The following is a 54997-nucleotide window of genomic DNA, read 5'->3' on the forward strand; positions in this document are numbered from 1 at the left end:
CGGCGGGGTGCTGTCGGGGCTGTTCTTGCTGGCCGCGGCGGTGTCGCTGGTCTGGATGCCCCATGACGTGGCCGCCCTGAACATCGCCGACCGGCTGCGCCCGCCGGGGGGGCCGTATCCGCTGGGCACCGACCAGTTCGGGCGGGACATGCTGTCGATGCTGATGGTCGGCGCGCGCTCGTCCATCGCGGTGGCGCTGGTGGCGGTCGGCATCGGCATGGGGATGGGCGTGCCGCTGGGGTTGCTGGCGGCGGCCAACCGGGGCGGGTGGCTGGACGAGGTGGTGATGCGGGGCAACGACCTGATCTTCGCCTTTCCGGCGCTGGTCATCGCCATCCTGATTACTGCGGTGCTGGGGCCGTCGGCGGTGAACGCGATCCTGGCCATCGGCATCTTCAACATCCCCGTCTTTGCCCGGGTGACGCGCGGCGGCGCGCTGAGCCTGTGGACGCTGGATTACGTGCTGGCCGCGCGGGTGGCGGGCAAGGGGCGGGCGCGGATCAGCGTGGAACACATCCTGCCCAACATCGCCAACCTGCTGATCGTGCAGGGGACAATCCAGTTCAGCCTGGGGATCCTGGCCGAGGCGGGGCTGTCCTATGTCGGGCTGGGGGCGCAGCCGCCCACGCCCAGCTGGGGCCGGATGCTGGCCGAGGCGCAAACCATGATCTACACCCATCCGCTGCTGGCGGTGCTGCCGGGGCTGGCCATCGTTCTCATGGTGCTGGGGCTGAACCTGATGGGCGACGGGCTGCGCGACGCGCTGGACCCGCGGCTGCGGAGGGCGGCGCGGTGATCGCGGTCGAGGGGCTGAGCGTCGCCATCGGGGCCGCGCCGGTGCTGCGGGGCGTGTCGTTCGGCGTCGAGCGGGGGCAGATCGTCGGGCTGGTGGGCGAGTCGGGGTCGGGCAAGTCGATGACGGCGCTGGCGGTGATGGGGCTGTTGCCGCCGGGGGCAAAGGCCTCGGGCCGGGTGGCGCTGGACGGGACCGACCTGCTGGCGCTGCCCGAGGCGGCGCTGTGCGACGTGCGGGGGCGGCAGATCGGGATGATCTTTCAGGAGCCGATGACGGCGCTGAACCCGGTGCAGAATATCGGCGACCAGGTGGCGGAAACGCTGGTGATCCACCGCGCGGCCAGCCGGAGCGAGGCGCTGCGCGAGGCGCGGCGGCGGCTGGACAGGGTGGGACTGCCCGAGGGACGGTTCCCGCTGACACGCTATCCGCACGAGCTCTCGGGCGGGCAGCGGCAGCGGGTCTGCATCGCCATGGCGATTGCGCTGCGCCCGCAACTGCTGATCGCGGACGAACCCACCACGGCGCTGGACGTGACCACACAGGCGCGCATCCTCGACCTGCTGAAGGGGCTGGTGGAGGAGGAGCGGATGGGCCTTCTGCTCATCACCCACGACCTTGCGGTGGTGGCGGGGATGGCCGACCGGCTGGCGGTGATGCGGGCGGGCGAGATCGTGGAACAGGGGCCCGTGGCCGACGTGCTGCGCGAGCGCCGCCACCCCTATACGCGGGCGCTGTTCGAGGCCTCGGCCCACCACCCCGGCGCGGAGGCGCGGCCCGGCGACACCCCGCTGTTGCAGGTGCAGGGCGCGGTGCGCGACTATCCCCTGCCCCGGACGCGGCTGTTTTCGCGGCCCCTGCCCTTCCGCGCGGTGGACGGGGTGAGCTTCGAGGTCCGGCGGGGCGAAAGCGTGGGGCTGGTGGGGGAATCGGGCTGCGGCAAGTCCACCCTGACCCGCGCGATCCTGGGGCTGGAGCCGTTGCAGGCGGGTGAGATCCGGCTGGACGGGCAGGCGGTGCAGGCTGGGCAGCGGATGCCCGAGGGCCTCAGGCGCAAGATGAACGTGGTGTTCCAGGACCCCTACGGCAGCTTCAACCCGCGCCACCGGGTCGGGCGGCTGATCGCGGAGCCGTTTCACCTGACCGGGCGGCCCGCAGACGCGGATGCAAGGGTGGCCGAGGCGCTGGACTCGGTCGGGCTGTCGCCGGAGGACCGGCACAAGTTCATCCACGAATTCTCGGGCGGCCAGCGGCAGCGGATCGCCATCGCCCGGGCGCTGATCATCCGGCCCGAGCTGATCGTGCTGGACGAGGCGGTGTCGGCGCTGGATGTGCGGGTCAGGGCGCAGATCCTGGACCTGCTGGCCGACCTGCGGGCGCGGCTGGGGCTGTCGTACCTGTTCATCAGCCACGACCTGCATGTGGTGCGCGCGATCACCGACCGGGTGCTGGTGATGCAGGCGGGGCGGATCGTCGAGCACGGCCCGACCGAAAAGGTGCTGCGCGCGCCGGAACATCCCTATACCAAGGACTTGCTGGCCGCCGCGCCGGAACTGGAGGTGCCGACATGACATCCGATTTCATCCGCGAGCTGTGGTTTCCCACCGACCGCTGCTTCATCGCCGGGCATTGGGTGGCGCCGGTGGGCGGCGGCACGCTGCCCGTGGAAAACCCCTCGACCGGCGAGGTGATCGGGGACATCGCGCGGGGGACGGCGGCCGACATCGACGCCGCGGTGGCCGCCGCAACCGAGGCGCGGCGGGGCGCCTGGGGGCGGATGAGTGCGGCCGAGCGGGGGCGCATCCTGGCGCGGATCGGGCAGTTCGTGCGGGGCCGCGCGGACGAGCTGGCGGGAATCGAGGCGACCGACGTGGGCAAGCCGCTGACCCAGGCGCGGGCCGATGCGCTGGCGCTGGCGCGGTACATGGAATTCTATGGGGGCGCGGCCGACAAGGTGATGGGCGAGACGATCCCCTACCTGGATGGCTACACCGTCTTTACCCTGCGCGAGCCGCATGGGGTCACGGGCCACATCATTCCCTGGAACTACCCGATGCAGATCATCGGCCGGTCGGTCGGCGCGGCGCTGGCGATGGGCAACGCCTGCGTGCTGAAACCCGCCGAGGAAGCCTGCCTGACGGCGCTGGCCTTTGCGAAACTGGCCGAGGAGGCGGGGCTGCCGCCGGGCGCGCTGAACGTGGTGCCCGGTCTGGGCGATGAGGTGGGTGCCGCGCTGACCGCCCATCCGGGGGTGCAGCACCTGTCGTTCACGGGCTCGCTGAACGTCGGCCGGCTGGTGCAGACGGCTGCGGCGCAGAACGTGGTGCCGGTGACGCTGGAACTGGGGGGCAAGTCGCCCCAGGTGGTGTTCGCCGATGCCGACCTGGACGCGGCGCTGCCGTTCCTGGTGAATGCGGGCATCCAGAACGCGGGGCAGACCTGTTCGGCCTCGTCCCGCATCCTGGTGGAGCGGCCGATCTATGACGAGGTGGTGGCGCGGATGGCCGAACGCTATCGCGCGCTGAGCGTCGGACCGGCGCTGGACGACCTGAACGTGGGCCCGCTGATCTCGGACCGGCAGAAGCAGATCGTCGAGGGCTACATCGCGCTGGGGGCCGACCTGGAAACCGCCGCCGAGGGGCGGATCGTGGGCAACGCCCCCGCGGGTGGGCATTACGTGGCGCCAAGGCTGCTGGCGGGCGTGCCGCCCGCGCACCGGCTGGCGCAGGAGGAGATCTTCGGCCCGGTTCAGGCGGTGATCCCCTTCGAGGACGAGGCCGAGGCGGTGGAGATCGCCAACGGCACGCCCTATGGGCTGGTCGCCTCGGTCTGGTCGCGCGACGGGGGGCGGCAGCTGCGGCTGGCGCGCAGCCTGCGCGCGGGGCAGGTGTTCGTGAACAACTACGGCGCGGGCGGCGGGGTGGAACTGCCCTTCGGCGGCACGGGGCTGTCGGGCCATGGCCGCGAGAAGGGGTTCGAGGCGCTCTATGGGTTTTCGGTGCTGAAGACGGTGGCGGTGCGGCATGGCTGAGGGAGGACGCGGCATGAGACTGGACGGCAGGACGGCGATCGTCACGGGCGGCGGATCGGGGTTCGGCGCGGGGATCGCGCGCAAATTCGCGGCCGAGGGCGCGCGGGTGATGGTGGCCGACATCAACGTGGCGGCGGCAGAGACCGTGGCCAAGGAGATCGGCGGTCTGGCGCAGGTGGTGGACGTGGCGGACGACCTGTCGGTGAAGGGCATGGCCGACACGGCGCTGGCGGTGTTCGGGCGGCTGGACATCCTGGTGAACAACGCCGGCATCACCCACCTACCGCAGCCGATGGAGATGGTCAGCGAGGAAGAATTCGACCGGGTGCTGGCGGTCAACGCCAAGTCGGTGTTCCTGACCGCGCGGCATCTGGTGCCGCATTTCAAGGGCAATGGCGCGGGGGCGATCCTGAACGTGGCCTCGACCGCCGGTTTGTCGCCGCGGCCGCGGCTGAACTGGTACAACGCGTCCAAGGGCTGGATGATCACCGCGACCAAGGCGATGGCGGTGGAACTGGCCCCCCATGGCGTGCGGGTCAACGCGATCTGCCCGGTGGCGGGCGAGACGCCGCTGCTGAAAAGCTTCATGGGCGAGGACACGCCCGAGACGCGGGCGAGGTTCCTGTCCACGATCCCGCTGGGCCGGTTCTCGACGCCCGGGGACATGGGCAACGCGGCGTGCTTCCTGTGTTCGGACGAGGCGGCGATGATCACCGGCGTCGCACTGGAGGTGGATGGCGGGCGCTGTATCTGACCGGCATGGGGGCGCTGCCCCCGTCGCCGCAGGCGCGGCGACCCCCCGGGATATTTCGGGCCAGAAGAAGGGCATGGGAATGCGGCCGGGACCTAGGAACCTGATCACGGATGTCGCAGGGCTGAAGGTGGGCCAGGCGGAAGACGCGCGGGTGAAGACCGGCGTCAGCGTGCTGGTCGGCGAGGGACCCTTCGTCGCCGGGGTGCATGTGATGGGCGGCGCGCCGGGCACGCGCGAGACCGACCTCTTGGCGCCCGACCGGCTGGTGCAGCGGGTGGACGCAATGGTGCTCGCGGGTGGCTCGGCCTTCGGGCTGGATGCCGCGTCAGGCGTGGCGGACGGGTTGCGCGCGATGGGGCGCGGGTTCGAGGTGGGAGGCCAGCTTGTTCCGATCGTGCCAGGCGCGATCCTGTTCGACCTGTTGAACGGCGGCGAAAAGCAGTGGGGCGAGAACCCCTATGGGCGGCTGGGGCGCGCGGCGCTGGCGGCGGCGGGCGAGGATGTGGCGCTGGGCAGCGCCGGGGCGGGGTTCGGCGCGACGACGGCGGACTTGAAGGGGGGGCTCGGCTCGGCCTCGGTCGTGCTGGAGAACGGGATCACCGTGGGCGCGCTGGTGGCGGTGAACGCGGTCGGCTCGGCGGTGATGGGGGGCGGGCCGGAGTTCTGGGCGGCACCGTGGGAGATGGGTGGCGAGTTCGGCGGGCTGGGCGCGGGGCGGCACGACCCGTTCGCCGCGCCTGTGACCAAGCTGGGGCCCGGGCAAGCCACCACCATCGCCATCGTGGCGACCGATGCGGCGCTGAGCCAGGCGCAGGCGACGCGGCTGGCGGTGGCAGCCCATGACGGGATGGCCCGCGCGCTGGTGCCGAGCCACACGCCATTCGACGGCGACCTGGTGTTCGCCGCGGCCACGGGGGCGCGGGCATTGGCCGACCCGGACGTGGACGCGCTGTTCCTGGGCCATGCGGCGGCCTGCTGCCTGGCGCGGGCCATCGCGCGGGGGGTCTACGAGGCGCGGTCCGCGCCGGGCGATCCCCTGCCCTGCTGGCGGGCGCGCTTCGGCCGCGCTTGATACCTTTGCGGGACGGTGCCAGGCTGGCCGCGACCCGGACCCGGAGGAGCCCCATGAAACGCCTTGCCTGCCTTGCCGCCCTTGCCCTTGTGCCCGCCGCCCCGGTGCTGGCCGACGAGGTGACCGACGCGCTGACCGGCGCGACCGAGGCCTACGAGGCGGGGGACGTCAAGCTGGCGCTGGAGGAACTGGCCTTCGCCCAGCAGCGGATGCAGGCGATGAAGGCCGAGGGGCTGACCGCGTTCCTGCCGCCTGCGCCCGAGGGCTGGACACGCGAGATCGACACCCAGATGAACGCCGGGCTTGCCATGATGGGGGGCGGCACCGGGGCCGAGGCGACCTATGCGAACGGCGACGCGAGCTTTGTCGTCACGCTGATGGCCGACAACCCGATGGTGGGGGCGATGGGGGCGATGTTCGGCAACCCGATGCTGATGGGCGCGGCGGGCGAGATCGTGCGGGTGGGGCGGCAGAAATTCGTCGACCAGGACGGGGAACTGACGACGCTGGTGGACAACCGGATTCTCGTGCAGGCGCGCGGCGCGGGCCGCGAGGTGATGCTGCCGGTGCTGGAGGCGATGGATTACGAGGGACTGGCGGGGTTCGGGCGGTAGGCCGGAGACGGGAGAGCGGTGTGTATTCTGGTGGGGTGAGCCCAAATTTGCCATTCAATATGCCCATGAAGTGGGGTTCTGCGCATTCGACGAATTGGATTTACCCAAATAGAAAAGGCCGCATCAGCGGCCTTTTCTTCAGTAGTGGTACCGGCATTGTGCGATCTCCAATGCCTGGCTTTCTCCGCTTCCAGATACTCGGTAGACTAATCGGTCCGCTTTTGTGATCCTTCGAGACCACCACCCACTGAGATCGCCCTTTAGGGGTTCCGGCTTTCCATTGCCTTTGAAGGGCGTTCGCTTCGTCTCTTTGATCAACTCATTAAGCCGATCAAAAACTTTAGCATCACTATCACGCCAGGAGAGGTAGTCCCGCCAAGCATGATCAGAGAATATCAACTTCATCGTCTAAGGTTCGCTCTGCGCCTCGCCCAGAGTCCAATTGGGCGATAGATTCCCGCAGGCGTCGAGCATTGGCCGGGGAAGTCAGAAGGTAGAGCGTTTCCTGAATCGCATCCCATTCTTCCTTTCCAACAACGACCACAGCCTCTCTGCCCGCACGGGTAATCACGGTTTCGGTTTTATCACGGATCGCATGATCCATGACTTCTTTCAGATGCTTACGCGCATCCGTGTAGGTCACTATGTTCATGTGATTCTAGATGCTGATACGAGATGCTGATACGAGATGCTGATACGAGATGCTGATACGAGATGCTGATACGAGATGCTGATACGAGATGCTGATACGAAAAAGGATGTAGTACAAAATTCTGTACATGTCAAGTGCTCGCTTTCCGAGCCGGCTACAGCACGCGATACGCAGCCCTCGCCGGTCATGGCATCACGACGACCGCATCTTGGCAGCTCAGATGGCATTGCAGTGTTGCAACGGTGAGTGTCAGCCCCGTCCGCAAACCGGACGCCCTCCGGCGCAACGCCTCAGCTCCGCTCGCCTTCCCCGGCAAGGCCGCCGATGACGGCCCCGGTCAGCGGGCTGTCGGGGTCGGCGAGGCCCTCGATCACGTCGAAATGGTGTCGGCCCTCGGCCACGTGCAGGCCCGTGCCAGGCCAGGCCTCGGCCAGCCAGCGCGCCTGGTCGAGGAAGGCCGGGCGTTCATCGGCGCCGACCCAGACCTTTACCGGCACGCCCGCGCGGGGCGTCTGGCAGACGAGGCTTTCGGCGCGGGCGGTGGCATCGTCCAGCCCGAACGCCTCGTTCATGCGCGTCCGCATCAGCGGGCGCAGGTCCGAGACGGGCGAGATCGGCACGACGCGGGCGATCCGGGCGGCGACGGAGTCGGGCAGGGGCACATCCTCGCAGATCATCCGCGCCACCAGATGCCCGCCCGCGGAATGGCCGGCCAGCGCGATCGGCCCGGCGGCGAACCGCGCCATCACCGACAGCGCGGCGGCAATGTCGGCGGTGATCTGCGCGATCGCGACCTCGGGGGCCAGGCGGTAGGAGGGCAGCGCCACCGCCCAGCCGCGGGCAACAGGGCCCGCCGCGAGATGCGACCAGAGCGACTTGTCGAAGCGCAGCCAGTACCCGCCATGGACGAAGACCATCAGACCCGCAGGCCGCCCGGCAGGCAGGAAGACGTCGAAGCGCTGGCGCGCATGGTCGCCATAGGCCAGGTCGGTCTCGCCCCGTGCACGCGCCCGGAACGCCGCCGCCGCCTCGGCCCAGCGCGCGGGATAGGCATCGGCACCCGGGATGTGGGCGGCGTTCGCATAGGCGTCGTCCCAGTCGATCCCGTCCTCGCGTCTGGACATTGCCCCGCCCTCCGTGTTTGCCTGCGCCCGAACCCGAAAGGAGGATGACCGATGCCTGCAACAGACCTCAAGAGCCTTCTCAGGGATCCCGACCTGCTGGCGCACCACGCCTGTGTCGGCGGCGCGTGGACCGGCGCCGATGACGGCGCCACCTTCGACGTCACGAACCCCGCCACGGGCGCGGTGCTGGCCAGCGTGCCGGACCTGACCCGTGCCGAGACCGCCCGCGCCATCGAGGCGGCGCGCGTCGCGCAGAAGGGCTGGGCCGCCAAGACCGCCAAGGAGCGGGCGAACATCCTGCGCCGCTGGTTCGACCTGATGATGGCCGCGCAGGAGGATCTGGCGGTGATCCTGACCGCCGAGATGGGCAAGCCGCTCAGCGAATCCCGCGGCGAGATCGCCTATGGTGCGTCCTTCATCGAATGGTTCGCCGAAGAGGCCAAGCGCATCTATGGCGAGACGATCCCCGGCCACCAGGCGGACAAGCGGCTGACGGTGATCCGCCAGCCGATCGGCGTGACCGCGGCGATCACGCCCTGGAACTTTCCCAACGCGATGATTACCCGCAAGGCGGGGCCGGCGCTGGCGGCGGGCTGCGCCATGGTGATCAAGCCCGCGGGCGAAACGCCGCTGTCGGCGCTGGCGATGGCGGTGCTGGCCGAGCGCGCGGGGGTGCCGCCGGGGGTGCTGTCGGTCGTCACCTCGCGGCGTTCGTCGGAGATCGGGCGCGAGTTCTGCGAGAACCCCACGGTGCGCAAGCTGACCTTCACCGGCTCGACCGAAGTGGGGCGCATCCTGCTGCGGCAGGCAGCGGATCAGGTGATGAAATGTTCGATGGAACTGGGCGGCAACGCGCCCTTCATCGTGTTCGACGATGCCGACCTGGATGCCGCGGTCGAGGGCGCCATCGCGTGCAAGTTCCGCAACAACGGCCAGACCTGTGTCTGCGCCAACCGCCTCTACGTGCAGGCGGGCGTCTATGACGCCTTCGCCGCGAAGCTGTCGGCGGCGGTGGCTAAGCTGCGCGTGGGGGACGGGCTGGACGACGGCACCGATCTGGGCCCGCTGATCTCGGACGACGCGCTGGCCAAGGTCGAGGAACATATCGCGGACGCCACCGCCAAGGGGGGGCGTGTGCTGTCGGGGGGCAAGCGGCACGCCCGCGGCGGCACGTTCTACGAGCCCACCATCGTTGCGGGCGCGACCCAGGAGATGTGCTTTGCCAGCGAGGAAACCTTCGGCCCCGTCGCGCCGCTGTTCCGGTTCGAGACGGTGGACGACGTGATCGCGATGGCCAACGACACGATCTTCGGCCTCGCGTCCTATTTCTATGCCCGCGACCTGTCGCGCGTCTACAAGGTGGCCGAGGCCCTGGAATACGGGATCGTGGGGGTGAACACCGGCATCATCTCGACCGAGGTCGCGCCCTTCGGGGGCGTCAAGCAGTCGGGGCTGGGGCGCGAGGGCAGCCGCCACGGGATCGAGGACTACCTCGAGATGAAATACATCTGCATGTCGGTCTGAAGCGGACGCGGAAACAGCCGTGTCACGGCGCGGTGCCAGCGGACACCGGGCCCGGCGCGGCCTGCATCAGGTCCAGCAGTTCGCAATAGGCGCACTGCCAGGCGCTACGCATTTCCTCGGTGCAGGCCGCACCGAAGAAGTCCTGCAGCGCAAGATCGAAGGCGCGCTGGCCCAGCGCGAAATGGTCCCGGCCGACGTCGTGGCGGGCATGCACCCGGCCCAGATGGGCGGCGGTCGCGGCCAGACGCGCACGGTCGCCAAGAACGCCCACCACCATCGCCAGCGCCGCCATCAGCATCCGCTTCTGGACATTGAAATCGCGCTGGAAAAGCGCACGCGACTCGGGGGCGATCTCGAACAGCCGGTGATAGAACGCCTCGGCGAAACGACCCTTGGCCGCAAACAGCGGGCCAGAGCTTTCGACAACGATCTTTCGGGTCTGCGCGTCCATCGCTCCTCCGGGGCTGGCGATCGGGGTACTCTGCCGCAGCCCCGTTAACGCGGGGTGAACCCCGGCCGCGGCAGCGGTGCCCCGGCAGACCGCGCGGTGCGTCCCGATGACCCGAGATTTGCCTTGACCGGACGGGACCACAGCGGGGAACATCGGGGCGAGACGGGACAGCGGCCCGGCGTCTCCGGCGGCCGCACCCACGGCCGGCGCAGGTCGCACGTCATGCATCCGGTCCGGGCGCGGCACATCGGTCGGCGCGTCGGGCACGCGGTCAAGATCCCGTGTACAGCGACCGATCGGAGGACATCACCCCATGCGCAGTTTCACGATCCTTGGCCCCTCGCAGTCGGGCAAGTCGACCCTGCTGAAAGCCCTCGGCGAGCTTGACGGCCGCCCCGTCACGGCCCAGTTCACCGAGGCCCTGACGGTCAGCCAGTTCACCTATCTGGGCGAACCCTGGGCAGGCTTCGACATCGCCGGCGGCCCCGACTACCTGGGCCATGCGGGCGAGGCCCTGGCGGCATCCGACGCAGCCATCCTGTGCGTCGCGCCCGATCCCGACGCGGCGGTGCTGGCCGCGCCCTATCTGCGGCTGATCGAACAATCCGACGTGCCCTGCTTCATCTTCATCAACAAGATGGACCAGGACGAGGCACGCATCCGCGACATCGTGGGCGCGTTGCAGGGCTTTGCCAACCACCACATCGTCCTGCGACAGGCGCCGATCCGCGACGGCGCGGGCCATGTGGTGGGCGCCGTCGACCTGATCTCGGAACGCGCCTTCCAGTACCAGGAGGGCCAGCCCTCGAAGCTGATCGAGATCCCGCCCGAACTGCATGACCGCGAACAGGAGGCGCGCACCGAACTGCTGGAGCATCTGGCCGATTTCGACGATCACCTGATGGAGCAGCTGATCGAGGACCGCGAACCGCCCACCGAGGATCTCTACAAGGTCCTGGCCGAGGCCCATCGCGGCAACCGGATCATCGCGGCCTATCTGGGCGCGGCGGGGCATGGCAACGGGCTGACCCGGCTGATGAAGGCCCTGCGCCACGAGGCGCCGGGGATGGAGGCGATCGCGCTGCGGCTGGGCGTCGAGAACCCGCTTGCGGTCGGGGTGGCGTCGGACACCAGAAAGCACCTTGGCAAGTCGACGCTGATCCGGGCCCTCGGCGGCCCGGTGCAGCATGGCAGCCCGTTGTCGGGCGGCTCGATCGGCACGCTGACGGGCATCGACGGCAAGCCCGTACCCGAGCCGCTGGAGCCGGGCACGCTGGCCGTCGCGGTCAAGTCCGACCATCTGGAGCCCGGCTATGCCTATACCGCCGAGGCGGCCACGAAACTGCCCGGCTGGACCCGCGGCCGCCCGCCCGCCTATGCGCGCCTGGTGATGCCCGTCAACGACCGCGACGACGCGCGCCTTTCGGCCGCGCTGGGGCGGCTGGCCGCGTCCGATCCGGGGATGGACCTGAGCCAGGACAACGAGACCGGCCATCTAGTCGTGCGCCTGCAGGGGCCGATCCACATGCGCCGGGTGCTGGCCAAGCTGGCCGAGGATTTCGGCGTCGAGGCGGCCGAACACCCGGTCTCGGGGATCTACCGCGAGACGATCACCCGGCCGGTCGAGACCCATCACCGTCACCGCAAGCAGACCGGCGGCGCCGGTCAGTTCGCCGATGTGCATATGACCATCCGGCCCCAAGGCCGCGGCGCGGGCTTTGCCTTCGACGAGACGGTGAAGGGCGGCGCGGTGCCCCGCAACTATATCCCCGCGGTCGAGGCTGGCGCGCGCGAGGCGATGGCGCAGGGGCCGCTGGGCTTTCCGGTGGTCGATGTCGCGGTCACGCTGACCGACGGCAAGCACCACGCGGTCGACAGTTCCGACCACGCCTTCCGCACCGCGGCCAAGACCGGCGTGCGCGAGGCGCTGGCCCAGGCCGGGCCGGTTGTGCTGCAACCGATCGACCGGGTGGTGATCCACGTCCCCTCGATCCATTCGGGCTCGCTGGTGGCGCTGGCGGGCAGCCTCAAGGGGCAGGTTCTGGGCTTCGAGGCGCATGGCGATGCGCGCGGCTGGGACGTGTTCCAGGCGCTGATCCCGGCCGCCGCCAAGGAAGAGTTGTTCCAGGCCCTGGGCGGGCTGACCCACGGGACGGCATGGTTCGAGGCGCATTTCGACCATTACGAGGAATTGCACGGCAAGGATGCCGACCGCATCCGCGAGGCGCGGGCGGCGGAACTGGCCTGAGGCGGAAAGCGGTCCGCGGGGCGGCATCCCGGCCCCTTCCTGCGGAACTGGCCCGCGGGCGGCGCGGGCACGACAACGGCGCGCGAGGAACCCCGCGCGCCGTCCGTGGTCTGTCAGAAAGCCGGACGGATCAGGCCGCGGTCCCGGTCACCTCGTCGGCCACCCCGGCACGCTGTGCCTCGATGGCCTTCGGCCCCGCGGTCGCGATCTCGATCCGGCGCGGTTTCAGCGCCTCGGGCACCTCGCGCACCAGATCGACATGCAGCATGCCGTCTGCATGGGTGGCCCCGGTCACCCGCACATGGTCGGCCAGCGCAAAGCGGCGTTCAAAGGCGCGGGTCGCGATGCCCCGGTGCAAGAAGCTGCGCTCGGTCTCGTCGGGCGCCTTGCGCGCGGCGATCACCAGCGCGTTCTCCTTGACCTCGACCGACAGTTCGCCGGCAGCGAAGCCCGCAACGGCAATCGAGATGCGATAGCCATTCGCGCCGGTCTTCTCGATGTTGTAGGGTGGATAGCTTGGCTGCGTCATCTCGCTGGCAAGCAGCCGGTCCATCATGTCGGCCACCCGGTCGAATCCCACGGTGGCACGGTAAAGCGGTCCGAAATCATAATGTCGCATGTCGGTCATCCTCTTCTGAGCGATGCGTGAAGCCCTCCCCTTCAGCGGGACGGGCAGGACAGGCGGGCCCAGACGGCACCCGCGATCAGGAATCTGGGATGGGAAGAACCGCTGTCAAGACCCGCCCGGGCGGGTTCAGGGGCGCACGAACCGGGCGCCGATATCGCTGCGCCCGCCCGCCGCAGGCAGGCGCCGGGCGGTGACCGCCTCTTCGGGAAAGACGCCCCGCCCGGACCGCATTGCCGCCATCAGATCGTCCAGCGCCCGGCCCGCCTCCATCCCGTAGGCAATCGTGCGCCCGTCCTCGCGGGTGCCGCTGGACACGATCGAGACGATCCGCGCCCGGCCCGACGAGCTTTCGAACACCGGCGCGCCGGAGGACCCGAACCAGACATCGCAGGAAAACGCATAGACCCCCGGCCTGCGGTCCAGAACGGTACAGCCGGGCTGCCAGGACAGCACGTCCTGGCGCCCGGTTGCATAGGAAACGACGCTGACAGCCCCGCCCTTGGGCACCGCGCGCCCCGGCACGAAGGGGGCCGCAACGCCCGCGGGAATGGGCTCGGCCAGTTGGACCAGCGCGGCATCGGCACTCAGCCGCGCCAGCGCATCCCCCGCGCCGGGGCGGTAGTCCGCGTGGATCACGGCACGCCGCCCGGCAACCTCGGCGATGGCAGCACCCTGCCTGAACCCCGCACGAAAGGTCAACGCGCCCGGGTCGACGCGCCGGGCCTGCCGGTCGAACAGGCAATGGGCCGCGGTCAGCACCAGGTCGGGCGCCACCAGAACCCCGGTGCAGAACCCGCCATCCGCCCGGTCAAGCCGCCCGACCGCCTCCCATCCCAGCAGGTCGGCCCGCTGGCCGAGCCGCCGAAGCCCGGTATCGGCCAGTGCGGGAAACGCCGCGACCAGCAGCACGAGAAGCAGCGGCAATCGCGCCGGACCCATCGCTCAGGGACTCAGGAACTTGGCGCCGCCACCGCTGCGCGCGCTGCCCTGCCCGAACCGGTGCAGCGGCGGGGCCGTGCCGCCCATCACGCCCTCGCCCGCCGCCAGCCGGCTGCGCAGCAGGTCCAGCGACGCATCCAGCGTGGTGCCCAGCGCCACCTTGCGGCGCGAGATCTCGGCCTTGGCCGAAACCACTGAAACGATCTGCGGCACGCCGTCCTCCAGCCGGAAGACCGGCGCGCCCGAGGCGCCGAAATCCACCTCGCAGGACAGCATCAGGATGCCGGGCCGCCCGGCCAGCACATGGCAGACCTCCTGCAAGGACGGCGCCTCCTCGCGGCCCTGCGCGTAGGAGACCACACCCACCTCGTCACCCTTGCGCGGCTTGCCCGCGGTCGCAAGGGGCGCGATCCCAGGCAGCCGGATCGCCCGGTCAAGTTCCAGCAACGCAAGGTCTTTTGCCACCCGCGCCATGTCGCCGTCCGCGCCATGGCGGTAGTCGGGATGGACGATGCCGCGCCGCACCCTGCGATAGGCCTCGGCCCGGCCATTGCGCCATCCAGCCCGGAATTCCAGTGCGGCGATACCGACCGGATCGCCGCTGAACTTGTCGAACAGGCAATGCGCGGCGGTCAGCACGAGGTTCGGCGCGATCAGCGCGCCGGTGCAAAAGCCCACCCCGCCCAGATCAAGCCGTCCGACCGCCTCCCACCCCTTCGCGGCGTCACCCGTGGCCAGGCTGCGCAGCGGCATGTCCTCGGCCACGGCGAGACCCGCGAACAGGGTCAGGAACACTCCGGCCAGCGCCGGAAAAAGATGCAAGGGCCATCGCATGGCCGGGGCGTATCAGGCGGTCGCGGCAAGAATATGGCCGCGCCCGACGGTCAGCCCGCGCCCAGCGCGCGCGGCCGCGGCCCGCCGGTGGCCCAGTCCAGCAATTCCACCGTGTGGACCACCGGCACATCGGTCCCCGACCCGATCTGCATCATGCAGCCAATGTTCCCGGTCGCGATCACCTGCGGCTTCTTTGCCTCCAGCGTCCGAACCTTGCGCTCCTTGAGCTTGGCGGAAATCTCGGGCTGCAGCAGGTTGTAGGTCCCCGCCGACCCGCAGCAGAGATGGCTGTCGGCGGGTTCCACCACCTCGAAGCCCGCGCGTTTCAGCAAGTCCTTGGGCGCGGTCTTGACCTGCTGGCCGTGCTGCAGCGAACAGGCCGCGTGATAGGCGACCCTCAGGCCGCCCGCTCCTGCCGGCAGGTCAAGTTTCACCAGCAATTCGGACACATCCACCGCGCGATCCACCACGGCCTGCGCCTGGTCGGCCAGCGGATCATTGCGGAACATGTGGCCGTAATCCTTCACGGTCGTGCCGCACCCGCTGGTGTTGATGACGATGGCGTCCAGCCCCTCGCCCGCGATCTCCGCGGCCCAGGCGCGGATGTTGCGCGCGGCCATGGCGTGGCTGTCGTGTTCGCGCCCCATATGATGGGTCAGCGCCCCGCAACAGCCCATGCCCCTGGCAATCACCACCTCGCAGCCGAGACGGCGCAACAGCCGAATGGTGGCGTCGTTGATATCGGTGTCCAGCGCGCGCTGCGCGCAGCCGGTCAGCAGCGCCACCCGCATCCGGCGCGCGCCCTGCGCCGGGAACACCTGCGGCGCGTCATTGGGGCTGGGCTTCGGCAGGCTGTCAGGCACCATCGCCATCATCGCCCTGATCCGCGCATCGGGCACCAACGCCGCCACCGGACGCCCGAGTTTCGCCAACCGCATCGCCAGCCGGAACCGCGCCGGATAGGGCAAGACATGGGCCAGCACCCAGCGCAGCGCCCGGTCGGGAAAGGGGCGCTTGTAGGTCTTTTCGATATGCGCCCGGGCATGGTCGACCAGATGCATGTAATGCACGCCCGAGGGGCAGGTCGTCATGCAGGCCAGGCAGGACAGGCACCGGTCGACATGCTTGACGGTCTTCTCGTCCGCCGGCCGGTCGTTTTCCAGCATGTCCTTGATCAGGTAGATGCGGCCCCGCGGGCTGTCCAGTTCGTCGCCCAGCACCTGGTAAGTCGGGCAGGTCGCGGTGCAGAACCCGCAATGGACGCAGGACCGCAGGATCTCGTTCGCCCGCGCGATGGCGGGGTCTTGCAACTGCTCGTCGGTGAAGTTCGTCTGCATGCGCTCAGCCCATCAGCCCGGGGTTCAGGATGCCGCGCGGATCGAACTGCGCGCGCAGGCCTCGGGCCAGCGCGGCCAGCGGCGCGGGTTCGGGCTGGAACACGGTCACCTCGGCGCGCAACGCCGCAGGCCCCTTGACCAGCGTGGCGTGGCCCCCGCCCAGTTCCGGGTCGACCATCGCCTCCTGCAGGTCGCGGTGGAACCGGATCGCGCCCGAAGCCGCGTCATCCGCCCCGTAACGCGGCGCATACTCGGCCGCCTGCGCCTCGGTCATGCCAATCCAGCACAGCCCGCCCGCCCAGTCGACCAGCCGGTCGAACCGCGCCGTCCGGTCCAGATCGGCCATGAACCCCGCGCGCATCGCGCCCGGCGCCATCGACACCCGCCAGACATAGGGGTGATCGGTCAGCGCCTCGGCATCGCGGATCGCCCGCCACAGCGCCGCGTTCGCCTCGGCCCCGGTCTCGACCGTCACCTCGCCGAGATCCCGCAGCAGGTCGGTCAGCCGCCCGGTGCGATACCCGACCGAGCCGGAAAACCCCTCCAGCCGCAGATGCACCGCGCGCGCCCCGGGCACCCAGGCCGCCCCCGACACCTCGCAGGGGCTTTTCATCGCGCGGGTCATCGCGTCGAAGGCCTGGCCGCTGTCCTCGACATGCAGGGTCAGCGTCGCCGCGCTTTCGGGCGCGGGCAGCACCTTGAAGGCGACCTCGGTCAACACGCCCAGCGTGCCGCGGCTGCCGGCCATCAGCTTGACCAGGTCATAGCCGGTGACGTTCTTCATCACCCGCCCCCCGTTGCGCACCACCTGCCCCCGCCCGTCGATGAAGCGCACTCCGATCAGCGCGTCGCGGCAGGCGCCGGCCTGGATGCGCCGCGGCCCCGAAACATTCGCCGCCACCACGCCGCCGATCGTCGGGTCACCGCCGGTGCCCAGCAGCCCGCGGTGATCCATCGGCTCGAAGGCCAGCCGCTGCCCCTCGGCGGCCAGCACCCGCTCGACCTCGGCCAGCGGCGTGCCCGCCCGCACCACCAGCGTCAGCGCGCCGGGTTCGTACAGCTCGACCCCCGCCAGCCCCGCCACCGACAGCGCCACGCCCTCGACCGGTTGTCCCACCGGCCGCGTCCCGCCGCCCACAATCCGCAGCGGTTCTTCGGCACTCGCCACCGCCTCGGCCAATTCGGCCTCTGTCTCGGGTCTGATCATTCTTCTTGGTCCAAATACTCCGGGGGTGAATTGCCCGCAGGGCAAGAGGGGGCAGCGCCCCCTAGCCCGCCCGCCGCGCCGCCGTCGCCTCAAGCGGGAATACCTTGGCGGGGTTCAACAACCATTGCGGGTCGAACACGTCCTTCACCCGCAATTGCGCCTCGATATCCGCCGGGCCGAACTGCACGTCCATCAGGTCGCGCTTCTCGATCCCGACCCCGTGCTCGCCGGTGAGGCACCCCCCCACCTCGACGCAGAGCTTCAGGATATCCGCCCCGAACGCCTCGCAGCGCTCCAGGTCACCGGGCTTGTTGGCGTCGAACAGGATCAAGGGGTGCATGTTGCCGTCGCCCGCGTGGAACACGTTGGCCACGTCCAGCCCGTAAGCCTTCGACATCTCGCCGATCCGGCGCAGCACCATGGGCAGCGAGGACACGGGGATCGTGCCGTCCAGACACATGTAGTCGTTGATCTGCCCCATCGCGCCAAAGGCCGATTTCCGCCCCAGCCAGATCCGCGCGCTTTCCTCGGCTGACCGGCTCTCGCGCAGTTCCACCGGGTCGTGACGGCGGGCGATCTGGCAGATTACACCCAGTTGCTCGTCGATCTCGGCGGGGCTGCCCTCGACCTCGACGATCAGCAACGCCTCGCAATCGGGATAGCCGGCGCCGGCGAAGGCCTCGGTCGCGCGGATGCAGGGGCGGTCCATGAACTCGATCGCCACGGGCAGGACGCCCGCCTTGATGATGTCGGCGACGCAGGCGCCCGCCACCTCGCTCGATTCGAACCCCATCAGGACGGGGCGCGCGCCCTCGGGCTTCGGAAGGATACGCAAGGTCGCCTCGGTCACCACACCCAGCTGCCCCTCGGAGCCGCAGATCAGCCCCAGCCAATCATAGCCGCCCGAATCCAGATACGCACCGCCCACCTCGACCACGGTGCCGTCCATCAGAACCAGCGTCACGCCCAGCAGATTGTTGGTCGTCACCCCGTATTTCAGGCAATGCGCCCCCCCCGAATTCATCGCGATATTGCCCGCGATGGCGCAGGCCAGTTGCGATGACGGATCGGGGGCGTAGAAGAACCCTTCCTCCTCGACGGCGCCGGTGACGGAAAGATTCGTGCGCCCCGTCTGCACCCGGATCACGCGGTTGTCGTAATCGACGTCAAGAACCGCGTTCAGCCGCGCCACCCCCAGGATCACGCTGTCGGCGGTCGGCATCGCGCCGCCGGCCAGCGACGTGCCCGACCCGCGGGGCACCACCGGCACGCCTTCCTCGTGGCAGATCCGCAGCACCGCGGCCACCTCCTCGGTCGAGGATGGCAGCACCGCGGCCAGGGGCGGGCAGCGATAGACCGTCAGCGCGTCACATTCATAGGCGCGCGTTTCGGCAGGATCGTGGATCACGGCATCGTCCGGCAGCACCGCCTTGAGACGCGCGACCACGTGATCCTTCTTCGCGATGACCGCCGCGTTCGGCACGGGCATGTCCATGGGCGCTCCTCCTTGGCCGAATTGGTAAATTTTTATAACCAATATTCCACGCTGACAAGCGGTTTCCCTTGCGTCTACCCTCGCACCCATGGAGACCTTGAACCGGATCGCGCTGTTCACACCGCTCGACACCGCAGCGCTCGCGCTCTGGACCGCGGCATGGCTCGGCATCGGATGGCTGATCGAGCACCCGCCGCCTGGCCGGCCCTCGGTCTCGGTACTGATGACACGCTTCCGGCGGGACTGGATGCACGAGCTTGTGACCCGCCAGCCGCGTATCTTCGACGCCACAATCCTGTCGACGCTGCGCCAGGGCACCACCTTCTTCGCCTCGGCCTCGATGATCATCATCGGCGGCGGTCTTGCGCTGATCGGCAATACCGAGCGGCTGCTGGGGCTGGCCCAGGATCTGACGCTGGAAACCGCACCCGCCATCGTGTGGGAGCTGAAAATCCTCGTTGTCCTGCTGTTCGTCGCAAATGCGTTCCTGAAATTCGTCTGGTCGCACCGGCTGTTCGGATACTGCGCCGTCATCATGGCCGCCGTGCCGAACGACCCCGCGGACCCCGCGGCCCTGCCCCGTGCCGCCCAGGCCGCCGAGATCAACATCACCGCAGCGCGCAGCTTCAACCGCGGCATGCGTTCGCTCTATTTCTCGCTGGCGGGGCTCGCCTGGCTTCTGGGCGCGGTCCCGCTGATCGCGGCGACTGCGGTCACCATCTTCGTGCTCTGGCGCCGCGAATTCGCGTCGAACTCACGACGGGCCCTGATCGGAACCACGGGGACGTGACAGGCCACCGCGCCGCGGCGCCGCCCCGTGTCAAGAACCCGGCCCGGTGCGACACCGGCAGCTCGGCCGCTGCGTCCTTCCGGCGGGCGCTTGACCGCTTGCCACTCGACAGCCACGCGCATGCGGGCTAGCCATTCAACGGGAAACGGCAGGGCCCCGGAGGAAGGCACGGTGAACAGGCTCAGGACCATCGCACCCGCCGCGGCGCTGGCCGCCACGCTCGCGCTCGGCGCCTGTGGTCCCGGCCGCTACGGCCCGCCGCCACCCACGCCGGCCGAGGTGACGGCGCTTGCCCGGACAATCCGGGCGCTTGGCCCCGAGGTCGACCCCGGCGAGGCCGAGCGCGCCGCGCTGATCGCCCATACCCATGCCTGGCAGCTTGCGCAGGAATATCGCGTGAGCGACCCGCCGCTGGTTCATAACAGCAAGGTGAACATGGGCCTGCGCGAACGGGGCCTGTGCTTCCACTGGGCCGAGGACATGGAGGCCCGGCTCGCCGCCGAGGATTTTCGCACGCTGGAACTTCACCGCGCGATCTCGCCCGGGGCTCGGATGTTCCGGATCGATCATTCCACGGTGATCCTCGGCCGACGGGGGGAACCGCTGCAAGAGGGCGTGGTGCTCGACCCATGGCGCAAGGGGGGCGATCTCTTCTGGTCGCCGGTGGCGGACGATCCCCGGTACAAGTGGCGGCCCCGAAACGAGGTTCTGGCCGAAAAGGCCGCGCGGCTTTCCGGCACCACCTCAGCTCGGAACTCCCGTTAGAAAACCTGTCCCCGCCAGGGCGCGTGCAAGGGATCAGACGGACGCCCCCGCCTTCTTCTTGGTCGAAATACTCCGGGGGTCCGGGGGCAGCGCCCCCGGCGGGTCGCCTTGGCAAAGCCAAGGCGAAACCCTTCTTGCAGCACCCGGCTCGGTTCCCCGCAGGGCGATCGCGCAACTCCCGGTCCAGCCGCCCCTTACCGCCGCCCCTCGCGCAGCCAGGCGCCAAGGCTCAGCGCCGCCGCCAGCAGCAGGAAGGCCCAGGCCGGCGCCAGCGGCGTGATCCGCACATCAGCCGTCAGGTAGGCCCCCCGCGGGGTAATCCCGATCCAGCCCCGGCCTGCCGCCAACCGTCCCTCGCGAACCGTACGGATGTCCGGCAGCCCCGCGTGCAGCGCCAGGATGCCCCCACGTGTCGCGCCCACCGCCGGGTCAAGCCTTGCGCCGCTCGCGATCGTCTCCTCGAATTCCCGCGGCGCGGCCGGGCCCAGCGCTATGACAGTCTCCAGATCACCGTCCGACAAACGGTAAAGCCCGATCTCGGGCCCCTCCCAGGTTGCCTGGAACCGCCCCGGCGCGGTTTCCTCCAGTTCCAGTGTCTCGGTCTCGCCGTCGGGGCGGGTGATCTCGACGCTGCGTCCCTGCTCGGACAGCGACCGGCGGGTGATCGTCATGGTCTGGCCTTCGGCCTGGGCGCTCAGCGCCTCTTCCTCCAGCTCGGGCTCCTTCATCATCCAATGGGCCAGCCGGCGCAGCAGTTCCAGTTGCGGCCCGCCGCCCTCGAAGCCGCGGTTCCACAACCAGGCATGGTCGGACGCCATCAGCGCCACGCGCCCCTCGCCCACCCGGTCAAGCACCAGAAGCGGCCTCTCGCCGACCCCGCTCATCACCACCTGGCCGCTTGCGGCCTCAAGGTCGATCAGCCGGAACCAGCGGCCCCATTCGCCCTCATGCTCGGCCGTCAGCCCCTGGGTGACCGGGTGGCGCTGGCCCAGGTCGGTGACGGCGGGCAGATAGCCTTCCTCGATCACCCGTGCGGTGGGCGCAGCGGGCAGGATGTCCGCCAGGGGCGAGCGGTAGATCGAGTCGGCGCTGGCGAAATCGGGCCCCGCCGCGATCAGCACCGCGCCACCCTTCTCGACATACTCGCGCACATTGTCGAAATACAGCATCGGCAGGATGCCGCGGCGCTTGTAGCGGTCGAAGATGATCAGGTCGAACTCGTCGATCTTGTCGATGAACAACTCTCGCGTGGGAAACGCGATCAGCGACAGCTCGGTCACCGGCACACCGTCATGCTTGTCCGGCGGGCGCAGGATGGTGAAGTGGACAAGGTCCACCGCGCTGTCGGATTTCAGCAGGTTGCGCCAGGTGCGTTCCCCCGGATGCGGCTCGCCCGAGACCAGCAGCACCCGCAGCCGGTCGCGCACGCCGTTGATCTGAACCACCGCGGCATTGTTGCGGTCGGTCAGTTCGCCCTCTTCGGTCGCCACCGAGAACTGGATCACGTTGCGCCCCGCGTGATCCAGGATCACCGGGACCTCGAGATCCTCGTTCAACGGCACGGTATAGCTCTGCGGTTCGCCGCCGTCGATGGCGACGGTCACGCGCGTCGACGCGCCCATCGCCTCGGGTACCGCACCCTGGTCCTCGATCCGCAGCGTCAGCCGGATCTCCTCGCCCAGGATGGCAAAGGCGGGCGCGTTGCGGACCACCAGCCGCCGGTCCCAGTCGTCCTCTTGCCCGGTCAGCAGCGCATGCAGCGGCGCGGGCAAGGCGGGCGCGCGATCGAGGTCGTGCAACTGGCCGTCTGTCAGCAGGATCGCGCCCGCCAGCCGCGCGCGGGGCACCTCGGCCAGCGCCTCGGCCAGCGCCGTCATCAGCAGCGTGCCTTCGTTGCCCGCGCCATCGCCCAGCCGGACGATCCGAAGCTCGGTGTTGTCGAGCGTGGCCACCTCGGCCTCGATCCGGGCGATGGCCTCGGCGATCTGCGCGGGCCGATCCGACAGCCGCTGGCTGGCACTTTCGTCGACCACCAGCACGACGATATCCGACAGCGGGTTGCGCTGTTCGGTCTGCAGCGACGGGTTGGCGATGGCTCCCAGGATCGCCGCGGCCGCAAGACCTCGCAGCCACCAGCCGGACAGCCCCCGCCAGAGCGCAAGACCGGTAAAGGCCACGGCAGCGGCCACCAGCACCCAAAGCACCGCCCAGGGCAACAGCGGGGCAAAGATCACCTCGCCCGTCATTGGCCCAGCCTGTCCAGCAGCGCAGGCACGTGGACCTGGTCGGATTTGTAGTTGCCGGTCAGCACATGCATCACCAGATTGATCCCGAAGCGGAAGGCGATTTCCCTCTGCCGCTCGCCCGCATAGCCGCGGCCCACGGGGAAAAGCGCACCGCCCTGTGCATCCACCGCCCAGGCCGCCGCCCAGTCATTGCCGCCGATCACCACCGGCGTCACGCCGTCATTCAGATCGCGGAACGGCATCCCCTCGGCCTGCTCGGCGTCGGGGGGCGCGGCCTCGACCCAGACATCGCGGCTGGCGTGGCGGCCTGGGAAATCCTGTAATAGGTAAAATGTGCGCGTCAGCACGTGGTCGCCCGGCACCGGTTCCAGCGGCGGCACGTCGAGCGGGCGGGCGAGTTGCTGCAGCCGCCGCCCCTCGGGCGAGCCGCCGCCAAAGCGGGCCACATCCGCGTCGCGGGTGTCGAACAGGATCATGCCGCCGGTGCGCAGGTATCGGTTGAGCCGGGCATAGGCCTCCGGCGACGGCAGGGGCTGGTTTCCCGTCACCGGCCAGTAGAGGAAGGGAAAGAACGACAGCTCGTCGGTTTCCAGGTTCACCGCAATCGGCTCGGCCGGTTCGATCGAGGTGCGCTGGTTCAGCTTGTCCGACAACCCGCGCAGCCCCGCGCGCGCCACATCGTCCACCCGCGCGTCGCCCGTCATCACATGGGCCAGCACCACCTCGGACGTGGCCTTCAGCGCCAGCGCGTCGTCGGACAGTCCCTGCGCATGAGAATCCACCGGCAGCATCAGTGCCAGCACCACGGCAGCCGCCGCCCCCGACCGCTGCCCCCTGAGCCGCCCGGACAGCCAGAGCGAGGCGAGGATGTCGGCCGCCAGCAGCGCGAGCGCCGCCGCCAGCAGCCAGCCCTTGAGCAGCGTCTCGCGCGCCACGGCCAGCCCCTCGACCGGGATGCGGGCAGGCCAGGCGGTGGCGGCGATCGCGGTCTCGGGGCCGATCACGTTCAGCGCCAGCCGCCGGTCCTCGCCCGCGTAAAGCCCGGGCGGCAGGTCGGGGCCGGGGCGGGCGTCGGCCAGGGTCTCGCCCGGCACGCCCGGCAGGGTGCCCGCGTCGCCCACCTCGCCGAAGGCATCCAGAACGGTCTCCGCGACCCATGTGGTCCCGGCCAGTTCGGCCGCCTCGGGCCGCGCGGGCCGGGTCGAGACGGCGAGCCGTTCCAGCATCTGCACGAACAGCCCCGACAGCGGCAGCGTGGACCATTCCGCGTTCGCGGTGACGTGGAACAGCACCACCTGCCCCTCGCCCAGATTCTTGCGGGTCACCAGCGGCGTGCCGTCGGTCAGCGCCGCTATGGCGCGTTCGGCAAGCTGCGGGTCGGGCTGGGCCATGACCTGCGCGTTCACCCGCACGTCGGGCGGCACCTCGAGCCCGAAGAAGGGCGAGGTTTCGGCGAAGGGGCGCAGCTCCTTCGGCTCGCCCCAGCTCATCGCGCCGCCCACGGTGCGGCCACCCGCTCGCAGGCGCACCGGCATCAGCGGGTCTTCGGCGTCGCGGCTGACATCCGAGGCGGCCAGCCGCGGCCCGGCGAAACGGACCAGCAGGCCGCCCTCCTCGACCCAAGCCTGCAGCGCCCCGGCCTCGGCGCTCGACAGCGTGGCGACATCGGCCAGAACGATCACGTCGGGACTGGCGAGGATGATGTCGCTGAGCGTGCCGTCGATCAGGTCGGCGGTCGGCTCCAGCGCCTTCTGCAGGTAGAAGAGCGGCGACAGCAGTTGAAGCCCCTCACGGTCGTCGCGCCCGGCAATCAGCGCCACCTCGCGGCGTTTCAGGCTGTCATCGGTAAGGGTAACGGCCCCGGCTGACCGCACGCCCTCGACGCCGAACCGGCTGATCCGGTTGCGCAACTCGGGCGGCAAGACAAGTTCGGTCTCGACCTCGGCCGCGCCCGGCTCGAAGGTCGCGGGCACCCGGGCCAACACGCGCTCGACCCCCGCGGGGTCGCGGCCCGTGGCGGTCAGCGTGACTTCGGAGGCCTCGGCGGCGCGGGCGCGCAGCGCCGTCAGCCGGATCGCGCCGTCCTCGAAGGCGGCGGGGCGCAGCGCCAGCACGGGGCGCGGGCTTTCGAACACGCGCACCTCGCCCGAGGCCATGAGCGTGGACAGCAGGTCGTGCCGCCCCGCGTAGTCCAGCCCGCCCGACATCCAGAACGTGTCGAAGCCGCCCTCCAGCCCCTCGGCCCAGTGGCCCAGCGCCTGCGGATCGGGCAGCCAGGGCGCAGGCTTGAACCCGGCCAGCCGACTGGCCCAGGCCTCGGCCGCCTGGAAGGGCAGCCCCGCCTCGGGCAGGTCGGTGGCCTGCACCACCGCCACGGGCCGCCCGTCGCGCCCGGCCTCGTCCAGCAGGGCGGCAACCCGGTCCATCCGGCGCGGCCAGTCGCGGGCATCGGCCCATGTTGCGTCGATGAAGACCAGAAGCGGCCCGGTCCCGGGCTGACGGTCCTGCGGGTTCAGCACCGGCCCCGCAAAGCCCACGATCAGCGCCGCCACCGCCAGCATCCGCAGCAAGAGCAGCCACCAGGGCGTCTTGTCGGTCTGGGTCTCGTCATCGGTCAGCCCCAGCAGCAAGGCCACGCCCGGGAACCGCCGCCGGATCGGCGCGGGCGGCACGGCGCGCAGGATCAGCCACAGCGCCGGCAACGCCAGCAGCGCCCAGAGCAGCGCGGGGGCGGCAAAGCCCAGGCTGCCGATGGTCCACATCAGTGAACGCGCTCCAGCGCGCGATAAAGCCACAACAGCGACGCCTGCGCCGGCTCGCCCGTGTGATGGGTGGAATAGTGCCAGCCGGTCGCGCGGGCCAGATCGGCCAGCCGCGCCTTGCGTGCCGCAAGCCGGTCGAGATAGCGGCCCCTGAGGTCGCCCGCCTTCAGCGTCTCGTGGCGCAGGCTGCCGCCCATGCTTTCGAAGATCGTCCGCCCGTCGAAGGGAAACGCTTCCTCGGTGGGATCGAGGATTTGCAGCATCGCGCCCTTGACGCCTCGATCCGCGGCTTCGGTCAGCGTCTTCTCCACCGGGCCGGGATCGCCCAGGAAATCCGAAAACAGCACCACCCGGGAATGGGGCGCCATGCCGCGCGCGTCCGGGGCGCCGTAATCGGCGGCGCCCCCGGCCCCGGCAAGCGTCTCGGCGATGCGCAGCAACTGCAACGGGCCCCGGCGCGGCGGCAGGCCGGTGCCCGCCAGCCCCACCCGCTCGCCACCGCGGGTCAGCAGCACGGCGATCGCCATCGCCAGAACCCGCGCGCGCGCGGCCTTGGAGGGATGGGTCCTTGTGCCCGAGAAATCCATCGAGGCGGAATCGTCGACCCAGAGCAGGACGCTCTGCGCCGCCTGCCATTCCTTTTCGCGCACGAAATGCGCGTCCGTCCGGCCCGACCGGCGCCAGTCGACCATCCGGGCAGTATCGCCCGCATGGGCAGGGCGATATTGCCAGAACTCGTCACCCGCCCCTGCGCGCCGCCGCCCGTGTTCGCCCAGCAGCACCGCCTGCGCCAGATGCTCGGCATCCGCCAGCAGCGGCGGCAGCGCCTCGGCAAGGCCCTCGGCGCGGGCGCGGAGGGTGGCGGGATCGCTCACGCCGCGGCCTCGACGCGCACGACCTCGCGCGCCACGGTCTCGATCACGTCGGCGAGGCTCTGGCCCCGGGCACGTGCGGCAAAGCTCAGCGCCATGCGGTGGGTCAGCACGGGCGCCGCCATCTTGAGAACGTCGTCGGCGGACGGCACAAGCCGCCCTTCCAGCAGGGCCTGCGCCCGCACCGTCAGCATCAGCGCCTGCGCCGCCCGCGGTCCCGGGCCCCAGGCCACGGTCTCGCGCACGATCGGCGGCGACTCGGGCTCGCTCGGGCGGCAGGCACGCACGAGATCCAGGATCAGTTCGACAACCGCCTCGCCCACCGGCATCCGCCGCACCAGCCTTTGCGCGGCGATCAACTGATCGGCGGTAAATACCGCATGCGCCGCTTCCTCCTCGATGCCGGTGGTGGCGATCAGGATGTCGTGCTCTGTCCTGCGGTCGGGATAGGGCACGTCGATCTGCACCAGGAACCGGTCAAGCTGCGCCTCGGGCAGGGGATAGGTGCCCTCCTGCTCGATCGGGTTCTGCGTCGCCAGCACGTGGAACGGCGGCTTCAATGGATGCGCCGCGCCTGCGATGGTGACCGATTTCTCCTGCATCGCCTGCAACAGCGCCGACTGGGTCCGGGGCGAGGCGCGGTTGATCTCGTCGGCCATCAAGAGCTGGCAGAAGATCGGCCCCTCGATGAAGCGGAAGGCGCGGCTGCCGTCGCCGCCGGTTTCCAGCACCTCGGACCCCAGGATATCGGCCGGCATCAGGTCGGGGGTGAACTGGATGCGCGCGCCATGCAGCCCCATGACCGTCGACAGCGTGTCCACCAACCGCGTCTTGCCCAGGCCCGGCAGGCCGATCAGCAGCCCGTGACCACCGCAAAGCAATGCCGAAAGGGTCAGGTCCACGACCCGTTCCTGCCCGATGAACCGCTTGGTGATGCTGCGTTTGGCCTCGGCCAGGCGGACACCCAGCGCCTCGATCTCGGCCACCAGCTGGGCCTCTTCGGACATGACATCTCTCCCTTGGGTCTTATATGGGCTAGTATCGTCACATATCGCACGCGCCACAAATGGCAAAAACCGAAGCGGCACAAATGATCGTGAAACCCGATGCCGACAGGCTGGCCGAAACCGCCCGCGCCGCGGCCGCCGGGGGGAGACTACCTCCGGTTGATTCGTGGAACCCGCCCTTCTGCGGCGATCTCGACATGCGGATCGCGCGGGACGGGACGTGGTTCTACCTTGGCACCCCGATCGGCCGGGCACCTCTGGTGCGGCTGTTCTCGACCATCCTCAAGCGCGAGGGCGCGCGGTATTTCCTGGTCACCCCGGTCGAGAAGGTCGGGATCACGGTCGAGGACGTGCCCTTCGTCGCCGTCGATTTCGAGCGGGCGGGCACCGGCGCGGACCAGATCCTGACCTTCACCACCAATGTCGGCGACCGGGTGGCGGCGGGGCCCGATCACCCGATCCGGGTCGAGCGCGACCCCGAGACCGGCGAGCCCGCGCCTTACGTCCTCGTGCGGCGCAATCTGGAGGCGCGGATCGACCGCAAGAGCTTTTACCGTCTGGTCGAGATCGGCACGCGTGCGACGCACGACGGGGCGGAGTGGTTCGGCCTGTGGTCGGGCGGGGCGTTCTTCCCCGTCATTCCCTCGGCGGAACTGCCCTGAACCCGGCGGCCGGGCCCACGATCCTTCGAAGGGGGCCGTCAGGATCTTTCGAAAGCTCCTGGCGCAGCCCCGTTGTCAGTGCGCCTCGGCCCAGTTTTGCCCGGTTCCGGCATCCACAACCAGCGGCACGTCCAACTTCACCGCGGGCATCGCCGCGCCCTCCATCACCTCGCGCACCGCGTCGATGACCCCGGTTTCGGCCCCCTTGTCGACCTCGAAGACCAATTCGTCATGGACCTGCAACAGCATCTTTGCGGGCAGCCCCTTCAACACCCCGGGCATGCGGATCATCGCGCGGCGGATGATGTCGGCGGCCGTTCCCTGGATCGGCGCGTTGATCGCGGCCCGTTGGGCGAATCCGGCCTGCGGGCCCTTGGCGCCGATCTCGGGCGTGTGGATCTTCCGCCCGAACAGCGTCTGGACAAAGCCGTTGGCCTTGGCGAAGGCAACCGTCTCGGTCATGTAGTCCTTGATGCCCGGAAATCTCTCGAAATAGCGGTCGATGAAGCCCTGCGCCTCGCCCCGCGGTATCCGCAGGTTCCGCGCGAGGCCAAAGCCGGAAATGCCGTAGATCACCCCGAAATTGATCGCCTTGGCCTGCCGCCGGATCTCGGGCGTCATCTGGTCCATCGGAACGTCGAACATTTCCGACGCGGTCATGGCGTGGATGTCCTGGCCCTCGCGGAAGGCCTGCTTCAGCGCGTCGATCCCCGCGACATGGGCAAGGATGCGCAGCTCGATCTGGGAATAGTCGAGGCTGACCAGCACCTTGCCCTCGTCCGCGACAAAGGCCGCGCGGATGCGGCGGCCTTCCTCGGTGCGCACGGGGATGTTCTGCAGGTTCGGATCGGTCGAGGCCAGCCGCCCGGTCACCGCGCCGGTGATGACATAGGACGTATGGACCCGCCCGGTTTCGGGATTGATATGGTCCTGAAGGGCATCGGTATAGGTTGATTTCAGCTTGGAAAGCTGGCGCCAGTCCAGCACGCGGGCCGGCAGGTCGTGACCCTCGGCGGCGAGATCTTCCAGCACGTCGGCGCCGGTGGCATAGGCGCCGGTCTTGCCCTTCTTGCCGCCCGGCAGGCTCATCTTGTCGAACAGGATTTCGCCCAGTTGTTTCGGCGAACCGACATTGAACGTCTCGCCCGCAAGGTCGTGAATTTCCGCTTCCAGCGCCGCCATCTTCTGGGCGAAGGCGTTGGACATCCGGCTGAGGGTATCTCGGTCGACCCTGATGCCCGTCATCTCCATCTCGGCCAGCACGGGCACCAGTGGTCGTTCCAGCGTCTCGTAGACGGTCGTGACGCGCGCCCGGTGCAACTGCGGCTTGAAAAGCTGCGCGAGCCGCAGGGTGATGTCGGCATCCTCGGCCGCGTATTTCACCGCCTCGTCGATCGGCACCCGGTCAAAGGTGATCTGCGCCTTGCCCGACCCCAGCAGCGACTTGATCGGGATCGGCTGGTGTTCGAGATAACGCTCGGAGAGCGCATCCATCCCGTGCCCGTGCAGGCCCGCATTCATCGCGTAGGACATCAGCATCGTGTCGTCGATGGGCGCCACATGCACCCCGTAGCGGGCGAGAACCTTGGCGTCGTATTTCATGTTCTGGCCGATCTTGATCACGGCCGGGTCTTGCAGCACGGGTTTCAGCAGCGCCAGTGCCTCGTCCAGCGGCATCTGTCCCTCGGCCAGCACATCCGCGCCGAAAAGGTCGCCCTCGCCGATCTTGTGGCCCAGCGGGATGTAACAGGCCCGCCCCGGCTCGACCGCCAGCGAGATGCCCACCAGGTCGCACCGCATCTCGTCCAGCCCCGTGGTCTCGGTATCGACCGCCATCAGCCCCCGCGCGGTCGCGGCGTCGATCCATCGCTGCAACGCGGCCGCGTCGCGGATGCACTCGTAGTCCTCGGGCCTGAACGGGATCGTTGCGGACTGGTCGGCCGCCTCGGACGGGGCCGCGCCCGCAGGGTTGGTGTCCGCGATCACCGGGGGCTCGACCCCCAGCCCCTCGGCGATCCGCTTGGTCAGCGTGCGGAACTCCATCCTCGTCAGAAAGTCCATCAGCGCGGCGGGGTCGGGTTCGCGCACCTCCAGATCGTCCAGCGTGATATCCAGCGGCGTCGCGGAATCCAGCGTCACCAGCCGTTTCGACAGCTCGATCTGCGTGCGATGCTCGACCAGCGTCTGGCGCCGCTTGGGCTGGGGGATTTCGTCGGCCCGGTCCAGCAGCGTTTCCAGATCGCCGAACTCCTGGATCAGCAGCGCGGCGGTCTTGATCCCGATCCCCGGCGCGCCGGGGATGTTGTCCACGGAATCGCCCGCCAGTGCCTGCACATCCACGACACGATCTGGCCCGACGCCGAACTTCTCCTCGACCTCCTCGACCCCGATGCGCTTGCCCTTCATCGCGTCCAGCATCTCGACGCCATTGCCCACAAGCTGCATCAGATCCTTGTCGGAACTGATGATCGTCACCCGCCCCCCGGCCTCGACCGCCTGCCGGGTCAGGGTGGCGATGATGTCGTCGGCCTCGAACCCTTCCTGTTCCAGACACGCGATGTTGAAGGCGCGCGTCGCCTCGCGGGTCAGCGGGATCTGCGGGCGCAGATCCTCGGGCATGGCGTCGCGGTTGGCCTTGTAAAGGTCGTACAGGTCGTTGCGGAACGTGTGGCTGCCCTTGTCGAAGACCACCGCCACATGGGTCGGCGCATCCGGCCCCGCGTTGTCCTGCACGTATTTGTGGATCATGTTGCAGAAGCCCGACACCGCGCCGATCGGCAGCCCGTCGGATTTCCGCGTGAGCGGCGGCAGCGCGTGGAATGCCCGGAAGATGAAGGCCGAGCCGTCGATCAGATGCAGATGGCAACCCTTGCCGAATGTCCCGCCCATGGTCGTCTCGCCCCCTTCGCCGTGCAGCCCGGTCTTGCCACGAAGCCGCGCGTTTCGCCAGCCGTTTGGGTCAGGCGCAGGGGGCGGTCGCGGCCTCGGCCGCTTCCAGCGCGATCAGCCGGTCAAGATCGCCCGCCTCGATCCGGCCCAGCACCGCGGTGCGCCCGACCACCAGCGCGGGCGTGCCCGGAAAGCCGAACAGGCCGGCCAGACCGAGGCTGACCGCCAGTTGCCGGTCGACCCGCGGCGCGGCCATGTCGGCCACCAGGCGCGCGCCGTCGATCCCGATGTCTTCGGCCAGCCGGACAAGCGCGGCCTGCGTCGGCACCAGCCGCGTTGCCGCCAGCCGCGCGTGAATTGCAGGCCCCGCCCCCTGAAACCCCGCCGCAAGGGCTGCGCGTGCCGCCAGAACCGAGCTTTCGCCGAGCAGGGGCAATTCGTGCCAGGCCAGGCGGATCGAGGCCGCCGCGCCCGAGGAACGCTCGTGCACAAGCGGCGTCAGAACCCGGCAATACGAGCAGCGGACGTCCGAGAAATAGGCCACCGGCACCGCCCCCGTCCCGATTGCCCCCCCGAAAAGATGCGCGCAAAGATCGGCCCGCAGTTCCCCGGGCGCGGCGCGCGGCGGGGCCGGGGCGCCCGCATCAAGCCCGATCAGCACCGGCGACCCGGCCGAAACAGCCCCCTGGCCAATCCTGCGAAACCCCGGAAGGCCGGGAATCTCGGAAAAATCGAACGCCGCCGGGAACACCCGCCGCCACAGATTCGGCCCCGAGGCCAGCGCCCCATAGGCCAGCGCGATCCCGCCCAGCCAAAGCAGGTTGCGCCGCATCCGCCCCCGATCCGGCGGCGCGCTCACGTCACCTTGTCGGCGGCGCTTTCATGGATAAACCGCTTGTCGCAATAGCCGCAATCCACATAGCCCACGTCGCGCGGGATCTGCAGCCAGACCCGCGGATGGCCCAGCGCGGGGCCGGACCCGTCGCAGGCCACGCGCCACTGGCTGACGATCTCGGTTTCGGGGGCGTCGATCGCCTTGGGGTCCTCGGGGGCTTCTGGCGTCATGGCATGGGCTCCGCTCGTTGCCGGGGCGACGGGGTCGCCTTGGATCGCGGGGCATGATAGCGATGGCCCCGGCACGGGCAAGCGGCAGAGGCGGGGAAATGGGCGGAAACGCGATCGAGATCGAAGGGCTGACCAAGACCTACGCCGCCAGCGGCAGCCAACCCCCGAAACAGGCGCTCAAGGGGGTCGACCTCGACATTCCCGCGGGCTCGATCTTCGGCCTGCTGGGCCCGAACGGCGCGGGCAAGTCGACGCTGATCAACATTCTCGCCGGGCTGGTGCTGAAAACCGGCGGCAAGGTCCGGATCTGGGGCTTTGACCAGGACGTGAACCCGCGCCAGTCCCGCGCGTCCATTGGCGTGATGCCGCAAGAGCTGAACATCGACCCGTTCTTTACCCCCCGCGCCGCGCTTGAGGTGCAGGCCGGGCTCTACGGCGTGCCGAAATCCCAGCGCATCACCGACCGCGTGCTCAAGGCCATCGGGCTCGAGGACAAGGCGGATGCCTATGCCCGCAACCTGTCGGGGGGCATGCGGCGGCGGCTTTTGCTGGGCAAGGCGCTGGTCCACCGCCCGCAGGTGCTGGTGCTGGACGAGCCGACCGCGGGCGTCGATATCGAGCTGCGCCAGATGCTCTGGGCCAATATCCGCCGCCTGAACGAGGAACAGGGCACCACGATCATCCTGACCACGCATTACCTCGAAGAGGCCGAACAGATGTGCGAGGAGATCGCGATCATCAACCATGGCGAGGTGATCGCGCGGGATTCGACCGCCGCCCTGGTCGGCCGGATGGACGCCAAGACGCTGGTGGTCCACCCCGAAGACCCTGTGACCACCCTGCCCGCGATGCCCCGGGGCGTCGAAAGCTGCCAGCGCCGTGACGGCGCGCTGTGCTTCACCTACCGGCGCAAGCACATATCCACCGGCGCGGTCATCGAGGCGGTCCGCGACGCCGGAATCACGATCCGCGACATCGCCACCGAGGAACCCGACCTCGAGGATGTCTTCGTCGAACTCACCTCGTCCAAGGGCGCTGCGTGAGCCGGGTGGTCCTGTTCAACAAGCCCTGGGGGGTTCTGTCGCAATTCACCGATGACGGCCCACCCCGTCCCGACCGCCGCACGCTGGCCGAATTCATCGACGTCCCCGGCGTCTACCCCGCCGGCCGGCTCGACCGCGACAGCGAGGGGTTGCTGGTGCTCACCGATGACGGGCCCCTTCAGGCCCGGATCGCCGACCCGCGCAACAAGATGGCGAAGACCTATTGGGTCCAGGTCGAGCGCATACCCTCCGACGCCGCACTGCAGGCGCTGCGGGACGGCGTCACGCTCAAGGACGGGCCGACCCGCCCGGCCAGGGTGCGCCGGATGGCGGGTGATCCCCACGGCCTCTGGCCCCGCACCCCGCCGGTGCGGTTCCGCAAATCCGTGCCCGATTGCTGGATCGAACTGACGATCACCGAGGGGCGCAACCGCCAGGTCCGCCGGATGACCGCCACCATCGGCCACCCGACGCTCCGGCTGATCCGCTACCGCGTGGGCGACTGGACCCTGGACGGACTAGAAACCGGAATCTGGCGGCTGGCCTGACCTTCCCCAGGCCCGGCCGGCAAACCCTGTCCGGGGCCAACGCGCCGCCTGCCTTGTCCTGCCCGCGCCCGATCCCGCTTCTTCTTGGCGGAAATACTCCGGGGGGTCGCGGGGGGCAGCGCCCCCCGCGCGGGTCGCTTCGGCGCAAGCCGAGGCGAAATCCGAAGGACCGAGCCCGTCTCGATCCGGCGCCTCAATCCTTGGGCAACATCCGCCCCAGGTTGCGGCCACCGAGGATATGCACATGCATGTGTGGCACCTCCTGGATGGCATCCCTGCCGGAATTCGCCACCAGCCGATAGCCCTCGCCGCCCGCGCCGGGGCAAAGACCCTTGTCCTCGCAGATCCGGCCCACCACGCGGTTGAAATCGGCGATCTCCGCGTCGGATGCCTGCTCTGCGAAATGGTCGAAGCAGACATAGGCGCCCTTGGGGATCACCAGCACATGCACCGGCGCCTGCGGGGCGATGTCGTTGAAGGCCAGTGTATGCGCGGTCTCCATGACCGTGTCGTTCGGGATCTCGCCCCGCAGGATCCTGGCGAAAACGTTCTGGTCGTCATAGGCGTAGGGCATGGGGTCTCCTCAGTCGGCGAAAAGATGGTCGGTCGCGGCGATCTCGTATGCCGCGTCGTAGGGGATCGAGAGGAACCGCGCCAGAGGCGCGGCGTTCTCTTCGGGGCTCCGGCCTTCCTCGATCCGGAAGAGGCCGGGAAACGCGGCGTCGCGGATGCGGTCGCTTTCATGCGCCATGTCGTAGCGGATCGTCGGCAAGAGCCGCGCCATGACCCCGGCCGGGGTCCGCTCGCCCGCCAGCCCGACGCGCCGTGCATGGCCGGCGAGATAGTGGTCGGAAAAGCCGCACTGGACCTCGAGCATCTTCGTGCGCGACCGGTCGGCGTAGAAATCCTGGATCAGGTCGATATTGCCCGGATCAAGACAGATGATCAGCCGGTCCGTCGCGAAATGGTCGAACAGCATGCGCACCAGCGCGCGGCGATGGCGGGTGCGTTTCTCCAGCGTCGACTGGATGCCGCCAAGGTCGGGCAGGTCGGCCGCCTCTTCGTTGAAGAGATAGGCCACCGCGGGCAGGCTGGCGCAGTGCCGGACACGCGCGATCAGGCGTTTGGCGACATGCCATTTCTTGCAGGTCACGATCAGCAGTTCGCGTTCGCGGCCAAGCGTCGTCTCGGCCTCCCAGAAGCGGGGTGCAAAGCGGCGTCCCTCGCGGCCGCGGCCGGTGAGGAACGCATAAAGGCTTTGTCCCTCGTTCGAGAGGCGGAACTCGACACCCGTCGACGCGTAAAGCGTGCCGAGCCGCGCCTTCAGCGCCTGCGCCTCGGCCGATATCTTGCGGGCAAACAGGAAATCCTGCGCAAGCAGCAGGTCATAGTGGTCGTTGTAGAAGGTGACCGGCATCCCGTAATCCGAAAACATCAGGAAGGTCAGCGTGCGGGGGCGGATCTCGGTCCCGGGGACGAGGTGGCGCACCAATGTCTGAAAGAAGGTCTCGTCGGGAATCCAGGTCCGGCGAAAGAACCGTACCACATCGGGGCGGGCCGCGATGAAGTCCAGTACGGCCTCGACCGTGCGCCGCCTGAGGCACCACCACTGGCTGCCGATCATTACCTGCAGGTCCGCGGGAATCGTGCGGGTCAGACCCAGCCGCTTCTGCGTCTCGAGCGCGGCGTAGAACAGCCGCGGCTGCCGGCGCTCGTTGAACATGTGGCGATAGACCAGCCGCTCGGACTTGATTCCGGTCTTGATCCAGTCGGACTCGAAGAAATCAAGGCTTTCGATGTAGTCCGCATCCTCGGAATCGAGGAAGGCATGGGCATACTCGGCTGTCTTGATCGGCATGCAGTCGCCCGAAAGCATGTAGAAATGCGTCGCGCGCGGAAACGCGGCCTCGGCGGCCTTCAGCGCCGCAAGCGTCGCGGCGACCAGCGACCACTCGCCCCAGCCGCATTTCACCCGCCGCGTCGCGAAGACGACCGAGGGGTTCGCGTCCAGCGCCGCGCGGATCTTTAGATACTCCCCGACCGGGGCGCGCGCGTCGAAATGGATCGCGACGAGGTCGCCCGCCGCGGTCAGTTGCCCGACCTGGGCGATGATCTCGTCGGGCGCCTTGTGGCACAGAAGGATGTAGGCGATCCTTGCCATCTGTCGCTGCCCGGTCCCTGTCCTGCCTGCGGTCCGCCGACCATGGCTGGCTGTCGTTGAAAAAATGTTATGACTTTGGTTTCTAGAAGTCATCGGAGACGGCGCAAGGACCTGCCGTCGGATTGGAGACGGGCATGGGCTTTCCGGGCACATGGATGACGACGAGCGAGACCATGGTCTACCGCGTGGTGCCCAAATGCGCCTGCTCGACCATCGGCCAGATCATGCATTTCTCGGATCACGGCCGGTTCTACGACGGCGACATCCACGACGCGACCGAGGGCCTGCGCAAATGGGCGCAGGAGGACAGCCATGGCCCGATCGAACGGGTGGTGCGCGCACATTCGGCGCTGGCCTTCACCTGCGTACGGAACCCCTACACCCGCGTCCTGTCGTCGTTCTTCGACAAGATCTGCGGCATCCAGAGGAACGGGAAACGCTACCGCGGCCAGCTGGTGCCGCTCCTGATCCAGAAATACGGGATCGAGGTGGGCGGCGAGGACGGCAAGGGCGAGTTCGACCAGATCGCCAGCTTTCGCAGGTTCCTGCTGTTCGCCCGCGACACGATCCGCTGGAAGCGGCCGATGGAACCCGACATCCACTGGTCGGCGATGTCGGGCCATATATCGACCTTCATCGTGAACGGCGGGCGCTACGACAAAATCTTCTTCACCGAAACCTTCAACGATGGGATGCAGGCGGTGCTGGATGCCGTCGAGACACCGCATCCCGTAAACCTGGCACAGATCCCGCGCTTCAACGAATCCGAAGGCCACGGACCGAAACGTGCCCACCCGGTCGAGGCCTATTTCGACGACCTGTCGATGCATCTCGTCTACGAGATCTACAAGCGCGACTTCGATCTGTTCCGCTACGATTTCGAGAATCCGGCCAACAGGATGCCGGTGGGCGAGATCGACCTTGACGAGGTCCACGCCAAGCTGGGCGACTGACCCGCCGCAGACCGGGCGGGCCGTCGCCGCCATGGCCGGGCGCTTCGCCTAGCTGATGGGCGCCACCGGCGCCTGGGCCAGCCCCTGCCCGCGATCGGCGACCTGGACCCCGGGCGCCAGCCCAGACAGCGCCGCCGAGGCCAGCATCCGCAGTGTGACGGTGCTGGCATTCGCGGGCAGCACGCCGCCGCGCGCGGCCTCCCACCAGAGTGCGGCCACCCCCGCGACATGCGGACAGGCCATCGAGGTGCCGCTGAGCGCCGCCAGCCCACCGCCCGCCCTGGCCGACAGCACGCCCACGCCCGGCGCGGCGATGTCCGGGTTGGTATTCGAGAAATCGGCGATGGTCAGCCCGGCCGGCCCCTGCTGAAGCGCACCGACCGCGATGCAGCCCTCGGCCACCGCCGGGACCGAGGCGCCGACCTCGTAGTTCGGATGGATCTCGCGGCGGCTCTCGTTGCCGCTGGCGGCCACGATCACCGTGCCCCCGTCGAACACCGCCTGCTGGCGGATCATGTTCATCAGCGCGTTGAACATCGCCAGGTTGGTGCGGAACCCCTCGAGCGCGACCGAGGTGGCAAGGTCTGGCGGGTAATCCTCCTGCTCGACCAGGTATTTCACGAGGCCCGGGAAATCGAAGCCGAGCGACATCGAGATCACCTGCACACGCTCTTCGGACGCCCGCTTGAGCGCGCTGAACATCATCTCGGACGTTCCGGACCCGCGCGAATTCAGCACCTTGCCGATGAAGGCGTCGGTTACCCCGCGCGCCACGCCGATCCGCTGGCCGTCCACGTCGCGGCCAAAGATCGTGCCCGCGCAATGGGTGCCGTGGCCGTTGCCGTCGCCATTGCCCTCGCCGGTATAGTCCTGCTGGGTCAGGGTCATGCCCGCAAAGGCCGGATGTGACGCATCGATGCCGGTATCCAGCACCGCCACCTTGACCCCCGCGCCAGTGAAGGGCGAGACATCGGCGCGGACGACCTTGATGCCCCAGGTGTCCGTCGCCGCCGCATCGGCCGGCATGTCCCTGGGCGCGATCAGCGCGATCGGGATGGCGCGAACGACGCCCACCACGTCGTTCTGGCGCAGCGCGTCCTTGGCCTCGTTGGCGGTCAGGTCGGCCGAGTCGAGTTCCGGCCCCGGCGGCAGCAGCGGCCCGACACCGCCGCCAAGCTGCGGGCCCGCGGCCTCGGCAAGGACGCGCGGCATGCCGCCCGCCGCCTCGCTCAACACCTCGCCCGTGGCGCGCTTGCGCAGCGCCGCGTTCTTGTCGCGCAGGATCACGTACCGCGAATGATCGCCCATGGCCTTCCCCTCCCTCGGGTTCCACCTCGGGCCGGCACGGGACAGGTCCGCAACCGGCCCGCCCGCAGTGTAAGCGGAAAGGCCGGTTTTCCGAAGCCGAAAAGGCGGTCAGGTCAGCCCGTGGCCCTGGAACAGCGCGGCCAGATCGGCCTCGGCGCGGGCGCCGATATGGCTGATGATCTCGCTGGCCGCGATGCAGCCCATCCGCCCGCAGGTCTCCAGCGCATGGCCATGGGTCAGCCCCCACAGAAAGGCCCCGGCGAACAGATCGCCCGCCCCGGTGGCGTCCACGACCTGCGTCGGCACCGCGGGAACGTGCCAGTGCTGCCCTTCGGCCAGCACATGCGCCCCGTTCTCGCTGTCGGTACAGGCGACGATGTCGATCTCGGCCGCGGCGCGCGATAGCGCCTCGTGGAAATCATCGGTTTCGTACATCGAGAGGATCTCGGCCCGGTTCGCGAACAACAGGTCCACATCCGCACGGATCATCCGGCGAAAGGCGTCGCGGTGGCGTTCCACGCAGAACGGATCGGACAGCGTCAGCGACACCCGGCCGCCCGCCGCCTTGGCGGCACCGATGGCCCTGGCAAAGGCCTCGTGGCTTTCCGGCCCGTCGAAACGGTAGCCTTCCAGATAGATCCACTCGGCGCCCGCGACCTGGGCCTCGTCGATATCCGAGGGCGCCAGATGCTCGGTCACACCCAGATAGGTGTTCATCGACCGTTCGCCGTCGGGCGTGACCAGCACGATACAGCGCCCGGTCTCGGCCCCGGTGTCCTTCGGCGCCATGGGCGTGGTGTAGTCCGCCCCCTGCGCGCGCAGGTCATGGGCGAAGATCGCGCCAAGCTGGTCATCCCTGACCTTGCCGACATAGGCCGTGCGGCCGCCCAGATGCGCGATGCCCGCGATCGTGTTCGCGGCCGACCCGCCCGAGATCTCCTGCGCCGGGCCGATCTGGCCATAGAGATGCACCGCACGTTCCATGTCGATGAGTTGCATGATGCCTTTCTGGATGCCGTGGCTGTCCAGGAACGCCTCGTCGGCATGGGCCAGAACGTCGACAAGGGCGTTGCCGATGCCGACGACGTGATAGGATTTTGTCATTCTGTCTTGTCCTCGTAGGGGCAGAGATCGCGGATCAGGCAGGTGCCGCACATGGGCTTGCGCGCCTTGCAGGTGTAACGGCCGTGCAGGATCAGCCAGTGGTGCGCATGGCGCTGGAATTCGGCGGGCACGTTGTCCTCGATGGCGCGTTCGACGGCATCGACCGTGCGGCCGGGCGCGATGCGGGTGCGGTTGCCGACGCGGAAGATATGCGTATCGACCGCCTGCGCAGGCAGCCCCCACCACATGTTCAGGACCACATTGGCGGTCTTGCGTCCCACACCGGGCAGCGATTGCAGCGCCGCGCGGGACGACGGCACCGTGCCGCCATACTCCTCGACGAGGATGCGGCTGAGCTTCATCACGTTCTTCGCCTTGTTGCGGTAAAGGCCGATCGTGCGGATATGCGCGATCAGCCCCTCTTCGCCGAGCGCCAGCATCTTTTCCGGCGTATCCACGGCCGCAAACAGCGCCCGCGTGGCCTTGTTCACCCCCACATCGGTCGCCTGCGCGCTCAGCGCGACGGCCACCAGCAGGGTATAGGCGTTCACATGCTCCAACTCGCCCTTCGGTTCGGGTTCCGCCGCGTGAAAGCGGGTGAAGATCGCGTGGATCGTGTGGTAGTCGAGCGGGGTCGCCATGGGTTTCCCTATGCCCGGGCAAGGCGACGGTGGCAAGGCCGGACCGCGGCCACCATTTGGCGCAGCTTTCGGGTCGCCCGGCACGGGCGCAGGGCCTATCCTCGCCCCATGCCGAACCCGAGAGAGACCATGCCGACGGAAGAGCCGAACAGCTACCACTACAACGTGATCCGCCGCGCCATCGACCGGATCGACGCGGCCGGCGGGCACGCGCTGCCGCTCGAGACGCTGGCGGCCGAGATGAACATGAGCACCGCCCATTTCCAGCGCGTCTTCTCGCGCTGGGCGGGTGTCTCGCCCAAGCGCTACCAGCAATACCTGACGCTGGACCACGCCCGCGCGCTGATGCGCGAGCGGTTCACCACGCTCGAGGCGGCGGATGCGCTGGGGCTGTCGGGAGCGGGACGCCTGCATGACCTGTTCCTGCGGTGGGAGGCGATGAGCCCCGGCGACTATGCCCGCCGCGGGGCGGGTCTGGACATCGCCCATGGCTGGTTCCCCAGCCCCTTCGGCGAGGTTCTGGCCATGGCGACCGACAAGGGGCTGTGCGGGCTGGCCTTCACCGACGAGACCGGCCGCGACGCCGCGCTGGCCGACATGACCGCCCGCTGGCCCGAGGCGCGGTTCACCGAGGCGACGGACCGCATCGCACCGCTGGTGGCCGCCGCCTTCGGGGGGGATGGCATGCCGCGGCTTCACCTGATCGGGGCGCCGTTCCAGATCAAGGTCTGGGAGGCGCTTCTGGCGATCCCCTCGGGCCACGTCACAACCTATTCCGAGATCGCGCGGGCCATCGGCAACCCGGGCGCCGTTCGCGCCGTCGGCACCGCGGTCGGCCGCAACCCCATCGCCTGGCTTATCCCCTGCCACCGGGCGCTGCGGAAATCCGGCGCCCTCGGCGGCTATCACTGGGGCCTGCCGGTCAAGCGCGCGATGCTCGCCTGGGAGGGCGCGCGCGCCGATATGGCGGCGGAATAGGACCACGCAGGGAGCATCGGCGGGAAGCTGCCAATCGCCGACAGCCCCTCGCGCAGTACATGCCGCCCGCTTATATTGAGTCGGAAGTCCGCGCTGGCGGACATGACCGAAGAGGCAGAGATGACCCGAGCGAGCAAACCCCTCCTCCTGGCCACGGTCGGCGCGCTGGCGCTGGCGGCCTGCACCCCCACCACGACCGACACCGGCGATCCCCGCCAGCGCACCAAGGAAGGCGCGCTGATCGGCGCGGGGATCGGCGCGATCACCGGCATGATCGTCACCGATGGCGGCAAGCGCGACGCGCGCGACGCGGTGGTCGGTGCCGCGCTGGGCGCGGCGGCAGGGGCGGCCATCGGCAGCGGGCTTGACCGGCAGGCACAGGAACTGCGCCGCGACTTCAGCAGCGACGAGATCCGCGTGGTCAACACCGGCTCGGAACTCGTGGTGACGATGCCCCAGGGCATCCTGTTCGCCACCGACAGCTTCGCGGTGCGCCCGGACCTGCAGGCCGACCTGCGCGTGCTGGCCCGCAGCCTGAACGACTATCCCAATACCACGGTCGACGTGGTCGGGCATACCGACAACACCGGCTCGGCCAGCTACAATCAGGATCTCTCGTCGCGCCGGGCGGGGTCGGTGGCCGGCATCCTGACCGGCGCGGGCGTCGATCCGCGCCGCGTCCGCGCCTATGGAAGGGGCGAGGATCAGCCCGTCGCCTCGAACCTCTCGGTCGACGGCCGCGCGCAGAACCGCCGGGTCGAGATCGTCATCCGGCCGACCGCCTGATCCGAAATCCGGTGCCGCGCCGGCAGGACCGGCGCGGCCTCAGGGCTTTGCCGTTGCCCAACCCCGAAAGCGGTCATATCTTTTGACCATTTTCAGGAGTTCGGCCCATGCCCTTTCAGAAAGTGCAACCCGAGAAGCTCTCGCATGCGGTGGTGCGCCAGATCGAGCTGATGATCCTGCGCGGCATCCTGCGGCCGGGCGAGCGGCTGCCCTCGGAACGCGACCTGTCGGACAAGCTGGGCGTCTCGCGCCCCTCGCTGCGCGAGGCCATCGCCGAGTTGCAGGCGCGCGACCTGCTGGTCAGCCGCCCCGGCGCCGGGATCTACGTCGCCGAGGTGCTCGGCTCGGCCTTCTCGGACGCGCTGGTGCGGCTGTTTGCCAGCCACGAAGAGGCGCTGTTCGACTACATCGCCTTCCGCCGCGACCTGGAAGGCATGGCCGCCGAACGCGCCGCGCGGCTGGGCTCGGACACCGATCTCAAGGTGGTCGATACGGTCTTCCGCAAGATGGAAGCCGCCCACGGCAAGCGAAACCCGGCGGACGAGGCGCGGCTGGATGCCGAATTCCACCTCGCGATCATCGAGGCCAGCCACAACGTGGTGATGCTGCACATGATGCGCGCGATGTTCGACCTGCTGCGTGAGGGCGTGTTCTACAACCGTCAGATCATGTTCCGCCAGCGCACCACGCGGGCGATGCTGCTGGACCAGCACCGGGCCATCAACGACGCGCTTCAGGTCCGGGACGCGCAAGGCGCCCGCGCCGCGGTGGAACGCCACCTGACCTATGTCGAAACCGCGCTGTCCGATCACCTGCTATCAGAGCGGAACGAGGCCATCGCCCGCCAAAGGCTGCTGCACGAGATGGGCAAGGGATGATCCCGCCCTCGGAACGTCAAAGGACCCGGCCGGGCGGCCGGGTCCCTGAAGTCGGATCCGATCGGCTCAGTGCAGCTTGAGCTTGGCCTGCACGTCGCCGATGGCCGCATCGACCAGCCGGTCGTTGGCCTCGGCGGTCATCTGCTTTTCGATCACGTCGCGCGCGGCGGCCACGGCCACGGCGATCGCCCGGTCACGCACCTCTCGTACCGCACCTGCCTTGGCAGACTCGATCTGTTCGTCGGCGGCGGCGAGCCGGCGCTCGATCGCCAGCTTGAGGTCTTCCTTGGCCTTGGCGGCAGCCGCCTCGGCCTCGAACCGCGCGGTCTCGACGATCCGTTCCGCCTGCTCCTGAACCTCTTTCTGCTTGCGCTCGTAGGAGGCAAGAACGGTCTGCGCCTCTTCGCGGAGCGCGCGGGCCTCGTCCAGGTCCTTCTGGATGCCGGCGGCGCGGGCATCCAGCATCGCCGTCACCTTGCCCGGCACCTTGAGGTAGACCAGCACCGCGATGAACGCGAGGAAGGACAGCAGCACCACGAAGTTGGTGTTGTAGAGCGACAGGAACGGCCCCGAGGCGGCGAAGGCCGGGCTGGCCGACAGGGATGCGATGACAACGAGTTTCTTCATGTCCCTCATCCCTTCAGCTTGTCGTCGACCGCGGCATTGACCGCACCGGCGTCGGCCTTGAACCCCAGCGCCGCGACCACCTCTACCGCGGTGGCCTTGGCAACCTCGGTCACGCTGGCCATCGCGCCCGCTCGGATCTCGGCGATCTGCTTTTCGGCCTCGGCGGTACGGACCGCGATCTCGGCATCCGCCCTGGCGGTGGCGTCGGCGAGGTCGGCCTTGATCTCGGCCTTGGTCTCGGCGACGATCCGTTGCGCTTCGGCGCGGGCGTCGGCCAGCGCCTTCTGATAGGCGCGCTCGGCCTCCTGGGCCCTCAGCTTCAGCTCTTCGGCCGCAACGATATCGTTGGTGATCGTGCCCTGACGCTCGGCCAGAACCGCGCCGATGCGCGGCAGCGCGATCCGCGACAGCACGTAGTAGATCACCACCAGCGTGACGACGAGCCAGAAGATCTGGTTCGGGAAGGTCGAAAAGTCGAGCTGCGGCATGCCCACAGCTTCGCCCCCGTGGGCGGCGGCATCCGCGGCGTGCGTTTCTGTTGCCATGTCGTCCCCCTGGAACCCTGGATCACACCGGGCGGGTGCGCGTTGCCACGCCCCCACCCGGCCGTAAGGATCGGTTCAGTAAGGGATCAGACGGCGAACATCAGCAGAAGCGCAACGAGGAACGAGAAGATCCCCAGCGCTTCGGCGAACGCGATACCGATGAACATGGTGGCGGTCTGCGACGCGGCCGCCGACGGGTTGCGCAGCGCACCCGAGATATAGTTGCCGACCACGTGGCCCACACCGACGGCGGCGCCGCCCATGCCGGTGCACGCGAGACCGGCACCGATATAGGCGCCCATTTGAACGATATCGCCTTCCATGTCGATTACTCCTTACGTTGGAATTGGCAGATTTCGGATTGCGTCAGTGGTGCGGATGCAGCGCATCGCGCAGGTAGACGCAGGTGAGGATCGCGAAGACGTAGGCCTGGATGAACGAGACCAGCGTCTCAAGCGCATAGACGGCAGTGATGGCGGCCAGCGGGAACACGGCGCCCACGCCGAGCACGCCCGCGAAGCCCGCGAACACCTTGATCACCGCGTGGCCGGCCATCATGTTGCCGGCAAGTCGGATCGAGTGGCTGACCGGCCGCACGAAGTAGGAAATGATCTCGATGATCGCCAGGATCGGCCGCAGGACCAGCGGCGCCGCGCTGATCCAGAACAGGCTGAGGAACCCCACGCCGTGCTTGACGATGCCGAGGATCGTGACCGCGAAGAACACAGCAAGCGCCATCGTCGCGGTGACCGCAATGTGGGACGTGGTGGTGAAGCTGCCCGGGATCAGCCCCAGGAAGTTCGCGAAGACGATGAAGATGAACAGCGTCATGATGTAGGGGAAGTACTTCAGGCCGTCCTTGCCCGCCACATCCTCGACCATCTTGTAGACGAAGCCGTAGGCAAGTTCGGCGATCGACTGCACCCGCGAGGGCACGATCGCCCGCCCGCGTGTCCCGAGCACCAGAAGCGCCACGACGCAGACCACGGCAAGCCCCATCCAGAGCGTCACGTTGGTCGGCGTGTACCAGTGGATCGCGTCGCCCCCGAACAGCGGCTTGACGATGAACTGGTCCATCGGGTGGATCTGAAGGCCGCTCGGTGCTTCTTCGGTCGCCACGTTCAATCCCTCTCGTCGTCCTTCGCGGCCTGCTCGGCCATCTGTTGCCTCTGCACCTCGGCTGCCGAGCGCATCATCACGCGCACCCCGGCGGCAAAGCCCAGCAATATGAACAGCACCAGGAAAATCGGCATGGTCCCCAGCCAGAGGTCCACCGTGTACCCGATGCCGAAGCCGATCCCCAGACCGGCGACAAGCTCGACCACCATCCGCCAGGCCAGTTGCGCCTGGGAATAGTGCTCGTCCATGTGGCCTTTCTCGGTGTTCGCGACCTCGGCCTTCTTCAAGGCCCTGATCCGGGCTTCGAGCCGCTCAAGCCGCTCTTTTTCCGCCGGATCGATCACTGCGAGCGCCCCCAGGACAGTCGCCGCGAACCTAGAGAGGGGGCGGGGATGAGTCAAGCGGCTTGCACGCAGCACAAGGCATTGAATTTGCATGACTTCGCCCCACGCCGCAACGCGGCATCGCATGCTGGAACAGGGCGTGGCGCACCCGCGCGATATTCAACCAAACGGTTGACGATGACCCCGCCCGCGCCCAATGCTTGCGGAATGGACGACAGGCTCGACACCGTTTTCGCCGCCCTTGCGGACCCGACCCGCCGCGTGATCCTCGCCATGCTGCTCGAGGACGACATGGCGGTGACCGACGTGGCCGAGCCGTTCGAGATGTCGTTGGCGGCGATCTCGAAACACCTCGCGATCCTCACCCGTGCGGGACTGATCAGCCAGGAGAAACGCGGCCGGGTCAAATGGTGCAAGCTGGAGCCCGACGCGCTGCGCGACGCGTCGATCTGGATGCAGGGCTTCGGCCAGTTCGAGGCGGTGAACCTGGATGCCTTCGAACGCTTCCTGGAAGCAGAGCTTGCGGCGGAACCGCCCCCCGCCCCGCCGCCCTAGCCCTCGTCCTTCAGCAGCAGCGCAAGCGCGACCACCGTCAGCCCGATGCCGCCCAGCACCAGGCCGCGCGGCGCCCCGTTGCCCAGCACGATCTCCCAGCCGATCACCCAGGTCGGCGTCAGGTAGGTGTAGGCCATGACCTTGGCCGACGGCAGCCGCATCGCCGCGTATTGCAGCAGCACGAAGGTCACCGCACTGGTGAAGACCGCAAGGTACAGCGTGACCCACCAGACCCGCGCGGGCAGCGCCGCCCAGTCGGTCGCGCGGATCGCAGGCAGGCCGTAGAGGGTCAGCAGCACCAGCGCCGCCACCATCATCCCGAAGGTAAAGACAAGCGCGGGCTCACCCCGGTTGAACTTCCTGACAAGCGGCGTGTAAGCCGCATGCGCCAGCGCGGCCGCAAAGAAGACTGCCTCGCCCCGGCCGAGGTCGAAGGCCACAAGCGCCGCGGGGTCGCCGCGAAAGATCACCCACAGCGCCCCCGCCGCCCCGATCGCCAGCGCCAACGCCATCCGCCCCGTCGTCAGTTGCCGCAGGAACAGCCAGCCGAACCCCGCCGACATCAGCGGTGTCAGTGTGAAGATCGCCGCCGTCGCCACCGGCTCGGCGGTCTTCAGCGCCTCGAACATCAGCACGAAATAGGCCCCGAACAGCGTGCCGAGGATCACGAACCGCCACGGCGCACGGAACTGGTGCAGCCGCAGCCCCGGGCCCAGCGCGGCCGCCGCGCCGATCAGAACGCCCGCCAGCGCAAAGCGCAGCGCGGTCAGCGCGACCGGGTCGATATCGTTGGCGATCAGCTTGCCAAAGCTGAACGATCCCGCCACCAGCGCCGAAAAGCTCAGCATGGCAAGGTGGCCGCGCAGCCCCTCGGGCAGGGTCATGGCCATTCCCGCGCGGCCTCCTTCAGGTGCGCGGTCAGCGCCTGCACCTTGGCGGTGCGATGCAGGTCGACATGGGTGACCAGCCACAGCTCGACGTCCCAGTCTGGCTGGGTCGGGCGCATCTCGACGAGGTCGGGCATGTGCCGCGCCTGCCAGACCGGCACGAAGCCGATGCCCGCGCCCGCCTCGACCGCCTCGACCGCGGCGCGCATGTCGCCCACCCGGAACGTAATCCGCTCCGCGGGGACGTTGACCTGCATCCAGCGGTAGAAGGGCGCGCGGTGGCCCTCGTCGGCGGGGCCGACGAAGCGGTGCGCCGACAGGTCGTCGCCCAGCAGCCCGTGCGCCTCGACATAGGCGCGGCTTGCATAAAGCGTGCTGTGCTGGACATGCAGCTTCTGCACGATGTTGTCGGGTTCGTCGGGCCGGGCGCCCGCGCGCACCGCCACATGGGCCTCGCCGTATTCCAGCCGGTAAAGCCGCGGGTCGGCCAGCAGCCGCACCGACAGATCCGGGTGATCGGCCTGAAAGGCGGCAAGCACCGGCACCAGCAGCGGCGTCAGCGAGTCCACCGTGGTTACCGCCAGATCGCCCGTCATCGCTGCGCCATGGCCGCGCAACCGGCCCGCAAGCTGGCTGAACTGCTCGGCGGTGACCTGGGCCACCTGCAAAAGTTCATCGCCCGCCTCGGTCGGGGTATAGCCGCGGGCATGGCGCTGGAACAGCTTGACGCCCAGCCGGTTTTCCAGCGCGTCGACATGGCGGATCACGGTGGCGTGGTGCACCCCCAGCGCCTCGGCCGCGCCGCTGACCGTGCCCAGCCTTGCGACATGGTACGCCGTGCGGATTTCATCCCAGTTGTCGAGTTCCATATGTGCGCCACCTCACATCCGCTGTTGAATTTGCGCAATTGTGTTCGAATTCGCAAGGTCCATTTTCCGTCCTACAGACCCCCCGAAAACGGAGACATCCCATGCCCCACACGATCCTGCGGATCGACAGCTCGGCCCGCCGCGACGGCTCGGTCTCACGCGCGCTGACCGACCGCATCCTCGCGCGTCTGTCCGACGACACGACCCGCATCATCCCCCGCGACCTCGCCGGCGGTCTGCCGCTGCTGACGGCCGACTGGATCGGCGCGAATTTCACCCCCGAAGCCGACCGGACAGAGGCGCAGCGCGCGGAACTTGCCCTGTCTGACGCGCTGATCGCGGAACTCAAGGCCGCCGACACCATCGTCATCGGCCTGCCGGTCTACAATTTCGGCCTGCCCGCGGCGCTCAAGGCCTGGATCGACCTGGTGGCGCGGGCGGGCGTCACCTTCCGCTATACCGAGGCCGGGCCCGAAGGTCTGCTGGGCGGCAAGCGGGTGATCGTCGCCGCGGCCTCGGGCGGCACCCCCTTCGGGTCCGAGATCGACTTCGCGACCCGCTACCTGACCCATATCCTCGGATTCCTGGGGCTGACGGATGTCACCGTGCTGGGCGCCGACCGGCTGGCGGTGGATGCCGACGCCGCGCTTGCGGCCGCGCATGCGGCGGTCGACCGCCTGCCCCGCGCCGCCTGACCCCGCGCCTGCCCGCCCGCACCGGCGGGCAGGCCGCGCTTGACTTGTGCGCCCATCCGTGGTTTGAGCCGCGCGCATATCCGGAACGGTTCACACCCTTCCGGTCCCGGGGCGATACCCGGGATCGCCCCCCGTCAGCGAGGTTTCGCCCACGGGGGCGAGTGGCGTTTGGCGATTGGCCACGCTGACAAGTCAGGCGTCCCCACCCATATCGGGGGCAGGTGCAAACGGTCGCAGGAGGGCCAAGGGCATGTTCGAAAGTCTTTCCGACCGCCTGTCCGGCGTGTTCGACCGGCTGACCCGGCAGGGCGCGCTGACCGAGGATGACGTGGCCACCGCGCTGCGCGAGGTGCGCGTGGCGCTGCTGGAGGCCGACGTCTCGCTGCCCGTCGCGCGCAGCTTCGTCAAGTCGGTGCAGGACAAGGCGGCCGGCCAGGAGGTGACGCGTTCGGTCACGCCGGGCCAGCAGGTGGTCAAGATCGTCCATGACGAACTGGTCAAGGTCCTGACCGGCGAGGGCGACCCCGGATACCTCAAGATCGACAACCCGCCCGCGCCGATCCTGATGGTCGGGCTTCAGGGCGGCGGCAAGACCACGACCACCGCGAAACTTGCCAAGCGCCTGAAGGAGGTGAACGGCAAGCGGGTGCTGATGGCCTCGCTCGACGTGAACCGCCCCGCCGCGATGGAACAGCTTGCCATCCTCGGCGCGCAGATCGGTGTCGACACCCTGCCGATCGTGCCGGGGCAAAAGCCCGTCGACATCGCCAAACGCGCGAAACAGCAGGCCGCGATGGGCGGCTATGACGTCTACATGCTGGACACCGCCGGGCGGCTGTCGATCGACGAGGCGCTGATGGCCGAGGTCGAGGCCGTGCGCGACGTCGCCACCCCGCGCGAGACACTGCTGGTGGTCGACGGCCTGACCGGTCAGGACGCCGTCCACACGGCCGAGAATTTCGACGGCCGCATCGGTATCACGGGCGTGATCCTGACCCGGATGGATGGTGACGGCCGCGGTGGGGCCGCGCTGTCGATGCGCGCGATCACCGGCAAGCCGATCAAGTATGTGGGTCTCGGCGAGAAACTCGACGCCATCGAGGAATTCCATCCCGAGCGGATCGCCGGCCGCATCCTCGGCATGGGCGACATCGTTTCACTGGTGGAAAAGGCCCAGGCCACCATCGAGGCCGAGCAGGCCGAGCGCATGATGAAGCGCTTCCAGAAGGGTCAGTTCAACATGAACGACCTGAAGATGCAGCTGGAACAGATGCTCAAGATGGGCGGGATGGAAGGCATCATGGGGATGATGCCCGGCATGGGCAAGATGTCCAAGCAGATGGAGGAGGCGGGCTTTGACGATTCGGTCCTGCGCCGCCAGATCGCGCTGATCAACTCGATGACCAAGAAGGAACGCGCCCGGCCCGAACTTCTGCAGGCCAGCCGCAAGAAGCGCATCGCGGCGGGTGCGGGGCTGGACGTGCCGGAACTCAACAAGCTGCTGAAGATGCATCGCCAGATGGCGGACATGATGAAGAAGCTGGGCCAGAAGGGTGGCCGCGCGATGCTGAAACGCGCGCTGGGCGGCATGTTCGGCAAGGGCGGCATGCCCGGCATGGGCGCGGACATGGATCCCAAGGCCCTGGAAGAGGCCGCGCGCAAGATGGGCGGCGGGATGCCGGGCGGATTGCCCCCAGGCATGGGCCTGGGCGGGGGCATGGGGCTGCCGCCGGGGCTTTCGGGGCTCGGCAAGAAGAAATAGATGACCGCAATCCCGACCATACGCACCGCGCGGCTGACCCTGCGCGCGCCGGGGCCGCAGGACGTGGCCCCGATGGCGGCGTTCTACGCCTCCGAACGGTCCCGCTTTGTCGGCGGCCCCAAGGATGCCGAAGGCGCGTGGCGTCAGCTTGCCGCCGAGATCGGGCACTGGACCCTGCGCGGCTATGGCCACTGGATCGTCGAGGAAACCGCGACTGGCACGGCCTGCGGAATGGTCGGGCTGTGGAATCCCGAAGGCTGGCCCGAGCCGGAACTGGGCTGGGATCTCTTCGACGGGTTCGAAGGGCGCGGCTACGCGACCGAGGCCGCGCTGGCTGCGCGCGAGCACGCCTATGGCACGCTGGGCTGGCGCACCGCGATCAGCCTGGTGCATCCCGAGAATACCGCCTCGGCGCGCGTCGCCGACCGGCTGGGCGCGCGCCCCGACAGCACCTTTACCCACCCCGCGTTCGGCACCGTCCTGATCTATCGCCACCCGGTGCCGGAGGCATGCTGCTGATGCCCCATGCCGCGATCCCCGTGCTGGAAACCGGGCGGCTGGTCCTCAAGGGCCCCGAACCGCAGGACTATCCGAATTTCGAGGCGACCTTCACCAGCTATCGCGCCCGCTTCATGGGCGGGCCGCTCTCCGAATACGAAAGCTGGATGCTCTATGCCGCCGAGATCGGGCACTGGCAGATCCACGGCTTCGGCATGTGGATGATCCACGAGCGCGAGACCGGCGCGACCATGGGCATGGCGGGCGGCTGGTATCCCAAGGGCTGGCCAGAGCGCGAGATCGCCTGGGTGATCTGGCCCCGCGTCGAGGGGCGCGGCATCGCGCTCGAGGCGGTGCATGCGGTGCGCGGCTGGCTTTACGACCGTCTCGGCTGGGACACGGCGGTGACCTATGTCGATCCCAAGAATGTCAGCTCCGTGCGCCTGTGCGAACGGCTGGGGGCCGCGCTTGACCCTGCGGCCGACAGCATCGACAGCCACGATGTCGTCTATCGCCACCCCTCGCCCGCCGCGCTGAAGGCCGGACAATTGTGCGATGGAATTCAGATGGAAATCCGATGCTATTCCGATCCGCTTTCGCCAACGAAAGGAGTGCCCCTTGACTGACGCCGCAGCCCGCGCCGCCGAGATCCTGAGGGAGCACCGCGCCAGCATCGACCGGCTGGACGCGATCCTTGTCTACACGCTGGGCGAACGGTTCAAGCACACCCAGGCCGTCGGCCGTCTCAAGGCGACCCACGGCCTGCCGCCCTCGGACCCCGCGCGCGAGGAAAAACAGATCGCCCGGCTCGAACAACTGGCCCTCGAGGCCGATCTCGACCCGGAATTTGCCAAGAAATTCCTGAACTTCATCATTCAGGAAGTCATCCGACACCATATCGAACACCAGAAATAGGCCGGGGTTCCCCCGCCGAACAGCCAAGGAACAGGAGATACCGACATGGCACTGAAACTTCGTCTCGCCCGCGGCGGCTCGAAAAAGCGTCCGTTCTACCGCATCGTGGTGGCCGACAGCCGCATGCCCCGCGACGGCCGCTTCATCGAGAAGCTGGGCATCTACAACCCGCTGCTGGCCAAGGACAACGAGGACCGCGTGCGCATGGATCTGGACCGGGTCAAGCACTGGGTCGGCGAAGGCGCCCAGCCCACCGACCGCGTCGCGCGCATGCTGGAAGCCGCGGGAATCGTTGCGAAAAAAGAGCGCGCGAACCCCAACAAGGGCGAACCGGGCAAGAAAGCCAAGGAACGCGCCGCGGCCAAGGCTGCCAAGGCCGCCGAGGACGCGTCGGCCGAGTGATCGGCCTGACGCCCGCCAATGCTGCGGCTCTTCGCGATCCTCTTTCTCTTCGGCGGTGTCTGGCTCGGCATGACGCTCGAGCGGTCGATCCTTGCGGATCGATGCCAGGACGCCGGCGGGGCGGTGGATGCGCGGGGGCTGTGCATCGGCGCTGCACGATGAGGCGGCGATGAGCGAGACCCGCGTCTGCGTCGGGGCGATCGCCGGATCCTTCGGGGTCCGCGGCGAGGTGCGGCTGAAGAGTTTTTGCGCCGAGCCCGAAGCCATCGCCAGCTACGGGCCGCTCCTGACCGAGGACGGCGCGCGCCGCTTCGAGGTGACGCTGACCCGCCCTGTCAAGGGCGGGTTTGCCGCGCGGCTTTCGGGCGTCGCCACCAAGGAACAGGCGGACGCCCTGAACGGCGTCCGGCTTTACGCCGACCGCATCGCCCTGCCCCCCCTGTCCGAGGACGAGTTCTACCACGCCGACCTGATCGGGCTGGAGGTGGTCGATACCGGCGGCCAGGTGCTGGGCCGGGTCCGCGCCGTGCACGACTACGGTGCAGGCGATCTGCTGGAGATCCACGGGCCGGGGCTGAAATCCACGGTGCTGCTGCCGTTCACCGAGGCCTGCGTACCGACCGTCGATCTTGCGGCGGGGCGCCTCATTGCGGATCCGCCCGAGGGGCTGTTCCCCTGACACCGAAAAAACAAGACAGAGGTTCGCCATGTCCGTTCCCAACATCTTCTTCGCGATCATCCTGCTGGGCGCCTTCCTCGCCGGGGAATCGCAGCATCCGGCCTGGATCGTCCTGATCATCGCGGCGCTGGCGGCCGTGGCCCGCATCTTTGATCCCGACGCCCGCAAGCTGCGCGCCGCCCAGGGCAAGACGCTGGCCAAGGCGCTGCCGATGCTGGTGCTGAACCAGGTCATCTGGGCGAACCTGGTCTTCCTGATCGGCCTCGGCATCGTCTGGGCCTTCGGTGCGCCGCTGGTCGCGCTGCCACTCTGGCTGCCGCTCGTGGTTTCGGCTGCGGGGCTTGGGGGCATGATCGCGGTCTCGCTCAAGGGCTGAGGCTTTCGCGGGGCACGCAAACCGGCTAGAGACCGCCCATGACGGACACTCCGAAATCCCATGGGCGGCTCTCGATCTCGGCGAGCCTTCAACCCCGTGACCTGATGGTGGATCGCCCGCGCCTCAGGGGCGCGTGGACGGCGCGGATCATCACGCTGTTCCCCGAGGCGTTTCCCGGAATCCTCGGCCTGTCACTGACGGGACGGGCCCTGGACCAGGGGCTTTGGGCGCTGGAAACCATCGACCTGCGCCCCTTTGGCGAAGGAAAACACCGCAATGTTGACGACAGCCCCGCCGGTGGCGGCGCGGGCATGGTGCTGCGCCCCGACGTGATGGGCGCCGCGCTCGACCAGGCCGCGATCGGCACGCCGAACGATCGCGGCCGCTGGCCCGTGGTGTACCTCTCGCCGCGCGGACGGCCGTTCCGGCAAGACATGGCGCATCGCCTTGCCGCCGCCGATGGAATCACGCTGATCTGCGGCCGGTTCGAGGGGCTGGACGAGCGGGTGATCGAGGAATACGGCGTCGAAGAGGTATCCTTGGGCGATTTCGTCCTGACGGGCGGCGAGATCGCCGCGCAGGCCTTGATCGACGCAAGCGTCCGCCTTATACCCCGCGTACTCGGGAATCAGGCATCAACCGAGGAGGAATCCTTTTCCGAGGGCCTGCTTGAACATCCGCAGTACACTCGGCCCGCCGTCTGGAAAGGCCGCGCGGTGCCCGACATTCTCCTGTCGGGCCATCACGCGAAGATCGCCACCTGGCGCCGGGCCATGGCCGAAAGGCTGACAAAGGAACGCCGCCCTGACCTCTGGCGGGCTTACTGCGAACGTCGCGGTAGGGACCCGGACGGAGACGCAGAGCTCTGAGGGCTGCACCACCTTCGCGGAAAGAACCGCGAGCAGAGATGGAGACGTTGCGATGAACCTGATCGCACAACTCGAGGCCGAGCAGATTGCCGCCCTCGACAAGAAGATTCCCGACTTCAAGCCGGGCGATACGATCCGCGTGGGCTACAAGGTGACCGAGGGCACCCGGACCCGCGTGCAGAACTACGAGGGCGTGTGCATCTCGCGCAAGAACGGCAAGGGCATCGCCGGGTCGTTCACCGTCCGCAAGATCTCGTTCGGCGAGGGCGTGGAGCGGGTCTTCCCCCTCTACTCGACCAATATCGATTCGATCGAGGTGGTCCGCCGCGGCCGCGTGCGGCGCGCCAAGCTCTACTACCTCCGCTCGCGCCGGGGCAAATCGGCCCGGATCGCCGAGGACAGCACCTACAAACCCAAGACCGGGGCGTGAGGAGAGGGACCATGAAAAAAGACATCCATCCCGATTACCACGTGATCGACGTCAAGATGACCGACGGCACCGTGGTCCAGATGAAATCGACCTACGGGAAAGAGGGCGACATGCTGTCGCTCGACATCGACCCCTCGGTTCACCCGGCCTGGACGGGCGGCAGCTCGCGCCTGATGGACACCGGCGGCCGCGTGTCGAAGTTCAAGAAGAAATACGAGGGCCTGGGCTTCTGAGCCCCACAGCCCGACCGAAACCAGCGATGCGCCGCCCCAAGGGGCGGCGTTTTCGTTCCGGGGACCACGGTCTGCCCCCAAACGACACAGCGCAACCGGAAATTCCGCCAGACACGCCCCGCCCACCCAGATTCAGTGACGACTTGCCCTCAACTCCTGCTTTGACTACGGCTCGCCACAACATATGGTGTTTGACGACTCTGCCGGACACAGTTTTTCAGGTCGCAAGGGGAAGGTGACGTGGCGCATATCATCGTCGTCGGCAACGAGAAGGGGGGCGCCGGAAAATCCACCGTCTCCATGCATGTCGCGACCGCGCTGGCCCGGCTGGGCCACCGGGTCGGTGCGCTGGACCTCGACCTGCGCCAGCGCAGCTTTGGCCGCTACATGGAAAACCGCCGGGCCTATCTGGACCGGGCGGACATCGACCTGCCGATGCCCGATTACCGGGAACTGCCCGAGATCGCGCCGGACCAGCTGGCCCCCGGCGAGAACATCCACGACCGCCGCATCGCCGAGGCGATCGCCAGCTTGGAACAGGACAAGGACTTCATCCTGATCGACTGTCCGGGCTCGCACACGCGGCTGAGCCAGGTCGCGCACACGCTGGCCGACACGCTGATCACGCCGCTGAACGACAGCTTCATTGATTTCGACCTCCTGGCGCGGCATGATGGGGCGAGCGGCAAGATCCTCGGTCCCTCGGTCTATTCCGAGATGGTCTGGAGCGCCCGGCAGTTGCGCGCCCAGGCGGGCCTAAAGCCGATCGACTGGGTGGTGCTGCGCAACCGGCTTGGCGCCCAGCAAATGCACAACAAGCGCAAGATGGGCGACGCGCTGGTCAACCTGTCGCGCCGGATCGGGTTCCGCGTGGCGCCCGGCTTTTCCGAGCGCGTTATCTTCCGGGAACTGTTTCCGAGCGGCCTGACGCTGCTTGACCTGCGCGACGTCGGGGTGACCGGGATGAACATCTCGAACGTCGCCGCACGGCAGGAATTGCGCGACCTGATGGCGGCGCTGAATCTGCCGGG

At 68.7% G+C, this 54997-nt stretch carries 60 protein-coding genes (2 of these 60 only partly in view); 31 read left to right on the forward strand and 29 right to left on the reverse strand.

Translation table 11 applies throughout. The features are described 5' to 3' along the window. From EV655_RS01775 to EV655_RS01800, 6 genes are all read left to right on the forward strand, one after another. Positions 1-796 carry the 3' portion of an ABC transporter permease gene (locus EV655_RS01775; RefSeq protein WP_132540863.1) on the forward strand. It extends 26 nt beyond the left edge of the window, so 796 of the gene's 822 nt are visible here — the last part of the coding sequence; its start codon lies beyond the left edge, outside the window; the stop codon is at positions 794-796. Then, a complete protein-coding gene (locus EV655_RS01780) occupies positions 793-2364 on the forward strand; it encodes an ABC transporter ATP-binding protein (RefSeq protein ID WP_132540866.1) in 1572 nt (523 codons plus the stop codon). Before EV655_RS01775 ends, EV655_RS01780 begins: the two co-directional genes overlap by 4 nt. Beyond that, entirely contained in the window at positions 2361-3824 is a 1464-nt protein-coding gene (locus EV655_RS01785) for an aldehyde dehydrogenase family protein (protein WP_132540869.1), read from the forward strand. The genes EV655_RS01780 and EV655_RS01785 overlap by 4 nt, the downstream gene beginning before the upstream one ends. 13 nt (positions 3825-3837) lie before the next feature. Beyond that, positions 3838-4578 (forward strand): SDR family oxidoreductase, encoded by a 741-nt coding sequence (locus EV655_RS01790; protein WP_132540872.1) that lies wholly within the window; start codon positions 3838-3840, stop codon positions 4576-4578. Between the two features lie 79 nt (positions 4579-4657). Beyond that, entirely contained in the window at positions 4658-5650 is a 993-nt protein-coding gene (locus EV655_RS01795; protein WP_132541159.1) for a P1 family peptidase, read from the forward strand. 53 nt (positions 5651-5703) lie between these two features. After that, positions 5704-6264 carry a hypothetical protein gene (locus EV655_RS01800; RefSeq protein WP_132540875.1) on the forward strand — a complete coding sequence of 187 codons (561 nt, stop codon included), beginning with the start codon at positions 5704-5706 and terminating at the stop codon, positions 6262-6264. Positions 6265-6402: 138 nt separating this feature from the next. On the opposite strand, the gene EV655_RS01805 is transcribed toward EV655_RS01800, so the two are convergent. The 3 genes from EV655_RS01805 to EV655_RS01815 form a co-directional block, all read right to left on the reverse strand. Beyond that, on the reverse strand, positions 6403-6669 hold the full coding sequence (locus tag EV655_RS01805; RefSeq protein WP_132540878.1) for a Txe/YoeB family addiction module toxin: 267 nt from the start codon (positions 6667-6669) through the stop codon (positions 6403-6405). Beyond that, positions 6650-6916 (reverse strand): type II toxin-antitoxin system Phd/YefM family antitoxin, encoded by a 267-nt coding sequence (locus EV655_RS01810; RefSeq protein ID WP_132540881.1) that lies wholly within the window; start codon positions 6914-6916, stop codon positions 6650-6652. Before EV655_RS01810 ends, EV655_RS01805 begins: the two co-directional genes overlap by 20 nt. A 290-nt stretch (positions 6917-7206) precedes the next feature. Further along, on the reverse strand, positions 7207-8019 hold the full coding sequence (locus EV655_RS01815; RefSeq protein WP_132541162.1) for an alpha/beta hydrolase: 813 nt from the start codon (positions 8017-8019) through the stop codon (positions 7207-7209). Positions 8020-8091: 72 nt separating this feature from the next. On the opposite strand from EV655_RS01815, the gene EV655_RS01820 reads away from it, so the two are divergent. Next, the gene (locus tag EV655_RS01820) at positions 8092-9564 is read left to right on the forward strand and encodes an NAD-dependent succinate-semialdehyde dehydrogenase (protein ID WP_132540884.1); all 1473 of its coding nucleotides are present in this window, start codon (positions 8092-8094) and stop codon (positions 9562-9564) included. Positions 9565-9586: 22 nt separating this feature from the next. On the opposite strand, the gene EV655_RS18535 is transcribed toward EV655_RS01820, so the two are convergent. Then, on the reverse strand, positions 9587-10015 hold the full coding sequence (locus tag EV655_RS18535; protein ID WP_165905234.1) for a globin domain-containing protein: 429 nt from the start codon (positions 10013-10015) through the stop codon (positions 9587-9589). A 313-nt stretch (positions 10016-10328) separates the two neighbouring features. Between EV655_RS18535 and EV655_RS01830 the strand changes: the two genes are divergently transcribed. Then, positions 10329-12263: an elongation factor G gene (locus EV655_RS01830; RefSeq protein ID WP_132540890.1), complete on the forward strand. Its 1935-nt coding sequence runs from the start codon at positions 10329-10331 to the stop codon at positions 12261-12263. 130 nt (positions 12264-12393) lie between these two features. Here the strand turns inward: EV655_RS01830 and EV655_RS01835 are convergent, their stop codons facing one another. From EV655_RS01835 to EV655_RS01860, 6 genes are all read right to left on the reverse strand, one after another. Continuing rightward, the gene (locus tag EV655_RS01835; RefSeq protein ID WP_132540893.1) at positions 12394-12882 is read right to left on the reverse strand and encodes an Hsp20 family protein; all 489 of its coding nucleotides are present in this window, start codon (positions 12880-12882) and stop codon (positions 12394-12396) included. A gap of 135 nt (positions 12883-13017) precedes the next feature. Next, on the reverse strand, positions 13018-13815 hold the full coding sequence (locus EV655_RS01840; protein ID WP_165905235.1) for a trypsin-like serine peptidase: 798 nt from the start codon (positions 13813-13815) through the stop codon (positions 13018-13020). 18 nt (positions 13816-13833) lie between these two features. Next, positions 13834-14664 carry a trypsin-like serine peptidase gene (locus EV655_RS01845; RefSeq protein WP_207901917.1) on the reverse strand — a complete coding sequence of 277 codons (831 nt, stop codon included), beginning with the start codon at positions 14662-14664 and terminating at the stop codon, positions 13834-13836. Positions 14665-14714: 50 nt separating this feature from the next. Next, entirely contained in the window at positions 14715-16001 is a 1287-nt protein-coding gene (glcF, locus tag EV655_RS01850) for a glycolate oxidase subunit GlcF (RefSeq protein ID WP_132540899.1), read from the reverse strand. 4 nt (positions 16002-16005) lie between these two features. Then, positions 16006-17208, reverse strand: coding sequence for an FAD-binding protein (locus EV655_RS01855; protein ID WP_424511291.1), 1203 nt, complete (start codon positions 17206-17208; stop codon positions 16006-16008). Positions 17209-17269: 61 nt separating this feature from the next. Next, positions 17270-18703, reverse strand: a complete 1434-nt coding sequence (locus EV655_RS01860) for an FAD-linked oxidase C-terminal domain-containing protein (RefSeq protein WP_132540902.1) — start codon at positions 18701-18703, stop codon at positions 17270-17272. 88 nt (positions 18704-18791) lie between these two features. On the opposite strand from EV655_RS01860, the gene EV655_RS01865 reads away from it, so the two are divergent. Both EV655_RS01865 and EV655_RS01870 read left to right on the forward strand, forming a co-directional pair. Continuing rightward, positions 18792-19493 carry a DUF599 domain-containing protein gene (locus tag EV655_RS01865; RefSeq protein WP_132540905.1) on the forward strand — a complete coding sequence of 234 codons (702 nt, stop codon included), beginning with the start codon at positions 18792-18794 and terminating at the stop codon, positions 19491-19493. Between the two features lie 171 nt (positions 19494-19664). Then, positions 19665-20258 (forward strand): hypothetical protein, encoded by a 594-nt coding sequence (locus tag EV655_RS01870; protein ID WP_243644954.1) that lies wholly within the window; start codon positions 19665-19667, stop codon positions 20256-20258. 194 nt (positions 20259-20452) lie between these two features. Here the strand turns inward: EV655_RS01870 and EV655_RS01875 are convergent, their stop codons facing one another. From EV655_RS01875 to EV655_RS01890, 4 genes are read right to left on the reverse strand one after another with little or no spacing between them, the layout of a single operon-like run. Then, a complete protein-coding gene (locus EV655_RS01875) occupies positions 20453-22504 on the reverse strand; it encodes a glutamine amidotransferase (protein WP_132540908.1) in 2052 nt (683 codons plus the stop codon). Then, entirely contained in the window at positions 22501-25266 is a 2766-nt protein-coding gene (locus EV655_RS01880; RefSeq protein ID WP_132540911.1) for a DUF4159 domain-containing protein, read from the reverse strand. Before EV655_RS01880 ends, EV655_RS01875 begins: the two co-directional genes overlap by 4 nt. Next, positions 25266-26141 (reverse strand): DUF58 domain-containing protein, encoded by an 876-nt coding sequence (locus EV655_RS01885; RefSeq protein WP_132540914.1) that lies wholly within the window; start codon positions 26139-26141, stop codon positions 25266-25268. The genes EV655_RS01880 and EV655_RS01885 overlap by 1 nt, the downstream gene beginning before the upstream one ends. Further along, entirely contained in the window at positions 26138-27145 is a 1008-nt protein-coding gene (locus tag EV655_RS01890; protein ID WP_132540917.1) for an AAA family ATPase, read from the reverse strand. The genes EV655_RS01885 and EV655_RS01890 overlap by 4 nt, the downstream gene beginning before the upstream one ends. 59 nt (positions 27146-27204) lie before the next feature. Here EV655_RS01890 and EV655_RS01895 point away from each other — a divergent pair, with 59 nt between their 5' ends. Further along, the gene (locus tag EV655_RS01895) at positions 27205-27807 is read left to right on the forward strand and encodes a DUF1285 domain-containing protein (protein ID WP_132540920.1); all 603 of its coding nucleotides are present in this window, start codon (positions 27205-27207) and stop codon (positions 27805-27807) included. 75 nt (positions 27808-27882) lie between these two features. Here EV655_RS01895 and polA read toward each other — a convergent pair whose 3' ends face one another. The 3 genes from polA to EV655_RS01910 all read right to left on the reverse strand — a co-directional run bounded on the left by polA (position 27883) and on the right by EV655_RS01910 (position 31761). Beyond that, positions 27883-30696, reverse strand: a complete 2814-nt coding sequence (gene polA / locus EV655_RS01900; protein WP_132540923.1) for a DNA polymerase I — start codon at positions 30694-30696, stop codon at positions 27883-27885. Positions 30697-30766: 70 nt separating this feature from the next. After that, complete coding sequence (locus EV655_RS01905; protein ID WP_132540926.1) at positions 30767-31555, reverse strand: DsbA family protein; 789 nt, start codon at positions 31553-31555, stop codon at positions 30767-30769. Next, positions 31552-31761: a zinc-finger domain-containing protein gene (locus tag EV655_RS01910; protein WP_132540929.1), complete on the reverse strand. Its 210-nt coding sequence runs from the start codon at positions 31759-31761 to the stop codon at positions 31552-31554. The genes EV655_RS01905 and EV655_RS01910 overlap by 4 nt, the downstream gene beginning before the upstream one ends. A 98-nt stretch (positions 31762-31859) precedes the next feature. On the opposite strand from EV655_RS01910, the gene EV655_RS01915 reads away from it, so the two are divergent. After that, a complete protein-coding gene (locus EV655_RS01915) occupies positions 31860-32804 on the forward strand; it encodes an ABC transporter ATP-binding protein (protein ID WP_132540932.1) in 945 nt (314 codons plus the stop codon). Continuing rightward, the gene (locus EV655_RS01920) at positions 32801-33352 is read left to right on the forward strand and encodes a pseudouridine synthase (protein ID WP_132540935.1); all 552 of its coding nucleotides are present in this window, start codon (positions 32801-32803) and stop codon (positions 33350-33352) included. Before EV655_RS01915 ends, EV655_RS01920 begins: the two co-directional genes overlap by 4 nt. A 193-nt stretch (positions 33353-33545) precedes the next feature. Here EV655_RS01920 and EV655_RS01925 read toward each other — a convergent pair whose 3' ends face one another. Both EV655_RS01925 and EV655_RS01930 read right to left on the reverse strand, forming a co-directional pair. Next, the gene (locus EV655_RS01925) at positions 33546-33926 is read right to left on the reverse strand and encodes an HIT domain-containing protein (protein ID WP_132540938.1); all 381 of its coding nucleotides are present in this window, start codon (positions 33924-33926) and stop codon (positions 33546-33548) included. A gap of 9 nt (positions 33927-33935) precedes the next feature. Continuing rightward, a complete protein-coding gene (locus tag EV655_RS01930) occupies positions 33936-35513 on the reverse strand; it encodes a DUF5928 domain-containing protein (RefSeq protein ID WP_132540941.1) in 1578 nt (525 codons plus the stop codon). 134 nt (positions 35514-35647) lie between these two features. Between EV655_RS01930 and EV655_RS01935 the strand changes: the two genes are divergently transcribed. Continuing rightward, a complete protein-coding gene (locus tag EV655_RS01935; protein WP_132540944.1) occupies positions 35648-36466 on the forward strand; it encodes a sulfotransferase family protein in 819 nt (272 codons plus the stop codon). A gap of 48 nt (positions 36467-36514) precedes the next feature. Here EV655_RS01935 and EV655_RS18985 read toward each other — a convergent pair whose 3' ends face one another. From EV655_RS18985 to nth, 3 genes are all read right to left on the reverse strand, one after another. Further along, positions 36515-37774, reverse strand: a complete 1260-nt coding sequence (locus tag EV655_RS18985; RefSeq protein WP_165905236.1) for a S8 family peptidase — start codon at positions 37772-37774, stop codon at positions 36515-36517. Positions 37775-37882: 108 nt separating this feature from the next. Next, complete coding sequence (locus tag EV655_RS01945; RefSeq protein ID WP_132540947.1) at positions 37883-38878, reverse strand: adenosine kinase; 996 nt, start codon at positions 38876-38878, stop codon at positions 37883-37885. Then, on the reverse strand, positions 38875-39519 hold the full coding sequence (gene nth, locus EV655_RS01950) for an endonuclease III (RefSeq protein ID WP_132540950.1): 645 nt from the start codon (positions 39517-39519) through the stop codon (positions 38875-38877). Before nth ends, EV655_RS01945 begins: the two co-directional genes overlap by 4 nt. Before the next feature lie 108 nt (positions 39520-39627). Between nth and EV655_RS01955 the strand changes: the two genes are divergently transcribed. From EV655_RS01955 to EV655_RS01965, 3 genes are all read left to right on the forward strand, one after another. After that, positions 39628-40497, forward strand: coding sequence for a methylated-DNA--[protein]-cysteine S-methyltransferase (locus EV655_RS01955; protein WP_243644955.1), 870 nt, complete (start codon positions 39628-39630; stop codon positions 40495-40497). Between the two features lie 120 nt (positions 40498-40617). Next, a complete protein-coding gene (locus EV655_RS01960; protein ID WP_132540953.1) occupies positions 40618-41283 on the forward strand; it encodes a YiaD family glycine zipper/OmpA-like lipoprotein in 666 nt (221 codons plus the stop codon). 107 nt (positions 41284-41390) lie between these two features. Then, positions 41391-42161: an FCD domain-containing protein gene (locus EV655_RS01965; protein ID WP_132540956.1), complete on the forward strand. Its 771-nt coding sequence runs from the start codon at positions 41391-41393 to the stop codon at positions 42159-42161. Positions 42162-42227: 66 nt separating this feature from the next. Here EV655_RS01965 and EV655_RS01970 read toward each other — a convergent pair whose 3' ends face one another. The 5 genes from EV655_RS01970 to EV655_RS01990 form a co-directional block, all read right to left on the reverse strand. After that, on the reverse strand, positions 42228-42788 hold the full coding sequence (locus tag EV655_RS01970; protein WP_132540959.1) for a F0F1 ATP synthase subunit B: 561 nt from the start codon (positions 42786-42788) through the stop codon (positions 42228-42230). Positions 42789-42793: 5 nt separating this feature from the next. Next, positions 42794-43333, reverse strand: coding sequence for a F0F1 ATP synthase subunit B' (locus EV655_RS01975; protein ID WP_132540962.1), 540 nt, complete (start codon positions 43331-43333; stop codon positions 42794-42796). An 86-nt stretch (positions 43334-43419) separates the two neighbouring features. Further along, positions 43420-43656 carry a F0F1 ATP synthase subunit C gene (locus EV655_RS01980; protein ID WP_074220027.1) on the reverse strand — a complete coding sequence of 79 codons (237 nt, stop codon included), beginning with the start codon at positions 43654-43656 and terminating at the stop codon, positions 43420-43422. A 43-nt stretch (positions 43657-43699) separates the two neighbouring features. Then, entirely contained in the window at positions 43700-44452 is a 753-nt protein-coding gene (locus EV655_RS01985) for a F0F1 ATP synthase subunit A (protein ID WP_279389323.1), read from the reverse strand. Positions 44453-44454: 2 nt separating this feature from the next. Beyond that, positions 44455-44796: an AtpZ/AtpI family protein gene (locus EV655_RS01990; RefSeq protein ID WP_132540965.1), complete on the reverse strand. Its 342-nt coding sequence runs from the start codon at positions 44794-44796 to the stop codon at positions 44455-44457. A 207-nt stretch (positions 44797-45003) separates the two neighbouring features. On the opposite strand from EV655_RS01990, the gene EV655_RS01995 reads away from it, so the two are divergent. Further along, entirely contained in the window at positions 45004-45351 is a 348-nt protein-coding gene (locus EV655_RS01995) for an ArsR/SmtB family transcription factor (RefSeq protein ID WP_132540968.1), read from the forward strand. Here EV655_RS01995 and EV655_RS02000 read toward each other — a convergent pair. Beyond that, on the reverse strand, positions 45348-46241 hold the full coding sequence (locus tag EV655_RS02000; RefSeq protein ID WP_207901918.1) for a DMT family transporter: 894 nt from the start codon (positions 46239-46241) through the stop codon (positions 45348-45350). The two genes, EV655_RS01995 and EV655_RS02000, sit on opposite strands and share 4 nt — an antisense overlap. Further along, on the reverse strand, positions 46232-47107 hold the full coding sequence (locus tag EV655_RS02005; RefSeq protein ID WP_132540971.1) for a LysR family transcriptional regulator: 876 nt from the start codon (positions 47105-47107) through the stop codon (positions 46232-46234). Before EV655_RS02005 ends, EV655_RS02000 begins: the two co-directional genes overlap by 10 nt. A gap of 101 nt (positions 47108-47208) precedes the next feature. Between EV655_RS02005 and EV655_RS02010 the strand changes: the two genes are divergently transcribed. The 13 genes from EV655_RS02010 to EV655_RS02065 all read left to right on the forward strand — a co-directional run. Further along, positions 47209-47802, forward strand: coding sequence for an FMN-dependent NADH-azoreductase (locus tag EV655_RS02010; RefSeq protein ID WP_132540974.1), 594 nt, complete (start codon positions 47209-47211; stop codon positions 47800-47802). Positions 47803-48052: 250 nt separating this feature from the next. Further along, a complete protein-coding gene (gene ffh / locus EV655_RS02015; RefSeq protein WP_132540977.1) occupies positions 48053-49564 on the forward strand; it encodes a signal recognition particle protein in 1512 nt (503 codons plus the stop codon). Then, entirely contained in the window at positions 49565-50083 is a 519-nt protein-coding gene (locus tag EV655_RS02020; RefSeq protein WP_132540980.1) for a GNAT family N-acetyltransferase, read from the forward strand. Beyond that, entirely contained in the window at positions 50083-50688 is a 606-nt protein-coding gene (locus EV655_RS02025) for a GNAT family N-acetyltransferase (protein WP_132541186.1), read from the forward strand. The genes EV655_RS02020 and EV655_RS02025 overlap by 1 nt, the downstream gene beginning before the upstream one ends. Further along, on the forward strand, positions 50681-50977 hold the full coding sequence (locus tag EV655_RS02030; protein ID WP_132540983.1) for a chorismate mutase: 297 nt from the start codon (positions 50681-50683) through the stop codon (positions 50975-50977). The genes EV655_RS02025 and EV655_RS02030 overlap by 8 nt, the downstream gene beginning before the upstream one ends. A 45-nt stretch (positions 50978-51022) precedes the next feature. Further along, positions 51023-51379 carry a 30S ribosomal protein S16 gene (gene rpsP / locus EV655_RS02035; protein ID WP_132540985.1) on the forward strand — a complete coding sequence of 119 codons (357 nt, stop codon included), beginning with the start codon at positions 51023-51025 and terminating at the stop codon, positions 51377-51379. 18 nt (positions 51380-51397) lie between these two features. After that, positions 51398-51541: a hypothetical protein gene (locus EV655_RS18540; protein WP_165905237.1), complete on the forward strand. Its 144-nt coding sequence runs from the start codon at positions 51398-51400 to the stop codon at positions 51539-51541. Positions 51542-51548: 7 nt separating this feature from the next. Then, positions 51549-52058, forward strand: a complete 510-nt coding sequence (gene rimM, locus EV655_RS02040) for a ribosome maturation factor RimM (protein ID WP_132540988.1) — start codon at positions 51549-51551, stop codon at positions 52056-52058. Between the two features lie 28 nt (positions 52059-52086). Next, positions 52087-52434, forward strand: a complete 348-nt coding sequence (locus EV655_RS02045) for a hypothetical protein (RefSeq protein ID WP_132540991.1) — start codon at positions 52087-52089, stop codon at positions 52432-52434. 38 nt (positions 52435-52472) lie between these two features. Next, positions 52473-53303, forward strand: coding sequence for a tRNA (guanosine(37)-N1)-methyltransferase TrmD (trmD, locus tag EV655_RS02050; RefSeq protein WP_132540994.1), 831 nt, complete (start codon positions 52473-52475; stop codon positions 53301-53303). A gap of 52 nt (positions 53304-53355) precedes the next feature. Then, positions 53356-53733 carry a 50S ribosomal protein L19 gene (rplS, locus tag EV655_RS02055; protein WP_132540997.1) on the forward strand — a complete coding sequence of 126 codons (378 nt, stop codon included), beginning with the start codon at positions 53356-53358 and terminating at the stop codon, positions 53731-53733. A gap of 11 nt (positions 53734-53744) precedes the next feature. Continuing rightward, the gene (gene rpmE, locus EV655_RS02060; RefSeq protein ID WP_132541001.1) at positions 53745-53966 is read left to right on the forward strand and encodes a 50S ribosomal protein L31; all 222 of its coding nucleotides are present in this window, start codon (positions 53745-53747) and stop codon (positions 53964-53966) included. A gap of 240 nt (positions 53967-54206) precedes the next feature. Further along, positions 54207-54997, forward strand: partial view of a division plane positioning ATPase MipZ gene (locus EV655_RS02065; protein WP_132541004.1) — the 5' portion only. The gene runs 19 nt beyond the window's last position; the window shows 791 of its 810 coding nt (coding positions 1-791); the start codon lies at positions 54207-54209; its stop codon lies beyond the right edge, outside the window.

This window comes from Rhodovulum euryhalinum (assembly GCF_004342445.1).
In the GTDB taxonomy this organism is placed as follows: domain Bacteria; phylum Pseudomonadota; class Alphaproteobacteria; order Rhodobacterales; family Rhodobacteraceae; genus Rhodovulum; species Rhodovulum euryhalinum.

Coding starts and splice junctions, on each gene's coding strand:
- EV655_RS01785 (WP_132540869.1), top strand. CDS start 2,361: ATGACATCCGATTTCATCCGCGAGCTGTGGTTTCCCACCGACCGCTGC.
- EV655_RS01790 (WP_132540872.1), top strand. CDS start 3,838: ATGAGACTGGACGGCAGGACGGCGATCGTCACGGGCGGCGGATCGGGG.
- EV655_RS01795 (WP_132541159.1), top strand. CDS start 4,658: ATGCGGCCGGGACCTAGGAACCTGATCACGGATGTCGCAGGGCTGAAG.
- EV655_RS01800 (WP_132540875.1), top strand. CDS start 5,704: ATGAAACGCCTTGCCTGCCTTGCCGCCCTTGCCCTTGTGCCCGCCGCC.
- EV655_RS01805 (WP_132540878.1), bottom strand. CDS start 6,669: ATGAAGTTGATATTCTCTGATCATGCTTGGCGGGACTACCTCTCCTGG.
- EV655_RS01810 (WP_132540881.1), bottom strand. CDS start 6,916: ATGAACATAGTGACCTACACGGATGCGCGTAAGCATCTGAAAGAAGTC.
- EV655_RS01820 (WP_132540884.1), top strand. CDS start 8,092: ATGCCTGCAACAGACCTCAAGAGCCTTCTCAGGGATCCCGACCTGCTG.
- EV655_RS18535 (WP_165905234.1), bottom strand. CDS start 10,015: ATGGACGCGCAGACCCGAAAGATCGTTGTCGAAAGCTCTGGCCCGCTG.
- EV655_RS01830 (WP_132540890.1), top strand. CDS start 10,329: ATGCGCAGTTTCACGATCCTTGGCCCCTCGCAGTCGGGCAAGTCGACC.
- EV655_RS01835 (WP_132540893.1), bottom strand. CDS start 12,882: ATGCGACATTATGATTTCGGACCGCTTTACCGTGCCACCGTGGGATTC.
- EV655_RS01845 (WP_207901917.1), bottom strand. CDS start 14,664: ATGCGATGGCCCTTGCATCTTTTTCCGGCGCTGGCCGGAGTGTTCCTG.
- glcF (WP_132540899.1), bottom strand. CDS start 16,001: ATGCAGACGAACTTCACCGACGAGCAGTTGCAAGACCCCGCCATCGCG.
- EV655_RS01855 (WP_424511291.1), bottom strand. CDS start 17,208: ATGATCAGACCCGAGACAGAGGCCGAATTGGCCGAGGCGGTGGCGAGT.
- EV655_RS01860 (WP_132540902.1), bottom strand. CDS start 18,703: ATGGACATGCCCGTGCCGAACGCGGCGGTCATCGCGAAGAAGGATCAC.
- EV655_RS01865 (WP_132540905.1), top strand. CDS start 18,792: ATGGAGACCTTGAACCGGATCGCGCTGTTCACACCGCTCGACACCGCA.
- EV655_RS01875 (WP_132540908.1), bottom strand. CDS start 22,504: ATGACGGGCGAGGTGATCTTTGCCCCGCTGTTGCCCTGGGCGGTGCTT.
- EV655_RS01880 (WP_132540911.1), bottom strand. CDS start 25,266: ATGTGGACCATCGGCAGCCTGGGCTTTGCCGCCCCCGCGCTGCTCTGG.
- EV655_RS01890 (WP_132540917.1), bottom strand. CDS start 27,145: ATGTCCGAAGAGGCCCAGCTGGTGGCCGAGATCGAGGCGCTGGGTGTC.
- EV655_RS01895 (WP_132540920.1), top strand. CDS start 27,205: ATGGCAAAAACCGAAGCGGCACAAATGATCGTGAAACCCGATGCCGAC.
- polA (WP_132540923.1), bottom strand. CDS start 30,696: ATGGGCGGGACATTCGGCAAGGGTTGCCATCTGCATCTGATCGACGGC.
- EV655_RS01910 (WP_132540929.1), bottom strand. CDS start 31,761: ATGACGCCAGAAGCCCCCGAGGACCCCAAGGCGATCGACGCCCCCGAA.
- EV655_RS01915 (WP_132540932.1), top strand. CDS start 31,860: ATGGGCGGAAACGCGATCGAGATCGAAGGGCTGACCAAGACCTACGCC.
- EV655_RS01925 (WP_132540938.1), bottom strand. CDS start 33,926: ATGCCCTACGCCTATGACGACCAGAACGTTTTCGCCAGGATCCTGCGG.
- EV655_RS01930 (WP_132540941.1), bottom strand. CDS start 35,513: ATGGCAAGGATCGCCTACATCCTTCTGTGCCACAAGGCGCCCGACGAG.
- EV655_RS01935 (WP_132540944.1), top strand. CDS start 35,648: ATGGGCTTTCCGGGCACATGGATGACGACGAGCGAGACCATGGTCTAC.
- EV655_RS18985 (WP_165905236.1), bottom strand. CDS start 37,774: ATGGGCGATCATTCGCGGTACGTGATCCTGCGCGACAAGAACGCGGCG.
- EV655_RS01945 (WP_132540947.1), bottom strand. CDS start 38,878: ATGACAAAATCCTATCACGTCGTCGGCATCGGCAACGCCCTTGTCGAC.
- nth (WP_132540950.1), bottom strand. CDS start 39,519: ATGGCGACCCCGCTCGACTACCACACGATCCACGCGATCTTCACCCGC.
- EV655_RS01955 (WP_243644955.1), top strand. CDS start 39,628: ATGCCGAACCCGAGAGAGACCATGCCGACGGAAGAGCCGAACAGCTAC.
- EV655_RS01960 (WP_132540953.1), top strand. CDS start 40,618: ATGACCCGAGCGAGCAAACCCCTCCTCCTGGCCACGGTCGGCGCGCTG.
- EV655_RS01965 (WP_132540956.1), top strand. CDS start 41,391: ATGCCCTTTCAGAAAGTGCAACCCGAGAAGCTCTCGCATGCGGTGGTG.
- EV655_RS01970 (WP_132540959.1), bottom strand. CDS start 42,788: ATGAAGAAACTCGTTGTCATCGCATCCCTGTCGGCCAGCCCGGCCTTC.
- EV655_RS01975 (WP_132540962.1), bottom strand. CDS start 43,333: ATGGCAACAGAAACGCACGCCGCGGATGCCGCCGCCCACGGGGGCGAA.
- EV655_RS01980 (WP_074220027.1), bottom strand. CDS start 43,656: ATGGAAGGCGATATCGTTCAAATGGGCGCCTATATCGGTGCCGGTCTC.
- EV655_RS01995 (WP_132540968.1), top strand. CDS start 45,004: ATGGACGACAGGCTCGACACCGTTTTCGCCGCCCTTGCGGACCCGACC.
- EV655_RS02000 (WP_207901918.1), bottom strand. CDS start 46,241: ATGGCCATGACCCTGCCCGAGGGGCTGCGCGGCCACCTTGCCATGCTG.
- EV655_RS02005 (WP_132540971.1), bottom strand. CDS start 47,107: ATGGAACTCGACAACTGGGATGAAATCCGCACGGCGTACCATGTCGCA.
- EV655_RS02010 (WP_132540974.1), top strand. CDS start 47,209: ATGCCCCACACGATCCTGCGGATCGACAGCTCGGCCCGCCGCGACGGC.
- ffh (WP_132540977.1), top strand. CDS start 48,053: ATGTTCGAAAGTCTTTCCGACCGCCTGTCCGGCGTGTTCGACCGGCTG.
- EV655_RS02020 (WP_132540980.1), top strand. CDS start 49,565: ATGACCGCAATCCCGACCATACGCACCGCGCGGCTGACCCTGCGCGCG.
- EV655_RS02025 (WP_132541186.1), top strand. CDS start 50,083: ATGCCCCATGCCGCGATCCCCGTGCTGGAAACCGGGCGGCTGGTCCTC.
- rpsP (WP_132540985.1), top strand. CDS start 51,023: ATGGCACTGAAACTTCGTCTCGCCCGCGGCGGCTCGAAAAAGCGTCCG.
- EV655_RS18540 (WP_165905237.1), top strand. CDS start 51,398: ATGCTGCGGCTCTTCGCGATCCTCTTTCTCTTCGGCGGTGTCTGGCTC.
- rimM (WP_132540988.1), top strand. CDS start 51,549: ATGAGCGAGACCCGCGTCTGCGTCGGGGCGATCGCCGGATCCTTCGGG.
- EV655_RS02045 (WP_132540991.1), top strand. CDS start 52,087: ATGTCCGTTCCCAACATCTTCTTCGCGATCATCCTGCTGGGCGCCTTC.
- trmD (WP_132540994.1), top strand. CDS start 52,473: ATGACGGACACTCCGAAATCCCATGGGCGGCTCTCGATCTCGGCGAGC.
- rplS (WP_132540997.1), top strand. CDS start 53,356: ATGAACCTGATCGCACAACTCGAGGCCGAGCAGATTGCCGCCCTCGAC.
- rpmE (WP_132541001.1), top strand. CDS start 53,745: ATGAAAAAAGACATCCATCCCGATTACCACGTGATCGACGTCAAGATG.